Origin of the sequence: Streptomyces sp. NBC_00873, assembly GCF_045207415.1 — a bacterium.
In the GTDB taxonomy this organism is placed as follows: Bacteria; Actinomycetota; Actinomycetes; order Streptomycetales; family Streptomycetaceae; genus Streptomyces.
The window spans coordinates 8131546-8187318 of the sequence record NZ_CP108803.1 but is presented as its reverse complement, the minus strand read 5'-3'; the positions used below and the strand labels follow the sequence as shown (position 1 = coordinate 8187318).

Here is a 55773-nt window from a genome sequence, read left to right as displayed (position 1 = left end):
GCGCGGGCCGCGGTCCCGGCGGGGTAGTCGACGAACGTCTCCCGCGCCAGCCGCTCCAGGTCCACCTCGGACTCATCGGCCAGCGGGTGGCCGGGCGCCACCACGGCGGCGAGTTCCCCGCGACCCAGTTCGCGGTCGCGCACCCCCTTCGGCCGGTAGCTCGGCAGTACACCGAGAAACGCCACGTCGAGCGTCCCGTCCTGCACTTCCTGGACGAGGTCCTTGCTCGCCCCTTCCCTCAGGTCGATACGGACCTTCGGGTGGCGGAGATGGAACTCCCGCAGTGCCGCCGGAATGTCGACCGCGGAGAGCGTCGGGATCGCCCCGATCCCGAGACGCCCGCTGATTTCCCCCGCCGCTGCCGTCACCTCGGCGCGGGCCCGCTCGGCCGCGTCCAGCGCCTGCCGGGCCGCTGGCAGGAACGCCTCACCGGCGGCGGTGAGCCGCACCTGACGGCTCGTGCGATCGAACAGCCGGGCGCCGAGCTCCTTCTCCAGACGGGCGATCTGATGACTCAGGGCCGACTGGACGACCAGGCATTTCTTCGCGGCGCGCGTGAAGTTTTCCAGCTCCGCCACTGCCACCACGTACCGCATCTGCTGAAGCTCCATCCATCTATCGTGAACCACGATCGATCGAATGAAAAACATGTGTTGGACTCATGGATGGCCGGTCCCCGAGGCTGAGGAGCATGGCTCACTCCACACAGGCGCTACGGCGCAGCACGGCTCTGCCGATCCCGCCCGAGGCGTCGCCCGTCCTCGGCCGCGGGCTCGTCCTCCTGATGGCCGTCGCGGCCGGACTCTCGGCCGCGGGCAACTACTTCGCGCAGCCGCTCCTCGACGTGATCGAGGCGAATCTGCACATCGGTGTCACGGCGGCGGGGCTGATCGTGACCGCCGCCCAGGGCGGCTACGCGCTCGGCCTGATCCTGCTGGTTCCGCTCGGGGACGTCATGGAGCGCCGAAAGCTGGCGGTGGGCCTGTTCGCGCTGACGGCGCTCTTCCTGCTGCTGACCGCCGGTGCCCCCACCGGCCCCCTGCTGATCGCCGGGACGGCGCTCACGGCGCTCACCTCCGTCGGCGCCCAGGTTGTGGTGCCGTTCGCGGCGACTCTCGCGGCTCCGGCTGAACGCGGCAGGATCGTCGGCCTCGTCATGTCGGGCGTCCTGCTGGGCGGCCTGGTCGGGCGTCTGGCCTCCGGCGCGCTGTCGGAGCTCGGCGGCTGGCGGACTGCGTACTGGGTGAACGCCCTGCTCATGGCGGCCATGGCCGTGCTCCTGCATCGCCATCTGCCCCGGCTGCCCCGGTCGGACGACACCGCCCCGATGGGTTACGCCGGGCTGCTGCGCTCCACCCTCTCCCTGCTGCGCACGGAGCCCCTGCTGCGCTGGCGGTCCGCCGTCGCCGCCTTCTCCATGGCCTCGTACAGCGTGCAGCTGACCGCGCTGACTTTTCTGCTGACCCGGGCGCCCTACAACTGGAACGCGGCCGCGATCGGACTCTTCGGACTCGTGGGCGTCATCGGTGTGGCGGGCATGAACGTTGCGGCCCGGCTGAGCGACCGCGGCCGTGTGCAGACGGTCTCCGGGGCCTCGGCCGCGCTGCTCGCCCTCTCCTGGCTGCTGCTTCTCGCCGGCGAGTCCTCGCTGCTGTGGCTCGCGCTCGGCGTGATTTCGCTGAACGTGGCCCAGCAGGCGGCACTCAACAGCAGTCAGAACGTGATCTACGCGCTCCGCCCGGAGGCCCGCAACCGGATCAACTCCGGGTTCATGACCCTCTTCTTCCTGGGCGGGGCCGCGGGAGCGGCACTCGCCTCGGTGGTCTGGTCACGCGCGGGCTGGACCGGCATCTGCGTCCTGGGCGGTTCGCTGGCCGCGGGCAGCTTCGTGCTCTGGGTGCTGGAGCGGGTACGCGTCCGGGCGCGGTGAGGATGCTCCTACAGACGTCAAGCCACAGGAGAAAGGCCGGTTTGAGTGATTCGTTCCGTTGATGTGGCGGTGAGGGAGCGGTAGACCTCGCGGGCGACGGATCGCTTGAGGCAGCGCACGATGTCCTTCTTGGAGAGTCCTTCCTTGGTGCGGCGTTCGACGTAGGCGCGAGTGCGTTCGTCGTATCGCATGCTGTCAGTCGTTGACCGCGGTCAGCAGCACCACCGCGTCCTGCAGCGCCAGCAGTCCGTGCCGCTCGTGCGGGATGGGCTGCAGCCCTCCGGCGGTCACTTCCACGTCGCCGGAGGCTGCGGTGAGGCGGACGGCCCCGCGCAGAACCTGGAGCGAGGCGGCGGGTGGCGCGTTGTGCTCGTCGAGGGCCGAGCCCGCGGTGAGCGCGATGACCGTCTGTCGCAGGGGCTCCTGCCGCAGCAGCAGGTGGGCGCTGCGGCCGTGCGGGGACGTACGGGCGGCGGCCAGATGCTCGTCGGCGAGGGCGTTGAGATCATCCATACGACCACTGTGCCGCAGCCCCGGAACCGCCGCGATCCGCGCGCGCCGCCGTCAGCCCCGCAGCCAGGCCGCGGGCTGATCCACGGCTCGCCCTTGCGGGCGGTGACCTGACCCCGCCCCCGCTGCCTTCGGCGAGCGCGGCGGACAGCCGGCCCAGGCCGTCCGTCATCCGCTGCCTCAGGCTCGTGATGTACAGCCCGGAGCGCCGCCCTCTCCACCGAACGGCGCCCCTCGCCCGTCAGCGGAGGCGCCTGCAGCGACAGCATCCGGGGGACTCCGTCCCACGCCCGGCGCCGGAGCGCGCCACGCCGATCGGCAGATGGCGTCGCACATGACGCGATGGACGTGCGGGAGAGCGAAAGGACTGTGCGCCGCACAGCAGCAAGCCGCGGATGCGGACCCCGCCGGTCGGACGGCTTCAGCGGGTCGGGATCAGAGCCCCGCGGTGTAGAGGAGCCGGTTCGGCGAACCCGTGCCCAGGGACGACAGAACGTTCTTGGTCGACTGGTCGACAAGCCAGCGAGTGAGGTCGTTCGGCGTGGCGGCGGGCTTCCACTGCTTGTAGAGAGCGGCGACGCCGGCAACATGGGGGCTGGCCATGGAGGTTCCGCTCATGGCCACGGAGCCACCGCCGAGCTTCGCCGATACGATCGCCGAACCGGGGGCGTACATCGACACGCAGTGGCCGTAGTTGCTGAAGCTGGTCTGCCGGTCCTGAACGTCGCTGGCCGCGACCGTGACCACGTGCGCCGCGCGGGCCGGGGAGATGGTGCAGGCGTCCAACGAACTGTTCCCCGCCGCGACGACGGGCAGGGTCCCCCGGGCCGCAATGGCGTCGACGGCGTCGTCGACCGCCGCGGACCCCGGGCCGCCGAGGGACGCGTTCAGGACCGCGGGCTGCTTGGCATGCCCGGCCACCCAGTCGAATCCGGCCAGCATCCCGGCCGCGGTCCCATTCCCCTTGCAGTTGAGAACGCGCACGGAGACGAGGGACACCGATCGGGCGACTCCATAGGTGGCACCGCCGATCGTGCCCGCCACATGCGTGCCGTGGCCATGGCAGTCCTGACCGGCGTGACCGTCGGAGACGGCATCGAATCCGACGACGGCGCGTCCCCCGAACTCACCGTTCCGGGTGTCGATTCCGGTGTCGACGACGTACGCCGTGACGCCCCTGCCGGTGGCCGTCACCTTGTAGGCATGGTCGAGCGGAAGCTTCCGCTGGTCGATCCGGTCCAGTCCCCAGCTCGCCGCCGTGAGCGCGGAGCGCAACGGCACGGCGGCGGACGCGGCGGGCGCGGCGGGCGCGGCGGGCGGCTCACTCACGGTGACCACGGAGTTCTCCTCGACCGCCGCCACACCGGGTGACGAACGGACCGTGGCCAGCTGACCGGGGCTGAGCACGGCGGCGAAACCGCGCACCACAGTGTTGTACGTGAACAGAGGCTTCACGCCGAGCTGCTCCATGGCGGAGGACGCCGAGTACTCGGACTGAAGGGTGACGATGTACTGCCCCGGAACGGCCCGCGCGGAACGTTCCACCACGACGCCGCCGTCACCCGGAACGGCGGCGACGGCGTAGGCGCTGCTGATCAGCGGTACGAGCAGCAGCAGGGCGGCCGACGCCCATCGTGTACGCAAACGCATGCATGACTCCTGGAATGCCTGGATCGAGCGCGAACAAGAGCGGACACCTGTCCTTCGTCCGGGACCTGCTGCCGCCTTGAGCGTGATCATCCGGACAGCGCAACAGGTCGCGTCCGCACCTGTACGAACCGGTGCATGCGGGACGTGGCCGCCGGGCCGGTCGGTCAGCCCTGCGCGACCCACCGGTACATGACGTCGTTCCTCCCGGGCGCGGTGAGCTGCTCACGTCGTGGACGAATCCATGCCGGGTCCTGTCAGGGTCTCCATAGAATTGACACTGCTCCCCGCGCCGATGACAGTCCCTCACGGCGTTCGCCAGGTGATTGGAGATGATCCGACCGGTGCATCAGCCCATCGAGTTCGACCCGGCGGACGGCGCCGGGGGCGTGTTGCCCTCCTGGCCCACCGGGATACCCGCCCTGTGGATCGTGGACGCGGTGCGGCACGGTGATGCGGCCGAGCGGCTCGCGCCCGGAGTTCTCGACGCCGGGGAACAGCGGCGTGCTGGGAGATTCGTCGCTCCGGCCGACCGGCGCTGCTATGTCACGGCCCATGTGGCGCTGCGGATGCTGCTCGGCGCCCGGCTGGGTGTCGAACCGCGCGAGGTGCGGCTGGTCCGTGAGCCGTGCCCGTCCTGCGGCGGTCCGCACGGCCGTCCGGCGACCGACGGCGGGTTGCATTTCTCCCTGTCGCACAGCCGGGACCTGTCGCTGCTGGCGTTCGCCGCCGCGCCGGTCGGGGTGGACGTGGAGGCGGTACCGAACGGCACGGCCGCTGCGGACGTCGGGGCGATGCTGCATCCGGCGGAGGTACGGGAGCTGGCAGAACTCCGAGCGGAGGACAGGCCCGTCGCCTTCGCCCGGGCGTGGACCCGCAAAGAGGCATATCTGAAGGGCGAGGGGATCGGGCTCGCACGCGACCTCTCGCTGGACCATCTGGGCACCGGGCCCGTGCCGGAGCCCGGCCCCTCGGGCTGGACGGTCACCGATGTGCTGGTCCCCGCCGGGTACGCCGCCGCCGTGGCGGTGCGTACTGCGGGGCAGCCACCGGTCCACGCCGGCCATCGGGGAAACTGATCCGCGGGCAGATCGCAACGACCGACCGATACGGAGGAGTAGGCAGATGCCGCACGAACGAGCCGGACAGCAGGCCGGTCAGGAGGACCTGACCGATGTGGCCAGGCTGGTGACGGCGTATTACACGCTGCATCCCGATCCGGCCGAGCCGGACCAGCGGGTGGCGTTCGGCACCTCGGGTCACCGCGGGACGTCGACGGCCACGGCGTTCAACGAGGACCACATCGCTGCGACCAGTCAGGCCATCAGCGAGTACCGGGCGCAGCAGGGCACGGACGGTCCGCTGTTCCTCGGATCCGACACCCATGCGCTGTCCGAGCCCGCACGGGTCACCGCGATCGAGGTGTTCGCCGCCAATGACGTGACGGTGCTGATCGACTCCGCCGACGGCTACACCCCCACCCCGGCGGTGTCGCACGCCATCCTCACCCACAACCGGGGCCGTACCTCGGGGCTCGCCGACGGCGTAGTGGTCACTCCGTCGCACAACCCGCCGGGCGACGGCGGATTCAAGTACAACCCGCCGAACGGCGGCCCGGCCGGGTCCGAGGCGACCGGCTGGATCCAGGAGCGGGCCAACGAGATCATCGCGGCCGGGATGAAGGACGTACGGAGGCTGCCGTACGTCCGCGCGCTGGCGGCGCCGACCACTTCCACGTACGACTTCCTCGGCACCTATGTCGCGGACCTGCCGTCCGTGCTCGACCTCGACGCGATCCGCGGGGCCGGGGTCCGGATCGGGGCGGACCCGCTGGGCGGCGCGTCGGTCGCGTACTGGGGCCGTATCGCCGAGCAGCACCGGCTCGATCTGACCGTCGTCAATCCGCTGACCGACCCCACCTGGCGGTTCATGACGCTGGACTGGGACGGCAAGATCCGGATGGACTGCTCCTCGCCGTACGCGATGGCGTCGCTGATCGGTCAACGGGACCAGTATCAAATCGCGACGGGCAACGACGCCGATGCCGACCGGCACGGCATCGTGACCCCGGACGGCGGGCTGATGAACCCGAACCACTATCTCGCCGTCGCCATCAACTACCTGTACGCGCACCGTGATCAGTGGCCGGACGCGGCGGGCGTCGGCAAGACGCTGGTGTCGTCGGGGATGATCGACCGGGTCGCCGACGATCTCGGACGGCAACTGATCGAGGTGCCGGTCGGCTTCAAGTGGTTCGTGGACGGTCTGGTCGACGGGTCGCTCGGATTCGGCGGCGAGGAGTCGGCCGGCGCGTCGTTCCTGCGCCGTGACGGGTCGGTGTGGACGACCGACAAGGACGGCATCATTCTGTCGCTGCTCGCCTCGGAGATCCTCGCCGTGACGGGGAAGTCGCCGTCCGAGCACTACGCCGGGCTCACCGCCCGCTTCGGCGAGCCCGCGTACGCCCGCATCGATGCCGCCGCGAACCGTGAGCAGAAGGCGGTACTCGCCAAGCTCTCGTCGGAGCAGGTCACGGCCGACACGCTGGCCGGCGAACCGGTCACGGCGGTGCTCACCTCGGCTCCCGGCAACGGCGCACCGATCGGCGGCATCAAGGTGACCACGGAGAACGCCTGGTTCGCCGCCCGCCCCTCGGGCACCGAGGACGTCTACAAGATCTACGCGGAGTCGTTCCTCGGGTCCGATCACCTCGACCAGGTGCAGGACGAGGCCAAGGCCGTGGTCTCGGCGGCACTGGGCGCCTGAGCCGTCGGGAGACCGCCTTCCGTGCGACGCCCGGTCATCGCGCGGGATGCGGCTCCCTGGTCAGCGGACGACGTGCCCATGCGGGCAGATCGAGGCCGGTGAGGCTCGTACGGTGCTGTTGCGGCGTTCCTGCGACGCCGAGGTGGCCGATGTGCGGGACGCAGTGACGTCACCCGGGTCGACGTGTGCCGTCACGGTACGCAGGGTGTCGCCGGAGCCGGCCGGTGCGGGACAGCCGTCGCAGCCCTCAAATCCCGCTCCTCACGGAGCGCACCGTGCATGGTCACCAGCAGCAGCCAGGCCGCTACCAGCGCGAGGGACAAGCCGAATACCGCAGGCCGGAGGGACGCCGGGCGGCATGTCGGCGACCGTGGAGCGCCGGGTCCGCGGGGCGATGGCTCGTCATGTACGTGTGCCATCAGGCCAGTCTGTGCCGACGTGATCCGCCGGGGAACGATGCATCGGGGATCTGCTCCGGTGAGGACGAGGCGGGTGCCATGAGGCGGGTCCGCTTCAGTGATCATCACCCGGTTCGGCGACGGGTCTCCTTCCTTGTCAGGTCGACGGCTTGTCCCTGCCGGCTCTCGAAGCGAGAGCGTGCGCCCGCAGCGTGGCCACTGGGCATCGCGCCACGACAGCGGGGAGATCGGGTCCGGTGAGAGGCTGTCGGGCTACCTCTGAGGCCTGGGGAAATGCGCCGGCCCCCGTGAGCCCGTCATGTTCCGACAGAGCGACCCGGGGCGCACCCATGAGCAGATATCCCCACCAATAGATAGAATTCGACCATGCCAGAGAGGCCTGTCGCGTCGACTGCGCCCGAGCTCATTCTCGAAACCGACGCAGGAGCCACGGTGATGAGTCCGAGCCGGGACTATCACGTCGGCCGCGACCCGCTGAGCGACATCGTCATCGACGATGTCCGGGTCTCGTGGCACCATGCGGTGCTCCGGCCCGTGGCCGACCACTGGTCCCTGGAGGACGAGAACAGCACGAACGGTACGTACACCGGGGGCAGGCGCATCCATGAATCGGGCGTAGGACCCGGCAGCGTCATCCGGTTCGGTCATCCTGCGGACGGGCCGTGCGCCGTTCTGGTCGGTCAGGAACCCCCGGCCCCCGCGCTGCATCCGGCGGACCGCCCGTCCACCGTCTCCATGCCGGCCGCCACCAGTACGTTCCGGCAGCCGACCGTCGTGCGACCGCGGCCCGTCCACACCGTACGCATCGGCCGCAGCGCCGACAACGACCTCGTCGTCGACGACCTGACCGTCTCGCACCGGCACGCCGAACTGCGGACGCATCCGGACGGCACATACGAGATCGTCGACCTCGGCTCGCACAACGGGACGTATCTCAACGGCCAGCTGGTCGGCCGCGCCCCGGTCGCCGCCGGTGACATCGTCGGTATCGGTCACTCCGAGTTCTCTCTGGTCGGCGACGTGCTGCAGGAGTTCGTCGACACCGGTGAGGTCTCGCTCGATGTGCAGGACCTGGCGGTCACCGTGGACCGGGGCCGCAAGACGTTGCTCGACCAGGTCTCCTTCCCGGTGGGCGAGAAGTGCCTGCTCGGCGTGGTGGGCCCGAGCGGCTCAGGTAAGTCCACCCTGCTCAACGCACTGACCGGCCTCCGCCCGGCCGACGAGGGCAGCGTCCTTTACGACGGCCGCGACCTCTACCACGACTACGCCGAGCTGCGCCATCGCATCGGGCTCGTCCCACAGGACGACATCCTGCACTCCCAGCTGACCGTGCGCCGCGCCCTCGGGTACGCCGCCGAGCTCCGCTTCCCGCACGACACGGCTCCGTCCGAACGCCGGGCCAGGGTCACGGAAGTGATCCGTGAGCTGGGTCTGGAAAAGCGGACGGAACAGACGATCCACAGCCTCTCCGGTGGCCAGCGCAAGCGCGTCAGCGTCGCGCTGGAGCTGCTGACGAGGCCGTCGCTGCTCTTCCTCGACGAGCCGACCTCGGGGCTCGACCCCGGCATGGACCGCTCGGTCATGCATATGCTCCGGGGGCTCGCCGACGACGGGCGTACGGTCATCGTCGTCACGCACAGTGTGCTCAGCCTCGATGTCTGCGACCGGCTGCTTGTCCTGGCCCCCGGCGGGAAGACCGCCTACTACGGGCCGCCGGACGACGCGCTCGCCTTCTTCGGGTTCGAGCATTGGCCCGAGGCGTTCGAGGCATTCGAGAACGACCGGGACCGGAAATGGTCGGCGGAGTACCGCGCCTCCCCGTTCCACCGGCAGTACATCGCGAACTCCACCGCGCAGCCCCGGCTGCCGCACGCCGCGGTCGCCCCGGTCGCGCCGCCGCCGAAGACCCGGAGCGGGGGCGCTCAGCTGTGGACGCTGGTCCGCCGGTACGCCGCCGCACTGAGCGCCGACCGGACCTTCCTGGCCATCATGATCGCTCTGCCGTTCGTGATGGGCGCGATGACCCGGGCCCTGGCCGGCAGCCGGCTGACCCAGGACACGGTGATCAACGCGCTGCTGATCCTCTGTGTGGGCGGCGTGCTGACCGGCGCCGCCAATGCCGTACGGGAACTGGTCAAGGAGCGGGCGATCTACCAGCGGGAGCGGGCCGTCGGGCTTTCCAGATCGGCGTATCTGATGTCCAAAGTGGTTGTCCTGGGCATCGTCACGGTACTGCAGGCGGTAGTTCTGGCCCTGGTCGGTCTGGTGGGCGTCGATCTGAACGCCCCGGGCGGCAAAGGCGTTCTCCTGTCACCACTGGTCGAAATCACGCTGGCCGTGGCCCTGTTGTCGTTCACGTCGATGATGCTCGGTCTGCTCATCTCCGCGCTGGTGCGCAAGGAGGAGGTCACCATGCCGCTGCTGGTGCTCCTCGCCATCATCCAGGTCGTGTTCTGCGGTGCGCTGCTGAAACTGCACGGGGTGCCCGGGTTGGAGCAGCTGGCGTGGCTGGTGCCGTCCCGGTGGGCGCTCGCGGCGATGGGCGGGACCATCGGGCTCGCCAGGATCGTGCCGGGAAAGGTGAGCTCGGATCCGCTGTTCGAGCACTCCGCGGCGGCGTGGCTGCTGAACATGGGGATGCTGATGGTGCTGTCGGTCGTCTTCGGACTGGTGGTGGCGCGGCTGCTCCGCCGGCACGAGCCCGTCATCATGCGGAAGTAGCGGAGGCTGGAGCCCATGGCGACACCGGAGTTCCACCCCACACATGTGGTCCCCCCGGACGGGATGTCCGCCTGGGAAGGGCCCGACGTGACCCGGCCCACCGAGCCGCTTGACCCGCTGCTTCCCATCCAGCTGCTCGGCCGGCGGGGCGACTGGGGACAGATCCTCTGCGCCAACGGCTGGTCGGCATGGGTCGACGGCCGGCTGCTCGTCTCCGTTCCCCACGGCCCGCCGGAGTCCGGACAGCCGCTCGCGCGCACCGCGGACCCCCGGCCGCTGATGGCGCGGGTTCAGGAGTCGCTGACCCAGTACCGGCGCGCCGCGGAGGAGCTCGCCGAGGACCGGATCGACGGTGAGACCTTCCACCGCCGGACCCAGGGGCTGCGGGTGGGCATGGTCGTCGACAGCGAGGCGATGTGGCTGTACGACGCCGAGCACGAGCGCTGGGTGTACTGCGACGGCACCCAGCTGAGTACGTACGCGGCCTCGGGCGGTCCCGGTCGGCCGAGCAGTGCCCCCACGGACGGCGGAGCGGGCGAGGCGCACGCACCGGAGCCCGAGCCGACGCAGATCGTCGACCCCGCGCGGCTGGCCCCGTACCGCCCGGCGGATCCCGCCGATGCCGAGCCGACGCAGCTCCTGCGGCCCGTCGACCGGTCCGGGGCGGACACCGCGCATCCACCCACCCGGACGGGTGACGCATGATGTGCCCCGCCCCCGCGCCGGGCCCCCCGCACTCCCCCGACCCCCGGCAGGACACGGCACTGCCCGTGGGCCGCCCGTCCGATCTGCTCGGCAGACAGATCGCCGGCTACCGGGTGGAGGGCGAGATCGGCCGCGGCGGCATGGCCGTCGTGTACCGGGCCAGGGATCTGCGACTTGACCGCACGGTCGCCCTCAAGCTGCTCGCCCCGGAACTCGCCCGCAACGACACCTTCCGCAAGCGGTTCACCCATGAGTCGCGGGTGGCCGCCGCGATCGATCATCCGCATATCGTGCCGGTCTTCGAGGCCGGGGAGACCGAGGGCATCCTCTACATCGCGATGCGTTACGTCGCCGGGCAGGACCTGCGCGCCCTCATCGACCGTCAGGGGCCGCTGCCGATCGGGGCGGCGGTCCGGATCGCCACGCAGGTGGCGTCCGCGCTCGATGCCGCCCACGACCACGATCTGGTGCACCGGGACGTCAAACCCGGCAACATACTGGTCGCGGCGGGCACGGACAGCGATCACCCGGAGCATGTGTACCTCACGGACTTCGGGCTGACGAAGAAGTCGCTGTCGCTGACCGGGTTCACCTCGGTGGGCCAGTTCGTCGGCACGCTCGACTATGTGGCGCCTGAACAGATCTCCGGCCGCCCGGTGGACGGCCGATGCGATGTCTACAGCCTGGCCTGTGTCGTGTACGAGACGATGGCCGGTATGCCGCCCTTCCAGCGCGACGACGACATGGCGCTGCTGTGGGCCCATCAGTTCGACCCGCCGCCACCGCTGACCGGCCGGCGGCCCGATCTCCCGGCCACCGTCGACGAGGTACTGGCGAAGGCCCTGGCCAAGAGTCCGGACGACCGGTACGACTCGTGTCTGCAGTTCGTGGCGGCGCTGCGCGGTGCGGCGCGGGCCGTGGTGCGGGAGAACCATCCGCCGACGCAGGTGGACATGCGGATCGGTGCGTGGGCCACGGGGGCGGGGGCCGAACCGCCGCCCGCGCCGCCGCGGTGGGCACTGCCCGTGTTCCCCGGGCTGGTACGGGACGCGAAGTCGGTGACCGCCTCAACCGTCCGCCGGGACTTCTCCCCGCCGGTGGACCCTTGAGGCGAGCAGACTGCCGACGAAGCCGGTGACCAGCCCCCAGGCGACGGCGACAATGAGGGCGGATCCCAGTCGTGGGCGCAGTGTCACCTCCCCGCCGAGACCACCGCCGAGGTCCCCGATGCCCAGCAGCGACAGACCGTAGTGCGCCGAGATCCTGGCGACGAGACAGATGGTCAGCACGGTGAGGACGAGCGCCACCGCCATGTGTACGGCGTGCTGCCACGGCCGCATCCGGCCGGGCGAGCGGACCGCCATGAGAAAGGCGGCGGCCAGGGTCAGCACGGCGGCGACGACGACCAGCCACCAGGCCCGGCCGTCGTGGTCGGCGAGCGTGGAGACGCTGAGGGTGGAGAGGTCCGGCGTACGCAGAACCGAGTCCAGCACCTGTGGCATGGGCAGCCCGAACGGTCCGTCCACCTTTCCTTCCCAGGACGCCCCGAGCCCCAGCGTGTACGCGAGCCAGACGAGGTTGGGCAGCCCCAGGAGGATCACGGCGACCGTCTCGGCCGGGTGGCCCCGGGTCACCATGACGACGAGTCCGACGATCACGCCCAGGACGACGTACGCGAGCAGCAGCGCCACCATCGCGTACGCGGCCGGGCGCACCGACTCCTGGAAGCGCAGCAGCCGGGTCGGGAGCGGGGCACTGCGCGACACGACGAGAGCCAGGACAAGGACGCCGACCAGCCAGAGCAGACCGAGGAGCAGGGTGAGCGGGACGTCGGTCCTGAATCCGACCTTTGGCGAGGCGCCCAGCAGGCCACCGATGACTTCCCCGGTCGGATTTTGGACAGGAACGTCGAAACTCTGACGGGCCAGGAGCGACAGGCCGATCAGGACCAGCGCCCACAGCACCGCCACCCGGGTGGCCCAGCCGGCCAGTTCGCGTGCGCCCGCGACCGCCCGGTGGCGCAGGGGCCGCAGAAAGCCGGCGGCGATGACCAGGGCCCCGGCCAGAGTCACGGACAGCGGAAGCACCGAGAATTCCGCATGGGTCCTGACCAGTTCCCCGGCGTTTCCCGAGAGGGAGACGGAGCCGCCTGCCGCCATCACCACGACGGCCGCGACGACACGCAGGAACGCACCCGGGGGGAGACCGGTCGCACCTGCCGCCCAGAGGCCGAGGGCCGCGGTGGCTGCCATGACCACGAGTCCGGCGAGCACTGCCAGGAGAGCTTCACCCCAGCCGTGCGCGGCGCGCGGCGCTCCGCTGCGGTCGATGGATCCTTGGTGGCTCACGCTGCCACGCTAGGCAGGAGCGCGGCCATCCGCCCCTTGGGAGGACCCGACCGCGTCAGCTTGCGGGCCGCGTGAGTACCCGGCACACAATGGGCGGGTAACGGAAGAAACTGGGACTGATCCCTCCGTTGGGAAGAAGAGCCCGTGAGTGCCCAACCGCCGTCGTCAGGCCGCCCGACAGGCCCCCCTTCCGGCCCGCTCTCGGGTCCCTCGCAGCCGGGTTCCGTGCCGCCACCGCCCGATGTCCCCTCGGGCGGTGGCGGTGGCGGCTCCACGGGTGGGCCGCCCGTACCGGGCGGAGCCGGTGGTCCGGGCCGCCCCTGGTGGCGTTCCGTACCGATGGTGGCGTCGATCGGCGCCGCCCTCGTGGCCGCGGTGATCCTGACCATCGTGCTCACCCGCCCCGACGGTGGTGCGGTGGCGGCCGGTGAGGTGTTCCTGCAGCCGGCCGGTTCGGCCGGGCAGGATCCGTTCACCGAATCGACGGCGCGCACCAGCGCCCCGGCGACGCCGACCCCGGTACCCAATCCGTCGGAGACCCGGGCCAACGTCACGCAGGGCGTGGACGGGGCGACCCCCGGTCTGTACGGCGGCACCCGCAAGGTCGCCAGCTGCGACGTGGAGAGGCAGATCACCGCGCTGACAGCCGATCCGGACAAGAAAAAGGCCTTCGCCTCCGTCCTGGGCATCGATCCGTTCGGCGTCCCCGACTACCTGCGGGCGCTGACCCCCGTCCGGTTGCGGATGGACACCCGGGTCACCAATCACGGCTACCGGAACGGCGCCCCCACCAGCTACCAGGCGGTGCTTCAGGCGGGCACGGCCGTTCTCGTCGACGACCACGGTGTGCCGCGGGTGCGCTGCGCGTGCGGGAATCCGCTGCTCCCACCGGTCGCGGTCAAGGGCATCACACGACTGAAGGGCGAACCCTGGCCCGGATTCAGCTCCTCGCACGTCGTGGTGGTGAGACCCGCTGCCCAGGTGGTGGACGTGTTCATCATGTTCGACCCGAAGTCCGGGGACTGGCTCGCCCGCAAGGCGGGTGACACCGGTGGCAGCGACAAGAAGACCGAGCCGCCCGCCGAGCACACACCGTCACCCTGCCCGTCCACCGGCCCGTGCCCGTCGACTTCGGCGTCCTCGAAGTCCACGTCATCGAACTCGCCGGCGACCGAGTCCCCGTCCTCGCGCGCGCCCGCATCCGAGCCGCCGAATTCGCCGTCCCCGCCTTCCCCGAAGCCGACGGCCTCCGCGCCACCGCCCGTCACCGAGTCGCCCGCGTCCCGGCCGGCCCCGGAGCCGGCGAACACGGAGTCCCTGACACCGCAGGCCTCCGCGGCGTCCTCCGTCCCCGGAAGCGCGTCCGAGGTCGGCTCCGCCTTCTCCTAGGACCTTTTTGCGCGGCGTCTGCGGGCGGTTCGGGGATTCGGATGAGCCACGGTAGGCACCTTCGGAGGGCCGGGGGCGGATGTCGTCACGTCAGTTGCCGCCGGAAGCCGAAAGGTTGCCGACCCTCCGCCGGGGGCGGGGTGCGCGACCGCTGCCCCTGACTCAGGCGGCGCACCGCGGCCGGGGGCCGGGGTGCGCCGCGGGCGGATGGGGCGGGGCCCCGCTCCCGGGTCAGGGTGCGGGGGTCAGAGGGTCAGGACAGGTGGGTGCAGGGGGTCAACGACGACCGTCGTGGTCGCGGTCCTTGTGGTCCCGACCGTCGTGGTCGCGGTCCTTGTGGCCCCGACCGTCGTGATCGCGGTCCTTGTGGTCCCGACCGTCGTGGTCGCGGTCCTTGTGGCCCCAACTGTCGTGATCGCGGTCCTTGTGGTCCCGACCGTCGTGATCGCGGTCCTTGTGGCCCCAACCGTCGTGATCGCGGTCCTTGTGGCCCCAACCGTCGTGATCGCGGTCCTTGTGGCCCCGACCGTCGTGATCGCGGTTCTCGTGACGGCGGTTGTCGTGACGGCGGTTGTCGTCGTCACGTCCGTGGCCCCACCACCCGTCGTAGTGACGGCCCCAGGACTTCGAGTCGACCCTGTAGCCGTCCTCGTTGCGCAGGGTCGCCGTGTCGCGGTTGTCCCAGACGTAGCGGCGGAGGTCCTGGTAGACGTCGTCACGGTCGTCGCGGCCGTAGCCGGTGTGGACCCGCACCGAGGAACGGCCGGCCAGACGCATGTCGAACCGGTAGGTATTGCGGCTGTCGTCGCTGAGGGTCCAGCCACTGAGGTCGACCGTGCGGTAGCTGGTGTTGGTGACGGTGACCCACTCGTCGTTGAGGCTGCGGTTGGTGCCGTTGTCGCGTCCGGGGCTGTCGTGCTGGATCTCGCCCAGGACGACGCCGGAATACGAGTTCGGCCGGCCATAACCGCGGTCGTTGTCGTCGGCGGCGGCCGGGAGAGCGGCGGCGCCCACCAGCGCGCCGGCAGCAATGACGGTGGCAGTGAACCGCCGTGCGGAACGGGACATGAAAACCCCTCAGGTGCAGGCCCGGACCGTGTGGCCCGAGCGTTGATCGATCCCGGCGTGATACCGAGAGCGCACACTTTGGCCCGATCGCCCGATTTACGGCAGACGCCTCGATACGTGTTACGAAATGCAGACATTTCCGTCACACGCGCATGCATTTGGCACGCATTCAACTACCCGGGTACCTGTCAATCACTGACCGGTGCACCCACCCGTTCGGGACCGGCACATCCGTCACGGTGCGCGCCACGTCAACCCGCGCGCACCACGGTTCACCCCTGCGTGACCGGCACGGAATTCTGTAACAGCCGTCGCCCACCCGGCCTCGAACAGGATTTCCGCTACGCGGGGAAAAGGGAAAGGGGGTTCTACCTCCCTGCCGCCACCGACGGCCGCCGATCATTGCGCGGCGGACACAACGGTGGTTCAGTGGGAGCTGAAGTTATGAATCGAGGTTCAGAACATCATGGCCTACCGCCCCACCGCCCGTACCGAGGCGACCCGGCTCGCGCATCGCCAGCGGCTGCTGGACGCCGCGCGGCAACTGCTGGCCGAGGGCGGATACGCCGCGGCCAGCATCTCCGCGCTCGCCGAGCTGGCCGGAGTCGCCACCGGCAGCGTCTACAACCACTTCGCCTCCAAGCAGGAGCTGCTCGCCGCGGTCTTCCGTCATGTCGCAGGTCATGAGCTCACCGCGGTGCAGCAGGCCGTGGGCGCCACAAGAGGGGCGGCGCAGCAGTTGCGCACCCTGGTCGAGGTCTTCGCGTTCCGGGCGCTGCGGACACCCCGCACGGCCTGGGCTCTGCTTGCCGAGCCGGTCGATCCACTGGTCGAGGCGGAGCGGCTGACCTATCGCCGCGGCTACCACGCCCTCGCCGAGACGGTCATCGCCGCGGGGATCGAGGCCGGCGAGCTCCCCGCGCAGAACGTCCGGCTCTCGGCCGCCGCCGTAATCGGGGCGATCAGCGAGGCGCTGCTCGGTCCGCTCTCCCCGGTGGGCGAACGCACCGACCCGGAGCCGGTCGTGGCGGACATCGCCACGCTGTGCCTGAGAGCGGTGGGAGCGAGCGGCACCTGACCGCTCCCACCGCACCGCCGTACCAGCAGAGCAACCTCCCGGCCGAAACTCCTACCGCCGACGTCAGACAGGACCGCCGACATGACCGTCACCGCACACCCCACCGGCCTCCGGTCAGGGGCTCCCGCACCGCACTCCACCCACGAGGTCACCAATCAGGTGCCGCCCCGGACCGGCCTGGACGAGTACGGCACCAATCCGCCGCTCGCCGAGGCGGTACGGGCATTCGGCGCGGCCTGGCACGAACCGGAGCTCCATGAGATCGGCAGCCTGGTCGGCTCGGAACCGTTCCAGAACCATGCGGAGCTCGCGCACACGTCACCACCCGCGCTCCGCACCCACGACCGGTACGGCAACCGCGTCGACGAAGTCGAGTTCCACCCCGCGTACCACGAGGTCATCGGCGCGGCCGTGGGCTACGGCACGCACACCGCGGCCTGGGCCGATCCGAAGCCGGGTGCCGCGGTCGCGCGGGCGGCGTCGTTCATGCTGTTCGCCCAGATCGAGCCGGGCCACGCCTGCCCGATGTCGATGTCGCACGCCGTGGTCCCCGTACTGCAGCGCGACGGCGAGGCGGGCCGTGACTGGCTCCCGGGCCTGCTGAGCCGCTCGTACGACCCGCGGCTGATCGCCCCGGGCAGCAAGTCGGGGCTCACGTTCGGCATGGGCATGACGGAGAAGCAGGGGGGTTCCGACGTTCGCGCCAACACCACCCGCGCGGTTCCGGTGGCCTCCGACCCCGACGGCCGGGCCCACCTGCTGACCGGCCACAAGTGGTTCTTCTCGGCCCCGCAGTCGGACGCCTTCCTCGTTCTGGCCCAGGCCCCGGCCGGGCTGACCTGCTTCCTCGTACCGCGTGTGCTGGCCGACGGCACCCGTAACACCGTCCGCATCCAGCGGCTGAAGAACAAGCTCGGCAACAAGTCGAACGCGTCCTCCGAGGTGGAGTTCGACGGAACCTGGGCGGTGCGGGTCGGCGAGCCCGGTCGCGGCGTTCCCACCATCATCGACATGGTCAACCACACCCGTCTGGACTGTGTTCTCGGCACCACCGCGGGCATGCGCCAGTCGGTGTCCGAAGCGATCTGGCACGCGCAGCACCGCAGCGCCTTCGGTGCCAGGCTGGTCGACCAGCCGGCCATGACAGCGGTCCTCGCCGACCTGGCCCTGGAGACGGAGGCCGCGACCTGGACCTCGCTTCGCCTCGCCCGGGCGTACGAGACCGGCAGCGGCGAGTCCGAGACGATGTTCCGCCGACTGGCCACCGCGGTGTCCAAGTACTGGATCTGCAAGCGCGGTCCGCACCACGCGTACGAGGCCCTGGAGTGTCTGGGCGGCAATGGCTACACCGAGGACTGGCCACTCGCCCGGCGCTACCGCGAGCAGCCGGTGATGGCCGTGTGGGAAGGCTCCGGCAATGTGATCGCGCTCGATGTGCTGCGTGGTATCGCCAGGACCCCGCAGTCCCTGGATGCCTTCTGGGCCGAGCTGGAGACGACGACCGGGGCCAGTGCTGTACTGGACGCGCATGTGCGCCGGGTGCGTCAGGAGCTGGTCGCGGATCTGCGCGATCCGCTCGCCGCGGAGCTCCGTGCGCGGGCGACGGTCGAGGGCATGGCGCTCGCCCTGCAGTCCTCGCTGATGCTGCGGCACGCTCCGGCGCCCCTGGCCGAGGCGTTCGTCGCCGCACGCCTGGGCGCGGACCGCGGTCACCAGTACGGCGTCCTGCCGCGCGGCACCGACACCACGGCGATCGTGGAGCGGCACTTCGGCGCGCGTCAGCTTGGGAAGTGAACCCCGCCGCGCCGGCCGCGCACGGCGGTCCGCTTCCCGAGTCGTGCGTCCGTGCGCTGGGCGCCGCCCTCGCGGAGTCGCTCGCCGCCGCCCATGCGCAGGGGTCACCCTGCGGGCCTGGCGCCGGCCTTCCCCGGCAACCGGGGTCGGCCGGCCCGCCGGCGGCAGATCCCGCGCAGGAGAGCTACGGCCAGCGCGGCAAGGGCGGCCGCGCCGAGGACCGCCGCCGCGCGGTCGGCCACCGGCGCACCCGCTGTGCGCAGCCGATCGATCGGTTCCGCCTGGTACGCGCCTGTGCCGCCGCTCCCGAGCGGTGCCGTGGGTTCGGGCTCCGCGGCGCCGGTCCGCGAGACGGGTTCGCGCGCAGCCGGTTCCGCGGCGCCGTTCTGCGCTGCGGGTCCACGCGCAGCCACTGCCGCCTCCGACAGCTGCGCGGAGAGGCAGCCGGCGAACTGTTCGATGAGCTTGTCGCTGACGTCGCTCATCACCCCGCGGCCCAACTGGGCCGGCCGTCCGGTGATCGTCAGGTCGGTGTCGACGGTGACGGTCGTGCAGTCGTCGCGCTCGGCGAGCGTCCCGGTGACCGCGGCCGCGGCCATGCCCTGGCCCCGCACTTCCTTGCCCTTGGCGGCCAGCACGATCAGGTGTTCCGGTTCGTCCTTCTCCAGGAAGGTCGCCGTGCCGCGGTATGTCACGGTGATCGGACCCACCTTCACCTTGGCGGAGCCCTTGATGGTCTCGCCGTCGAAGTCCTCCACGGTGGCGCCGGGCATGCAGCGCGAGGCGCGCTCGATGTCGAGCAGCGCCCGCCACGCCTCGTCGACCGGTACCGGAACGGTGAATGAGTGGTGCAGCTGCATGGTCTCCTCCTCACACGGACTTCGATCGCGACCGGTGGATCGCCCCGGCCGTGTCCGCCAGGGGGGCGCCGGTACCGCCCCAGCGCAGTGCGACGATCTCCGCGGCGATCGAAACGGCCACCTCCTCGGGGGTGCGGGCGCCGAGGTCGAGGCCGATGGGCGAGCGCAGTCTCGCGAGCTCCGCCTCGCCGAGTCCGGTCTCGCGCAGCCGGGCCAGGCGTTCCTCATGGGTACGGCGGCTCCCCATCACGCCGATGTACGCGGCCGGGGAGCGCAGGGCCACCTCCAGCAGCGGGACGTCGAATTTCGGATCGTGGGTGAGTACACACATCACGGTCCGCTCGTCGGTGCCGGTGCCGCGCAGGTAGCGGTGCGGCCAGTCGACGACCACCTCCGCCCCGGCCGGGAAGCGGCGGGGATCGGCGAAGGCCGGGCGGGCGTCGCACACCGTGACCCGATAGCCGAGGAACGCGCCGATGCGCGCCACGGCGGCGGCGAAGTCGATCGCGCCGAAGACCAGCATGCGCGGCGGCGGCGCGAACGACTGCAGGAACACCGTGACGTCGTCCTCGCGGCGTTCGCCGCGCGGTCCGTAGTGGCGCAGGCCCGTTGCCCCTTGGGCCAGTTCGCCCCGGGCGTCGGCGGTGACGGCGACGTCGAGGCCGCTGGTGCCCAGGGACCCGGACACCGTGTCCGGCCATACGGCGAGCGCGGCGCCGCGCGGAGCGGGGCCGTCGGTCACGGTGGCGACCACCACCGGACGGTGTGCGGCGACGGACGCGGCGACCTCGCCGAACGCGGGATCGGTGACGGCCGACACGGGGCGTACGAGGAGGGTGATCTCGCCTCCGCAGGTGAGCCCGACAGCGAAGGCGTCCTCGTCGCTGTAGCCGAAGGTGTGGAGCTGCGCCCGTCCGGTCTCCGCGACCTCCTTGGCCAGGTCGAAGACGGCGCCTTCGACGCAGCCGCCGGAGACGCTGCCCACGACTTCGTCGCCGGGGCCCACCGCCATGGCCGCCCCGGGGCCCCGGGGCGCGCTGCGGGTGACCGCGACGACCGTCGCAAGTCCGAACGGTTCACCGGAGGCGTACCAGCGGCTCAGCGCCGGGAGGATCTCACGCATGGCGCTCGCCGCCTGCCGGTGCGGCTCCGCCGACGACGGCCGCCAACTGCTCCAGGGCCTGCAGGCTGTTTCCCTCGACGAACGCGTTCACGCGGGGCAGCGCTGCAGCCATGCCTGCGGCCCGTGGCTCGTAACCCGGTCCGGCCCGGCGCGGGTTGGACCGCGCCACCCGGTGTGCCGGCCGGTGCAGCCGCCGCATCCGATCCACGAGGAGCGCGGGGTAACCGCGCTCCCGGCCGTCGGAGAGCACGCCGACCACGGTTCCACGTGCGGTGGCGCGCCGGCCCCCTGTATCGAGGAAGGCACCCGGCGTCCCGCCGAGCCGGGTGCCGCCGCTCCGGTCGAAGACGGCCGCCGCAACGGCGGCCGGTGCCGTGTCCGGATCGCGGTGCGTCATCTCGCGGGTCAGCCGGGTGCCGATCGTGAACACTTCAATGAGGTACGGGTCATACGTCCTCCCACGGACAGGAACGGCCCGGAGGCATGACGGAACGCCTTCCCGTTGTCTCCCCCCTCCGCCCTGCAGCCGCGCGCACCACGGAGACACCGGCCACTCGGCGGCAGGCCACACCCTGATCCGGTCCGATCCGAAAGAAAGGCCCTAGCTCGACACGTCGGTCCAGGCGTACGGCTTGCCGAGGGGGCCCTTCGGGGGTCCGGCACCCACTGACTCCATTTCGCGGTCCGCCTCTCTCATCAGCTGGCCGGCGACGTCCTTCATCGCGCGGCTCGCCGCGAGTTCGTCACCGATGCTGGGGATATCCACGTCCGTCGGGTTGCAGCGCGCCACCCCGTGGCCGATGAGCTTCTCCGAACCGGTGTCCAGCACGGCTTCGGCCTTGGTCGTGCCCTCCTTCTCGGACAGATCGAGGCGGAGCTTCCATTCCAGCGTGCGTGTCATTGCGCACCTCCTCGCCCGCGTCCGGCCACGGTGAGCCGCCACGACACGGTCCTGTCTTCAGCATCTCTCCACCCGAGTCCGTTCGCGCGCTCCCGGCCCGGCCGCTTCGGGTCGGCACGACGCGATCCCCCGACGGCGGCTCGTACTGCAGGGTGTTCAACGTCGAAATATGATGCAGGGGCCAGCCGGAAGAGGGGCCTCACGGTTCGGTCCCGCCGCGTCAGGCCCTGTGTGTTGCGGCTCGCGAACGAATGCACTGCGGAGCGGCCCATGAACCGGCGTCGTCCTCCCACTTCGGTGAGTGCGGAGGAGCTGCTCACCACGTTGCAGAGGCTCACCGCCCGGGCGCGGCAGGAGGTGCAACTGCACCAGGCACGCGTGGAACTGGCCGAGGCACTGCAGCGCGAGATGCTTCCGGCCGCTCTGCCCGCCCGCCCCGGTCTGCAGACGGCGGCCCGTTACGCGCCGGCCCGCAGTGGCCTGGACATCGGTGGCGACTGGTACGACGGCTTCCCGCTGCCGGACGGCACGCTCGCCTTCGCCATCGGGGACGTACAGGGCCATGACGTCGAGGCCGCCGCGTTCATGGGGCAGATCCGGATCGGGATGCGGGCGATCGCCGCCACGAGCTCGGCACCGGGCGAGATACTGAGCCGCACCAATGATCTGTTGCTGTCCGTCGACAGCGCGCTCTTCGCGACCTGCACATTCGTCCGTCTCGACCCGCGCACGTGGGTACTCGACACCGCGCGCGCAGGACATGTCGCCGCGGTGTGGGCGACGGTCGACGGACGCTCGGGCATCACCGAGGACGCGGGAGGTCTGCCGCTGGGTATTCAGGCCGGTTCGCAGTATCCGGTCACGCGGTACCGGCTGACCACCCCGGGGGTGTTCGTGCTGCTCACCGACGGGTTGGTCGAGGGGCCGTCGTTCCCGATCGAGGAGGGCCTGGACACAGTGGTGCGGCTGGTGGCCCCACGTGCCGCGGCCGGGGCCGACGAGCTGGCCGACGCGGTGCTGCAGGCTGCGGAACGCACCGGGCACGAGGACGATGCCGCCGTACTCGTCCTGCGCCACCACGTGTCCCACGCCGCACAGCGTGACGACCGGTGACGCCGGGCAGCGGGCCGAGCGTGTCACACAGCTGCCGCCCCCGGCCCGCGGTGTCTGATGAGAGCTGTGATCCGCAGTGAGGGAACCAGAGGTACGGCGGTGACCGCCCTGAGCATCCTGGCGGTCGCCGCCGCCTACTACGGGGTGGGACAGCTCGGTCTGCTGAGGCAGGTGGCCATCCACGGCGCCAGAATCACCCCCCTCTGGCCGGCGACGGGCATCGCGCTGAGTTCTCTGCTCTATCTCGGCCTGCGCATCTGGCCCGGTATCGCTCTCGGATCCTTCCTCGTCGTCGCCACCGCCACCGGTCCGGTCGACCTCGCCACCCCCGGCATCGTCGCAGGCAACACCCTCGCGCCGGTCTGCGCGTACCTCATGCTCCGCAGGGCCGGGTTCCGGAAGGAACTGGACCGGCTGCGCGACGGGGTGGTCCTGGTCTTCCTCGGTGCGATGGCCGGAATGCTGATCAGCGCCTCCATCGGCACGAGCATGCTGGCCGTCACCGGCAGGCTGCCGTTCGGCCATTTCTGGCCGGTCTGGGCGGCCTGGTGGGCGGGGGACGCCACGGGCGTGCTCATCGTCACCCCTCTGCTCCTCGTGATGCGCAGGGCCAGGCTGCCCCGGAGGACCGACCGGTGGGCGGAGGCGACTGCGTTGGCAGTCGTCTGCTTCGTGCTCGGCGTGGTGGCCACGAGAAACTCGCTGTCGATGCTGTACGCGATGTTCCCGGTGCTCATCTGGGCCGCGCTGCGCTTCCAGTTGGCGGGGAGCGCACCGTGTGCCCTTGTCCTGTCCGTGCTGGCGATCATCGCAGGCAGTGAGAAAGTGGGAGCGTTCCGCGGTCACACCATCCTTGAGATCATGCTCAATCTGACGATCCTCAACGGCTCAATGGCCCTCACCGCCCTGCTGCTGGCGTCGATCGTCACCGAGGACATGAATATCCGGCGCAGGATCGAGCAGGCCTGCGAGGAGCTCGCCGAGGTGGTGGACCATCTCGCACCGGGAATATCGGCGACCGCGTGGCCGTCCCGGTACCGGGACGAGCGCCACGGCCGCTGACCTTCACGCTCTGCGTCACCGCGGGAAGTGGCGGTCCAGGAAGTCGTTGCGGAAGGTGCCGGCCGGGTCGTACCGGGCCATCAGCTTCTCGAAGTCGGCGTACTGCCCGTACAACGCGCGCAGCGTCTCGGGCGCGGTCGTGAACACCTTGCCCCAGTGCGGCCGGGCGCCGAACGGTGCGAGCGCCTCCTCGATCGCACCGAGCACCGGTGTGACGGCGGCCGTGTCCGGGACCCATGTGAAGTGGAAGGCCACCGCGTCGATGCCGCTCGCGGGGCTGAGCCACAGGTCGTCGCGGGCCACGGTGCGGATCTCGCCGATCTGGAGCAGGGGGGCGATCCGGTCCCGGATCCGGTCCAGTGCCGCAAACGCCGCCGCGGCCTCGCGCCGTGCCACGAAGTACTCCGACTGCAGCTCGTCCCCGTTGCTGGGGGTGAACTCCAGCCGGAAGTGAGGCAGTCGCTGGTGCCAGGCGCCGGGGACGCCCTGCTGCCGGGTGCAGTTCTGAGCGGGCATGCCGTGGATCGGATGGCGCGGGCCGTCCGCGAGCCGGGCACCGAGCCATTCGGCGGGTGCCTGCCGCGCTCCTTCGGCGTCCACCCGCTGCTTGAGCCAGACCTGGTTCACCGGGCCACCGCGCCAGTCGGTGAAGAGGCTGACGCTGTACGCGGCGGACATCACCTCGTCGAATCCGTCCGGGTCGCCGAGCCGGGACTGCGGCAGATCCTCGTAGACCCACTGCTGTACGTCGAAGGCGGGCACCAGGTCCAGGGTCAGCCGGGTCACCACCCCCAGGGCGCCCAGGGCGACCACAGCCCCGGGGAAGTCCGCGTCGCCGCGCTTCAGCTCCGCGGTCCGGCCGTCCGCCGTGACCATCTCCAGCGCCCGGACCGCCCCGGCGATCGAACGGTTGCCGATGCCCGAGCCGTGCGTGCCGGTCGCGCAGGCGCCCGCCACGGAGATGTGCGGCAGTGAGCCCAGGTTGTGCAGGGCGTAGCCGCTCTCATGGAGGACATCGGCGAACTCCCCGAAGCGGAGCCCCGCGCCGACGGTGACCGATCCGGCCGCCCGGTCGATCTCGACGACGCGGTCCAGTCCGGCCAGCGACACAAGGTCTCCGGCCGTGTCCGCGACGGTGCTGAAGGAGTGCCTGGTGCCCAGTGCCCGTACCGTGGTGCCGGAGGCCACGATCTCCTGGATCTCGGCCACCGAGCGGGGAGCATGGAGGCGCCGCGCCCCGAAGGTAAAGTTTCCGGCCCAGTTCTTCTCCGCGAGAGTCACCGCACGCCTTCTTTCTCTCGTCGCCGGCGCTCGCCGCCTCGGGTGCATTCTCCCAGACATGGGTGCGGCATCACGAGGACGTGACATATCCGCACATAGTCCCAGGGCGGAACCCGCCAAATGCCAACAGCCGACCGCAGACCTCCTGTATCCAGCGCGGAACGGGACGAGATCCGACCGTCGTTCATGCCTGAACTTCACGAGAACTCCAGCAAAATGGCACGTGTGTGGATATCGTGCAGCGGGCGAGGGCGCGTCCGTCAGTCCACGGGATCGGCGGATGCGTCCCGTTTATGGAGATGCAACTGTGACTGGGGGGTTCATGGGGCATGTCGAGCTACCCGAATCCGACATACCGGGATCCGTGGGACTGGCGGGGTCGCCACGACCACGGACCACTTCAAATCGGCCTCGCAGCAGGGAACTTGAAAAGCTGTGGAGTGCCCCGACCGTACAGCGCGAGCGTTCTGACCAGACGCCCGCACCGAAGAGAAGACCGGGCCGGTACCTGCCGCTCGTCGTCGGGGCCGATCTTCTCGGGCTGGGGATACCGGCCTGGCTCATCCTTCGCGCGGGCGGGCTCCCGCGGGCCCAACTGGCGGCGATCGTCGCCGCGTTGGTGTGGTGCGGAGCCCGGCTGGCGCGTGGCCGGTACACAACCAAGCGACCGGGGGGCCTCCGCAGTGCACTGACCGTGCCCGGGGACTGGCTGCTGCTCATCGGCGCACTGGCCGTCCTCAGCACGGTGTTCGGCGAGCCGGTACGGCCGGTGACCGCGGTCGAGGCGCTCCTGCCCGGCCTGCTGGTGACCGTGGCCGTTTCGCTCGTGCGCCAACTCCCTTGGCCGGGAAGGCGGCAGCGCGCCGAGCACCGCGTGCTGGTGGTCGGTGAGGCTTCGGGGGTGGACCGGGCGGTGCGGCTGCTCGGTTCCCGAACGGACCACGCGTACAACGTGGTTGCGGCCATACCCGTCGGAGAGACATCGTTGGGCTGCGAGGCTCCGGTCCCGGGGCACCTCGCACCGGCTCCCGCCGACGACGACGTGTCGACGGTGCTGGGCGGAGCCTTCGCCCACGAGGCGGACCTGGCGCTGGTGATACCCGGACCACAGCTTTCCGGGGAGCGGCTGCGGCAACTGTCCTGGGGCCTGCACGACGGGGGCCTGCAGCTGTCCGTGCTGTCGGACCTCTCGGAGATCGCGGCAGGCCGGGTCCGGCCCGTCTCGGCGGCCGGGCTGACACTGCTGCACATCGTGCCGCCGCTTCGCCAGGGGCCGCAGATGGCCCTGAAGGGTGCGGTGGACCGCACGGGTGCGGCGCTCGGACTGGTGCTGCTGGCACCGTTGTTGCTCCTGATCGGGGCAGCCGTACGGCTCACATCCGAGGGCCCGGTGTTCCACCGCCAGATCCGCCAGGGCCGGCACAACCGGCCGTTCACCATGTGGAAGTTCCGCACCATGGTCGAGGACGCCGAAACGCACAAGGCGGAGCTCCTCGCAGCGAACGAGAACGACGGTGCGATGTTCAAGATCCGCCGCGATCCCCGGGTGACGCGGATCGGCCGGCTGCTGCGCCGGAGCTCGCTGGACGAGCTGCCGCAGCTGCTCAATGTCGTCCGTGGCGAGATGTCCCTGGTGGGTCCTCGTCCGCCTCTTCCGGAGGAGGTGTCCTGCTACGACGAGTGTGAGCTCCGGCGCCTCGCGGTCCGGCCCGGGCTGACCGGGCTGTGGCAGGTCAGCGGGCGTTCCGACCTCTCCTGGCAGGAGACGGTTTCGCTCGATCTGTGGTACGTCGACAACTGGTCGGTGGCCACGGATCTGGGGCTCATGGCCCGTACGCTGCGCGCCGTCACCGACGGCCGCGGGGCGTACTGAGAGCGGCGGGGACCGGATGCGGAAGATGAACCTCGACCGGCCGTACGGGGTCGGCCGGGCGGGCCGGAGGCGCTCTGCGGCGGCCCGCCCGGCCCGGCCGGGGGCGCGGTCAGTCCTGGGCGCCCTGGTGGTCCAGCCACCAGGCGTAGGTCCGGGCGATGCCGTCACGCAGCGGAATCTGCGGCTTGAAGCCGAGGGAGGAGAGGCGGGAGACGTCGAGAAGCTTGCGCGGGGTGCCGTCGGGCTTCGTCGTGTCCCACAAGATACGGCCTCGGTAGTTCGTCACATCCTGGACGGTGGAGGCGAGTTCGCGGATCGTCAGATCCTCGCCGCAGCCGATGTTGACGGGTTCGTCACCGTCGTAACGCTCCAGGAGCAGGAGGCATGCGGCGGCCAGGTCGTCGACGTGCAGGAACTCGCGCCGGGGGCTGCCGGAGCCCCAGAGGGTGACCTCCGGTGCGCCGTCCCGTCCCGCCTCGTGGAAGCGGCGGAGCAGGGCGGGCAGGACGTGCGAGGACTCCAGGTCGAAGTTGTCGCCGGGCCCGTAGAGATTGGTGGGCATGGCGCTGATGTACGAGGCGCCGTACTGCCGCCGGTACGACTGGGTCTGCACGATCCCGGCGATCTTGGCAAGCGCGTAAGCCTCGTTGGTCGGCTCCAGCGGTCCGGTGAGCAGGGCGTCCTCGGGGATCGGCTGGGGAGCGCGCTTGGGGTAGATGCAGGACGAGCCGAGGAAGAGCAACCGCTCGACCCCGGCGGCGTGCGCACCGGCGATCACGCTCAGCTGGATGCGCAGGTTGTCCTCGAGAAACTGCACCGGATACGTGCTGTTGGCCATGATCCCGCCGACCTTGGCGGCTGCCAGCACCACGGCGTCCGGGCGGATGTCACGCAGAAAGGCTTCGGTCGGTGCGGCGTCGCGCAGATCGAGCCGGTCACGGCCGCGGGTGATCACCTCGTGGCCTTCGGCGGTGAGGCGGCGCACCACCGCCGAGCCGACGAGACCTCGGTGTCCCGCGACGAATATGCGGGAGCCGGGACGTAGCAGGGGGCGGACGGATTCCTGGGGAGGGCCGGGGAGATCAGTCGTCATGGTTCGGATTGTGCCAGTAACTGTATGTCGCGGTGACGTTTTGCCGCGGATCGCTCAGATCACGATATTTCGGTGCACCAACAGCAACGCAGACGACCACAGAAGGGGGGAGTCGTGGCGAAGACCGCGCTCATCACCGGCGTGACCGGGCAGGACGGCTCGTACCTGTCCGAGCTGCTGCTCGACAAGGGGTACACGGTCCACGGCCTCATACGCCGCTCGTCGAGCTTCAACACCGAGCGGATCGACCACATCTACCAGGGCCCGGAGGAGGAGAACCGGTCCTTCGTCCTGCATCACGCCGATCTCGCCGACGGAGTCGCGCTGGTGAACCTGCTGCGCGACATCCAGCCCGACGAGGTCTACAACCTGGGGGCGCAGTCGCACGTCCGGGTCTCGTTCGACGCGCCGCTGTACACCGGCGACGTCACGGGGCTCGGAACCATCCGGCTGCTGGAGGCGGTCCGCGCCAGCGGCATCGACACCCGGATCTACCAGGCGTCGTCGTCCGAGATGTTCGGCGCCACTCCACCGCCGCAGAACGAGACGACCCCGTTCCATCCGCGCAGCCCGTACAGCGTCGCCAAGGTCTACTCGTACTGGGCGACGGTCAACTACCGTGAGGCGTACGGAATGTTCGCGGTCAACGGGATCCTCTTCAACCACGAGTCCCCGCGCCGCGGCGAGACCTTCGTGACCCGCAAGATCACCCGCGGCGTGGCACGGATCAAGGCGGGGCTCCAGCAACACCTCCACCTCGGAAATCTCGATGCCGTACGGGACTGGGGTTACGCCCCCGAGTACGTCGATGCGATGTGGCGGATGCTGCAGTGCGACTCGCCGGACGACTATGTGGTGGCCACCGGTGAGGGGGTCAGCGTCCGGCAGTTCCTGGAGTTCGCCTTCGAGCACGCCGGGCTGGACTGGCGGGACCATGTCCGGTACGACGCGAAGTACGAGCGTCCCAGCGAGGTCGACGCCCTGATCGGCGACGCCACCAAGGCCGAGGAGCTGCTCGGCTGGAAGCCGGTGGTGAAGGCGCAGGAGCTGGCCAGGATCATGGTCGAGGCGGACATCCGGCAGCTCTCCGACCAGCTCACCGGGGCAGCCGTGCGGGTGGACCGGTGAGAGCGGGCTTGTCGTGATCAGCATCGGACATCGGACGATCACCTTCCCCCCCCGGTACAGCCTCTGTTCCTCCGAGGGAACAGCCCCAAAAGTGAGCTTATCCGTTCACGTGATGCGCAAGTGGTCTTCACAGTAAGGTCATTGCACCATCAGCACGGATACCGATATCCCGCAGGACCGGATGCCATGTCCGGACACCTGCGACCGGAACACGGACATCATGTTCACCGTGGGGGGAGAGAACGGATGGTGCACAGGGTCGGCTACGCGCCGGGGGTCTACGACCTGTTCCACGTAGGGCACCTGAACATCCTGCGGCATGCCCGCAGTCAGTGCGACTACCTCGTGGCGGGGGTCGTCTCGGACGAGATGGCCGCGCTCGCCAAGGGCCACAGGCCGGTGATCCCGCTGCCGGAGCGGCTGGAGATCGTCCGCAGTGTGCGCTATGTGGACGCAGCGTTCGTCGAGACCGTTCCCGACAAGGTCGAGACGTGGCAGCAGGTCAGGTTCGACGTCATTTTCAAGGGGGACGACTGGCGGGGCACGGAAAAGGGGGAACGACTCGAGCGCGACTTCGCCGAGGTCGGTGTGGAGGTGGTCTACTTCCCGTACACCGTGCACACGTCCAGCACCCAGCTGCGCCGGGCGCTGGACACCCTCGTCAATTCTCAGCCCGGAGCACTTTCAGCTCCCTGAACCACTTGACGAGAAACGCCACGAGGAACAGCGCGTGCACGACGGCGAGTGCGGCATAACCGATACGGAACGCGGTCTCGTTGCCGTACAGCAGGAACACCAGGCAGAACACCCCGTAGTCGGCGGGGAGCAGTGCCACGGCCCGCACCCGGGACACCGGGGCCGGGGCCGTGGCACGGCCGGCCGCCGCGGGGCGGGCGGCCGCCTTGCCGAGCTGCTCGCGCAGCAGCCCGGCGCAGAAGGTGAGCACCGCGACGAACAGGAAACCCAGCGGCAGGAGCAGCCAGCCCTCGCCGGGCAGCTGCGCAAACCGGTGGAACGAGATCAGTACGGCGGTGTGTACGAGGATCAGCTTGGCGCAGTCCACGACATGGTCCAGCCACTCTCCGTCCGGCCCGCCGCGTCCGGTCAGCCGAGCGAGCTGCCCGTCGGCCGAGTCGAAGGCGAAGCCGACGGCCAGCCCCGCGTACACGGCGAAGGCGAGCCCCCAGGAGGGCCGGACCAGCGCCACCGAGGCAACGGCGGTGAAAGTGAAGGCCGCACTGACCAAGGTGACTTGATTGGGCGTGAGCCCGATCCGGTAGGCGCCCGCGGCAAGCACACGCCCGGCCGGGCGGTTGACATACCGCGAGTAGAGCGACACACCTTTTGCGGTCTTCTGCGCGCCGCGCAATTCGCGCAGCACCGTGCCCGTGGATCCCATCCGCCCCCCAGCGTCCAGCCGTTCCCGCAGCGCCGGCGGATCACCGAAAGCGCTGCGGTCGGAGCCGCATCATGGCACGGAGAACCTCTGTCGGGTGAGCACTCCCCCGGTCCCGGCCCGGCAGGCTGTCGGCTCAGGCGGGCGCGGACCTGCATTCCGGGTGTCCCCATCCGGTCGGATTCTTTGCGATCATGTCCTTCGCCGCGTACGGCTTTCCGCAGTGGCAACGCCCGGCGAACTTGGCCCGGATGGTGCCCCCGGTGCGCGCGGGGTGTGCCGCGCCCACCGTCTTCCTCTTCGCCGCCGCGCCGCCGCTTCGGCTCTCGGACGCCCTGGCCGGTGCGGGCGTCGGCGGCGGGGAGCCGTGCACCGTACCCGCCGCCAGCTGCGTCACGGCGGCCTCGCTGGCCGCCTGGTCGGCAAGGGCGTTGAGCGGATCCCCGTCCACCTGATGGGCCGGCACATAGACGAACCGGACGGTCCGGCCGCTCAGCAGATCGTCGATGCGGACCACCAGCTCCTGGTTGGCCACGGGCTTGCCGGCCGAGGTCTTCCAGCCATTTCGCTTCCACCCCGGCAGCCACTTCGTCACCGCGTTCATCGCGTACTGCGAGTCCATCCTGACCTCGGTCTCCACGGCCGGATCCGTGGCCTCCAGCAGCGACTGGAGTGCGGTGAGCTCGGCGACGTTGTTGGTCGCGGTGCCCAGCGGCCCCGCCTCCCAACGCTGCGGAGTCCCCTGCGCATCGGCCACGACCCATGCCCAGGCCGCAGGCCCCGGATTCCCCTTCGATGCCCCGTCACACGCGGCGATGATGCGCTCGTTCATACCCCTGATCATGCCAGCGCCGATCCGGTCCACGGCCCCACGGGCGGCCGGTAACACAGCGTAACGGTTCGGAATGCGGTGACAGCCGGACGCTGGTTCTCTGAATGAGCCCGCTCTTCCCTACCGTCCTAGGAGTGACGATGAGCGTTGCAGGCGAAACCAGTGGCCGCGCCCAGGAAATGCGCGACAAGGCCCGGCATCTGACCGAGGCCGCGGAGCGCGCGACCGACCCGGAGCAGCGTCAGCGGCTCCAGGAGAAGGCGCGGAAGCTGCAGGAGCAGAGCGAGCAGCTCGGCAACCTGGGCTCCGGCGACACGCGCCGGCCCAAGTAAGCAGCCGCACCACGTGAACGGTCGGTGGTCTGCCGCTCTTCCATGAGTGAGTGGCAGGCCATCGGCCTCGCTTCCGTTCGGACACGATGCAGACCCCGACACGTGCCGTGGCTGCGCGTTGCTTCACGTACTCCGGGTAGCGCCGGGCGTACGCAACCGGACGACTCGCGCATAGAACTCCCCGGGATCGGCAATCGCCTGATTGGCCGTCAGCACTGCTGGACCGCCGTCGCCCCGGGAACCGGCGAGGTCGACCTGCTGCCCGGCGAATACGACGCGATCCGCTGGTACGACACCGAGGACAGCATCCGGAGCCTCGGTGCTGTGGCGGACCGGCGACCTGTCGGTCGGCGAACCGGTCGTCGCCCCGCCACGGGGAACGGATCCGGCGGGGACGGCTACTCGATGACGCACGCCACCGACCGTACGGACGCGAGCAGTTGGCTGCTCGACATCCCCGCCGACAACCCGGGATCGGGTCCGGTCGCCCGGGTCCGCACGCCCGTACGCGTGCCGCTGGGCCTGCACGGCAACTGGCTCCCCAACGAGGAGCGGACGCTCAGTCCATGACCGGCAGCGTGTAGCGGATCTTCTCCTTGGCCCGGCCGCCGAGACGGTCGTAGAACCGGATCGCTCCTTCGTTCCACGCGGGTGTCTGCCACTGCACCTCGGTGAGCCCCAGCTGCCGTGCCTCGGCCGCTACGGCATCCATGAGCAGCGCCCCGAGGCCCAATCCCCGGTTGCCGTCGCGGAGGAAGAGGCAGTCCATGTGGAGGTACTCGCACCCCTCCCAGGTGGACAGCTCTGGCATGCAGGTCGCGTACCCGACGACCTCTCCGTCGGCCCGCTCCGCCACGAGGCAGCGCAACCGCGGGTCCGGAACGTCGAAGAGGAGCACCGCGAGCCGCTCCGCCAGGCCCGGGGACGGCGGGGCATCCTTCTCGTACGCGGCGTGCTCGGCCGCGAGTTCGGCGATGCGGGGCAGATCGGCGGGGCACGCGTGCCGTACGTGGGGAGCGCCGTTCATCGGATGCCTCCGGTCAGGGTGGTCAGGGCGGCCGTCTGGTGGTGCGCCCATCATCCAGGTGCCTTCCCCGGCCGTCTCGCGCGGGTCGGGTACGGGCGCGACGGGTCCGAACAGCCCTCGGACGATCCGCGGACGGACGGCGGGCGGTGGCACCATGCTGTCCCTGACCTCGCACCCGTTGCTGGAGAATACCGAGTTGTCCGCCGAGGTGCTGTACGCGAGGCGCAACCGCTCCAGTCCCTACAGCGCCATCGCACGCTTCCGGGCGCTGCCGGTCACCCGGGTGCTCCACGCGTTCGAGCAGGTCCTGAGCGCTCATCTCGCCGTGGAGGACGCCGGTCAGGTGGCGGTCGACTTCTACGACGGTGCGCTGCTGTACGACTTCGCCCGGGACACGGTGCGCCTGATCGACCTCGACGAGTACCGGCCCGACCCCTTGTGCCGGCCGACGACCGGCTGCCGGGGTCGCGGCGGTTCATGGCGCCCGAGGAGTCCGTGCGGGGGGGCACGTGTCGACACGCGGACGACGGTGTTCACCCTGGGCCGTGCGGCTCGGCCACATCTGGACTCAGGGGACGAGGAGCGGGCGTGGCAGGGCAGTCCAGCACAGCCGGCGGTGCTCGCACGGGCCCCCCGTAGGGATCCGGCGAAGAGGCGGCGGACCACTACATGTCGATCTTCAAGAGCTCGAAGCTCGACATTGCCGCACTTCAGAAGAGTCACGCCGGGGTTCGAGGTCCACCGGGCGGTCGAGGCGGCGCGGTCTCCTCAGGGCTCGGTGTGCTCATTGACCGCGCGGACCTGCGGTGATCCGAACACCTGGTGTCCGCCGCTGGCCAGCATCCGTACCTCACCGAGCTCGCTGATCTCCGCACGGACGATTCCCGTCTCGTCCTCGTAGATGGGGTAGCCGCCGGCCCCCTCTTTCGCGGTGCGCCGAACGATCACGGTGTCGTCCTCGACGGCGGACGCCTGAAATACCAGCTCATAACTTTCCGGGTAATCCATGGGTGGCTCCGGACCAGAATCGGCGGCTGCGAGTGTCCTGTCTGCGCCTTCCATTGTCGCCCACAGCAGGGCGACGTGCCTCAGGGCGGTTCCGTCGTGGTGGAGGAGGCGGCCTGCCGCGGAGCCCTGGGGTGCCTCACCGCCGGGGCCGGCCATCGCGCGTCCGGTGCAGATCGGCCGGCCGGGTCGGTGACGGCGCCGCAAGGGACACCTGTCCTGTTCTACCGACGCTCGAGCGAGCCCCGGACGAATGCGGCCTGGCCGACATGCTGCAGGTCGTCCGCGATGACGCTGATCAGCCGGACGCCGAGGGTGACCGGCGGCGACCAGGCCTCATCCACGACGCGGTCCAGGGACCTGGCGTCGAGCCCACGGATGAATTCGACGCTCCGCTCGTGGACCGCGTCGTGGTAGCCGAGCAGCAGTTCGGGCGAACCCACCTGCACGGACGCGACCTGTTCACTGCTGTGCCCGTACCCGGTGGCTCCCTTCTCGAAAGGCAGGTCGAATCGGGAGGCCCAGTCCTGGGAGAACCAGACCTGCTCCACACCGAACGCGTCCGAGACATGGTCGTCCTGAATCCGGGTGAGGTGCCACACCAGCCATGCGATCGAGTTGGCGCCCTCGTCGAGCCGCACGTGCAGGTCGTCGACGGGAAGACCCTCGACCGCCGAGTGCACCGATTCCTGGACTCGTGTGAACGCATCCGTCAAAAGGTCCGCGCTTTTCATGCGACCACCATCGCCGCTCCCGCACCCGGGCCCTGCCATCGACACGCGTCGATGAGCACCGCCGGTCCGGCGTCGGTCGTCCCGTCAGTGCCGTCCGCACCGGCGCCGCCGGCGCCGGGTCGTGCACCCGCCTCCCCAGCGTGAGGCCGCGCCCAGGAAGCCGATCCCCATCCCCAGCATCCAGGAGTCCTTGGCCAGCGGGATGCCGTTCTGCGTAGGTCGCAGACTGCCGGGCTCCCGCATTCCAGGGATCCGGAGGTACAGGCCGACCAGCCCGCCGGAGAACCCGGTCAGGGCAAGCCCGGCCAGTGGGGTCGGAACGAAGGGAGCAAGCAGTGTTCCGCCGACCGCGATCTCCGACCAGGCGAGCAGCCGGGTAAAGCGCTGTGCGTCCAACTTCTTCAGGAATGGATACGCCACGCAGGCCATGCCGTGCACGCCCGCGGCCGTCTCCTCGTCCGCTTTCAGCTTGCTCAACCCTGAGTTCAGGAAGAACGCGCCAGTGGCAAGGCGCGGGGCCACGTCGCGTGTTTCAACTTTCATGATCATGGGAGCCTCCGTCGATCAGCTACTCGGCCCCTCGTCGACCTTAGCCAGAAGGCGGCAAAGGCGCCTCATGGAGAGGTCCTGCCTCTCGGCGCTGGATCACGCATGCCCCCGCTGCCCGGGTGCCCGTCGGTGTCATACCGGCCGCGTGCCGCGCGTTCCGCCGTTCGCAGGAAAGCGGAGCCCCCGGGGGAACGACGTGTCCGCCGAGGCGAGTCGTTCGAGTTCGTGAGCTCCGCCGACCAGTGGGTACGTCATTCAGACCGTCGCGTGAGCCGGAGGCGCCTGCGCACCTGCGCACCGGTGCGCAGGTGCGATCGACACGTGCGGTCAGCCCGCGTTCTTGACGAACTCGGTGGTGTAGGTCTTGTCGAGGTCGACCTTGGCGTTCTTCAGGTTCGGGTTGAAGGCCTTCAGCACGCGCTCGACAGTGGCGGGGCCGTCCGCGGGCATGACGCCGTCCGTGGTGAACATGGGCAGGGTGCTCTTGATGGCCTGCGCGTAGAGAGCCGTGCCGCCGCCCTGCGCGTAGTCGGCGGGCATCTTGGCCGCGATTTCGTCGGCGCTGTGCGTAGACATCCACTTCAGCGTCTTGACGAAGGCGTTGGCCAGCTTCTGGACGGTTTCCTTGTGGCTGTTGACCCACTCGGTCTGCATGTAGAGGCTGGAGGAGGGGTAGAGCCCGCCGAGCGCCTGCTTGGAGCCCTCCGGGGTGCGCATGTCGATGAGAATCTTGCCGAGCTTCTTGTCCAGGATGGTGGCGACGGTCGGGTCGGTGGTCATACCTCCCTGGATGGAGCCTTGCTGGAGGGCGGAGATGAAGGTCTGCCCCGCTCCCACCGCGACGGGTGAGAACTGATCGGTCTGGACACCGCTGTTGACGGCGAGGTACTTCGTCAGGAAGTCGGTCGAGGAGCCGATGCCCGTCACTCCGAGCTTCTTGCCCTTGAAGTCCTTCGCCGACTTGATGTCGCCCGCTGCCTGGTTGGAGACGATCTCGACTTCGCCGGGAGCCTGTGAGAACTGGACGACCGACTCGACCTGCTTGCCCTTCACCTGAAGGTCGAGGGTGTGGTCGTAGAAGCCGACGGTGCCCTGCACATCACCGGAGACCAGGGCCGTCTCGGCCTGGACGCCGGCGGGCTCGGTCAACAGCTGGACCGATACCCCTTCGTCCTTGAAGTAGCCCAGGCGCTCGGTGAGCATCGCGGGCAGGTAGATGACCTTGTCGAGGCCTCCCACCATGATCTTGACCTTGACGTTCTTGTCGATGGAGGCGGAGGTGGAGTTGCCGCCACATGCGGTCAGCGTGGTCAGGGCGAGTGCGCCGGCGACGGCGACGGCCGAGATCCGGGTGAATGTACGCAACTGGTTCACGTCCTTGTGAAGAAGCAATGGGATGTTCGGATGGCGTGCGGCGTCAGCTGGCGGAGTCGGCGTCAGCAGGCTTCCAGCGGAAGAGCCGCTTCTCGAGGAAGGTCAACAGCCCCTCGGCCAGCAGCGCGACGATCGCCAGGATGACCATGGCGGCATAGACGCCTGCGGCGTTGAAGGTGCCCTGGGAAGCGGCGACCAGCAGCCCGAGACCCTTGGTGGCGCCGATGTACTCGCCGACGATGGCGCCGATGAGCGCGAAGCCGAAGCTCACGTGCAGGCTGGTGAAGATCCATGACGTGGCCGAGGGGATGACCACCTGGAAGGTGACCTGGCGGTTACTGGCCCCCAGGATGCGGGAATTTGCCACAAGGTTGCGGTCCACCTCCCTGGCGCCCTGGAAGGCGTTGAAGAAGACGGGGAAGAACACGAGGACGACCGCGGAGGCCACCTTCGAGGCGGGGCCGAGGCCGAACCAGATCAGAAAGATCGGGGCGAGCACGATGCGCGGCAGGGCGTTGAGCACCTTGATGTACGGGCCCAGGACATCGGCGGCGAAGCGGATCCGGCCCAGCGCGATGCCGAGCAGCACACCGGCGATCACACCGATGATCCAGCCGAGCAGCGCTTCGTAGAGCGTGTACCAGATCTGCTCCCACAGGGAGCCCTGAGCGGTGCCGTCGACGACCCACGTACGGATCTGGTCCCAGATCTTCGACGGCATGGAGAAGTTGAACGGGTCGATGACCGCGGTCCGGGCCAGCCACTCCCACAGCCCGATGACCGCGAAGAGCAGTGCGATCCGGCTGCCGAGCACCAGGAACCTGCGGTTGCGGCTCGCCCGCGCTCTGGCCTGGGTCCGCTCGGTCTTGGTCACGGCGGCGCTCGCGGTGATGGATTCAGGCGACATGGAGAGCACCCCTCTCGCGGGTGATGCGAACTTCTTCGCCGAGCGAGGACCAGATCTCCCGGTAGATCTCGAGGAACCGGGGCTCCAGACGCACCTGTTCGACCTTGCGCGGGCGGGGCAGGTCGATCTCGAACACCTCCTTGACGGTGGCCGGTCCCGCAGTCATGACCACGACTTTGTCGGCCAGCGCTATGGACTCCTCCAGGTCATGGGTGACGAAGACGACGGAGGCGCCGGTCCCGGCCCACAACTCCAGCAGTTCGTCCGACATCAGGGCCCGGGTCTGCACATCAAGTGCGGAGAAGGGCTCGTCCATGAGCAGGATCTCGGGATCGTTGACAAAGGTGGCCGCGAGCGCAACACGCTTGCGCTGGCCCCCGGACAGCTGGTGGGGATATCGGTCCTCGAAGGAGGACAGGCCGACCCGGGCGAGCCACTCCCGGGCGCGTTCCTTCGCCTCGGGCTTCGGCACGCCCCGGAAGCGGGGACCTGCCATCACGTTGGAGAGCACGGTGCGCCAGGGGAAGACCGCATCCTGCTGGAAGACGAAGCCGACCTTGTCGCCGATGCCACGCACCGGCTCACCGGCCACCAGCACCTCGCCCTCGGTGGGTTCCTCCAGGCCGCTGACCAGGGTCAGCGTGGTCGACTTGCCGCAGCCGGTAGGTCCCACCACGGCAACGAACTCACCGCGCCCGATCGTGAGGTCCAGATCTCGTACGGCGGTGTGGAGCGCCCCCGACGGAGTCCGGAACGCTTTGCTCGCCCCCCGCAGCTCGATGGCGGGGCTCGTTTCGCTGTTCATGGGGCGGGACGCTAGGCGCGTCCCCGGCACGGCGGCACCCTTGCGCTCACAACTCCGGCTTCTGCCCATAACCCGCGGTTCTGCTCGTTCTGCTCACGCTCGCAGAACGAAAGCGCTGCGAGGGCTAGTCAGAGGCGTCAGCAACATTTACGTTGCGTTCACACAAGGCAAAACGGAGCTTTGGGTTCCAGGCTGGCGGAAGGGCAGAGGGCGAACGCATGCGGATACACTGGCCCCGCCGTGTCTTCGCGCAGGTCCTGCTCACACAGGTGGCCATCACCACCGGGGTGGTCATGCTCGTCACCGGGCTCTTCCTTGCCCCGCTCAGCCACCAGCTGGACGACCAGGCGATGCGTCAGGCCCTCTCCATCGCCCAGACCACTGCCGCCGAACCCGGGCTGGTGCACCACCTGACGAGCACCGACCCCAGCCCCAGCGGTCCGGTACAGGCCGAGGCAGAGCAGATCCGGCGGGCCACCGGTGCGCTCTACATCGTCGTCATGGACACCCGCGGGGTCCGCTGGTCGCACACCGACACCCGGCAGATCGGCAAGCACGTCTCCACCGATCCCAGCACGGCCCTGGCCGGCCGGGAAATCATGCAGATCGACAACGGAACCCTGGGCCGCTCCGCGCGCGCGAAGGTCCCCCTCCGCGACAGGCGCGGGACCATCGTCGGTGCCGTCTCGGTGGGCATTGCCTACGACAGCGTCCGCGAGCGGCTGCTCGGAACCATTCCCGGACTTCTGCGCTACGCGGGGGGTGCGCTCGCCGCAGGTGTGCTGGCTGCCCTGGCCGTCTCGCGACGCTTGCAGCGCAGCACGCACGGACTGGCCTTCGCCGACATCTCGGCGCTGCTGGACGAGCGCGAGGCCATGCTGCACAGCATCCGCGAAGCAGTTCTCGCCCTCGATGCCCGGGGGCGGATCCGTCTGCTGAACGACGAGGCGCAGCGTCTGCTGGAGCTGACCCAGGACGCCGTCGGACGTGCGCTGGGCGAGGTGCTGCCCCCAGGCCGTGCGGCAGAGGTGCTGGCCGGGCAGGTCGACGGCGCGGACCTGCTCACCGTCTGCAGAGGACGCGTGCTGATCGCCAACCGCATGCCGACCGGTGACGGCGGGGCTGTGGTCACCCTGCGCGATCGCACCGAATTGGAGCTGCTCGGCCGCGAACTGGACTCCACGCACGGCCTTCTCGACGCGCTCCGCGCCCAGGACCACGAGCATGCCAACCGGCTCCACACTCTCCTCGGGCTGCTGGAACTCGGGAGGCACGACGCGGCGATGGAGTTCGTCGCGGAGGTGGCCCATGGTCAGCGGGCATCGGCGGAGCAGGTCGCGGAACGCGTCAATGACCCCCTGCTGTCCGCTCTGCTGGTGGGCAAGTCGGCCATCGCGGCAGAGCGGGGCGCATCGTTGCGCATCTCCCCGGGCACGCTGCTCCCCGACGTGGTGGTGGACCCGCGCGATCTGGTGACCGTCCTGGGCAACCTGATCGACAACGCACTGGACGTCGCTTCGCTCATCGAGGTCGAGCTCTTCGCCGAGGGCACGACAGCGGTCCTGCGGGTCAGCGACAACGGTCCGGGCGTAGCGCCCGATCTGCGCGAACAGATTTTCGCCGAGGGCTGGTCCACCAAGAAGTCCCCCGCGCATCGGGGCCGTGGGCTGGGCCTGGCCCTGGTACGCCGTCTCGCGGAGCGCTACGGCGGCGTGGCCCGCGTCGGCGCCAGGGCCGGCGGTGGCGCGGTCTTCACCGTCGTCCTGCCCGAGACACTCGCCGTCCAGCAGCTGACCGAAGTGGGAGAGTTCCAATGATCGACGTCCTCGTGGTGGACGACGACTTCCGTGTGGCCGAGATCAACGCGGCGTACGTGGCCAAAGTGCCCGGCTTCCGCGTCGTCTCTCGCGCGCACACCGCCGCGCAGGCACTGTCCGTGCTGGAGCGCGAACATGTCGACCTCATACTGCTCGATCACTATCTTCCGGACGAGACGGGACTGACGCTCGTACGGCGGCTTCGCCAACGCGGCCACACGGCAGACGTGATCATGGTGACGGCCGCTCGGGATGTCACGACTGTACAGACCGCCATGCGCTACGGCGCCCTGCAGTACCTGGTCAAGCCCTTCAGCTTCGGCGGTCTGAAGTCCAAACTGGAGAGCTACGCCGCCCTGCGCCGCACTCTCGAAGGCGTGGGCAGCGGCCGGGGCGAGGCCGGGCAGGAACAGGTCGACCAGATCTTCGGGGCGCTTCGCACTCCGCAGGCCGTTGCCGCAGCCGGCCTGCCCAAGGGGCACTCCGCGCCCACCGCCGACGTCATCCGCCACGTCCTGTCGGCCGCCGACGAACCGCTGTCGACACACGAGGTCGCTGTCCGCGCCGGATTGAGCCGCTCCACGGCCCAGCGATACCTCAAGTATCTGGAAAGTGCGGGTCGCATCAGGCTCAGTCTCAAGTACGGCGACACCGGCCGACCGGAACACCGCTACGCGTGGGCCAGGGTGGGCTGAGAACCGTGCGGCGCTCAGAGGCTGTCGGGCTACCTTCGATCGGGACGCGGGCAGGGCCTGGTGCGTGCGATCGCAAGGCGCCGGAAGGTCCTCGGATGGGGCCTTCCCTGCTCGAACGAAGCTGAGAGCTCGGGGAAGGTGCTCAAGGCACGTCATCCCACCAGCCGTTCGCAACCCCAGCAAGTCATGCGGCCCTCGGTCCGCGTCAGAGCGCCGGCCATGTCGAGAAGCCGCTGGTCGTGACGGAGAACGGCGAGCACGATGATCGCTTGGGTGCCCAGGGTGACCTTGCGCCACCGGGTGCCCAGCCGCTTCCGCTGAGTGCCTATCAGGTCGGCTACGAGGTCGATGGTCCGTTTTCGACACCGGGAGGCGGACCTGGTAGACAGCATCCTGAGGGCCCTTGGCGGGCTGGTTGTTCTTCACAAAACACGCCAACTGACGCCGGGGGCCCTCGCGTTACGGCAGAAATCAGACCCTCCGCACCCGGATGTCGAGCCGGTGTCAGCGCGGGCCGTACCGGCCCGAGAGGGTGCGGTGCAGCCGGCCTCGGTCCGCGAGGCGCTTCAGGTTGGCCCGCATCGCCTCGGTCTGCGCGGGCAGCACACCTATCCCCAGCTTCTCGCACACGTCCCGAGTCATGACCGGCCCCTCGGACGCACCTGCCACCACCTGCAGAATCCTCTGGTAGTCGGCGGGCAGTACCTCTTCGGTCATGCCCTCGACGCGGTGAGGCACGAGCAGCATCCCGCCGGCCTCCGGCGCTGCCACCACCGGCTCCACCTCCGCTTCCACCGGCGCGGGCTCCAGTGCCGGGTCGTCTCGCCTGCCGCCGTCCGTCGCCTCGGCGTACTGGCCGAACACCACCTCGGCGGCCTCCAGCCGGGCGACCTCCACGTCGATCTCGGCGAGCTCCTTACGAAGCCGCTCGGCGCGACCGGCCAGCAGCACCCGCCGTTCCACCGTCCATGTCAGAACATCCACCATCAACTTCCCCTCCCCGAGCGGATATCTCCGCCGGACCCTACGAGGAGACCACCGCGCGTACCGCGATTTCAGCGAACGAGCCCCGTGGCAATCGATCACCTGCTACCGATCATGTTCCCGACCAGCCCGAGTACCCCGTTACCGGCTCACGCCAGCCCTGTGACCTGCAAATCACGATGGAAATGGATCACTGGGAGCCGCTCCACTGACAGGCGGGCGGCCGTCCCGTCTCTGCCGCTCAGCGGCTCCCCCTGATCGCCCACACCAGGACGATGTCCGATGAACCACCATCGCCCGTCGGGGCGAGGGCGAAGTCGAATGCCCCGAAGGCGAGCCCGTACGCGTCGAGGTACTCGCGGACCGCGGACCGAATGGAGGCCGGCACGGCCGACAGTGCCGGCCGCAGGGCCGCGGCGAGACGGACGGCCTGCGAGCGCGGTCGTCGCCCCGGAGATCAGGGTGGCGCAGACTGCGAAGAGCGCTGCGAAACCGTCCTCAACCAGCTCTTGAACCAGGGGGATCCCTCACACGCGCTTCACTGACCCTCCTCATCGACGTGCTTCACTCTCGGATCAAGATCAACCTCCCGACCGGATAGGCCGATTGTGAACATACGCACGACCGGACGAGTAGCGGCAGCTGCCCTGCTGTCCATAGCGCTCCTGCCCGCCACCGTCGCCAGCGCCGGCGCCGCGCAGGCCAAGACGGAATCGCCCACGCCGAAGCTGACGATCGGCGAGCAGACCACCGATCCGCAGAAGGTGCGGGAGTACTGGACCGCCGAGCGTGTCAGCGCCGCCCTGGCCAACGAGAAGAAGGACGAGGCCGCCTTCAACAAGAGGGCCGCAGCCGGGGCGAAGACCGAGGGCCGCGCCCCGGTCAAGCAGGTTCTGCCGGCGCAGTCCAGGACCGCGGTTTCCAACAAGACGCTCATGTCTTTGTCCACGGCCTCCGCCACGAGTGTGCCGGAGATGCCCTACGCCCAGCCGGTCCCCTTCCCGCAGACCCAGCCCGCCGTCGTGGTCGGGAAGATCCTGTACACGGCCAAGGACGGGTCCAAGCACGGCTGTAGCGGGTCGTCCATCGTCACCGCCAACAAGAACACCGTGTGGACCGCCGGGCACTGCGTCCACCCGGGCGACGGAAGTGGTGCGGAAGGCTTCTACCCGGAGATCGTGTTCATCCCCGGCTTCAAGAAGAACGAACAGGCCCCCGAGGGCTATGACGCCCCGTGGGGCAAGTGGGCCGCCAAGGCGAAGGTCGCACCCACCTCGTGGACTGCTGACGGAGACGTGCTCTGGGCCGACATGGCGGCCTTCACTGTCGCCGCGCCGCCCGAGTACACGAACCTGACCAACACGGTGGGGGCGCTGGGCTACAACTTCGGTTCCGGCCCGGACTGGTCGGACATCATCGACTCCGGCTTCCCGGGCGAGGGCTACCAGCGCACCGACATGGACGGCTTCACGCAGTTCTACTGCACGGGCAACGCCGAGGACGCCAATCCGTACCTCTTCATCGATGAGCGGCTGGAGTTCGACTGCGACATGGGCCATGGCGCCTCGGGCGGTCCGATGGCCACTCCGGAGGGTCAGATCGTGGGCACCAACTCGCACGGCGAGGGCGATGACCCGGTCAACACGACGGTGCCGATCCTGTACAGCTCGGCGCACCAGGACAACGCGATCCAGGTGATCAACAAGATCGGCACGCTCAGCTAGCAGCAGGGCGCAGACAAGCGGGCACCGGCCGAACACGGCCGGTGCCCGCTTCTTTATGGCCACCAGTTCGGGCTGTTGCCGAAATCGGGGTCGATCCCCGGGCCCGTCGGGGGCGGGCCTGCGTTGTCCAGTTTCTGGATGGTGTACTGGGCGCGGATCTGCTCCATCGACAGCTTCTCCCAGCCCTCGGGAAGCTCAAGGCCTGCCTTGGCGCGTTCCTTCTCCCACTGCGCTACCAGGGCCTGCCGTGTGCGGGGGACCTGGTCAGCCGGCGGCTGACTGGCGACCGTCACTCCCCCCGACGATGATCCGGCAAGCCCGGCAACCGTCGATGCGGTCCCGGCGCCCACCAAGAAGGCTGACGCTATGAGCAGCAACGTTTTACGTCCCATCCGATGTCCCTCCATGCCAATCCGGCTGCGCCGAAGGAGCGTACCGGTATCGGTCAGCTGGCTTTCGAGCACGTCAGCGTCGCGAGGAAGTCGGCGACCGACCCCGCGCACCCGTGCCGATGTGGCACCCGGACGGTCCTGCGATGAGCCGCACCCCTTCGCCGCGGCCCGGCATGGGAGGTCGTCGCCCTGGTGGTCGCCGCTGTCGGCCTCATAGCCGTCCTGGTCGTGGCGGCCCGTTGAAGACTCAGCTCCGCCTTCACGTCCGTCACGCCACCACACTGTTGCGCGCCCTGCTCGTCCTGACGAACCTCGAAGTCACCCGCTGACAGACGATCTTGAGCTCGGACAACTGCCCACGACCAGCACGAGGACACCATCACCGACCCACACCAGCCCCATGACCAGCAACTTCAAGATGGTGGATCTTCATTAGGAGCCGTCGGGCAGGACGCGCAGCGGGACGAAGACCAGATTCTTCTTGATCCGCCAGGCCAGGTGGGCGCCGGTGGCCCGGGCCAGGCCCACAGCTCGTAGCCGGAGAAGTTGCTCCCGGAATCCGCCTGGGGGCCTCCCTGAACCAGGACGGCAGCCCTCACAGCGACTACGGGGTCGCGGAGTTGACCGGCGTCAACGAGAGGGACGGCTGGACGGACGGGCTGCGGCTGTGTCCGCCGGGTCAAACCCTCCGGCCGACACCTTGAAAACCTGACCGCGTTCGAGAAGAAGACCGGCTAGAAGTACTCGATCATCGCCACGAACATCCGGAAAATGACCAGGATCCCTGGTTCGCATCAGGCTCAATGGCTGGACGCGCTGCACCGGCACCACGCGGTGGTCGAGGACCGGGTCCGCACGAGCAAGGCCACGGGGCTGCAGAACCTGCCGTCGAAGTCCTGGACCGTCAAACGCGGTTGGATGGCCGCCGCAAACCTCGCGGCCGACCTCGACACCTGGCTGCGGCTCCTCACCCTCCACGACCAGGACGACCTCGCGGACGCCGAGCCGGAGACCATGCGGCTGCGGATCTACCACCTGCCCGGCCGGCTCGCCCGCCACGCCAGGCTCCGGCACCTCCGCCTATGCCCACGCCACCCGTGACAGAGTCGGCGTCCCGTTCAGATGGAGTCCTTGCCGACGTATCGCGGTGGCAGCCATGAGGACGTTGGGCTCTGATAGCGGCTGTTTGATGTTCATTTCAGGTTAATGTCCTCGACTTTCGCGGCCATGGGGACGGTGGTCGAGATCAGTAGCCTCGGCACCGCCTGGAGCCGCCTGGGCCCCACCCCACCCCCGGCCTCGCTCAAAAGAAAGAGGACTCTGACCATGTCAGATCAAAGCTCGGCGCACTCAACTCCCGCCGAAGCCAACCGCCGTAAATTTTTGATGCTGTCGGGTGCCGCCGCGGTCGCCACCGTTGTCGGGGGAGCCGTTCCTGCCGTTGCCGCGACCGAGACGGTCGGCAGGTTCAGTTCGTATCCGTTCGCACTTGGCGTCGCTTCAGGTGATCCGTTGGCCGACTCGGTGATCCTGTGGACACGCCTTGCCCCGGAGCCGTTGGTGATCGGATCCGGTATGCCGCAGCAGAAGTTTGCTGTCCACTGGCAGGTGGCGGACGACGAAAAGTTCAGTCAGATCGTCCGCGAGGGTGAGACGTTCGCGCTTCCCGAACACAACCACTCCGTGCACGTCGACGTCCAGGGACTCACCCCTGACCGTTGGTACTACTACCGCTTCCGCTGCGGCTCCGAGCTGAGCCCGGTCGGCCGTACGCGCACGCTGCCCGCGCCCGGCGCGCATGTCGAGAAATTCTCGATCAGTCATGTCTCCTGCCAGAACTGGGCAACCGGCTATTTCACGCCGCTGGAGTACATGGCCGAGGACGACCTGGATCTGGCATTTCACCTGGGCGACTACATCTACGAGGGCGCGATCACGGCTGCCGCGCCGCGCAATGGCGCTCCCATCACGGACGAGATCCGCGCCCAGTGCAAGACTCTCGACCAGTACCGGCTGCGCTACTCCATCTACAAGACGGACAAGGGCCTGCAGGCCGCGCACGCCGCCTACCCATGGGCCATCGTCTGCGACGACCACGAGGTCAGCAACGACTACGCCGGTGGAACCAATCAGTGGCCGAGCCAATTGGACCGCAGGGCAGCCGGGTACAAAGCGTGGTGGGAGAACATCCCCACACGGCTTCCCGCGCCCGTCGGCCCTGAGATGCGCATCTACCGCCGCTTCGCGGTCGGTGATCTGGTCCAGTTCGACATGCTCGACAGCCGTCAGTACAGAATCGCTGACAACGACCCCGTGGTGTCGAGGATCGGGGACGTCCAGGAGAAGTGGCTGCTCGACGGTATCAAAGCGTACGACACGACTTGGAACTTCCTTGCCCAAGGCCAGCAGTTGGGTGGCGTAACGACAAACAGCCCTACGCGAAACCGCATCTACAAGACGTACTACGACCAGAATGTCAGCCCGATAATTCTGTCCGGCGACATGCACTGGACCATCGCCCAGGATTCGCTGCTTGAAATTCCGCGCGCCGACAGCCCGATCGTGGGCTCTGAGTTCATAGTGACGTCCGTAACGTCGACAGGTGATGGACCTGGAAGTCAGTCCACGAAGGACGGATGGCTGAAGAATCCCTGGGTGAAGTATGTCGACGGCTACCGTGGATACATCCGCTCCGTGATCACACCGCAGGGTGTGTCCAGCACCCAGCGTGACGTCCAGTACATCACGCGGCCCAACGCCCCGATCTGGGACGCCCAGAACTTCTACATCGAGGCCGGGAAGCCGGGCATCCAAATCGCCTAGCTTCAATCTTGCACGAGGGCCCGCCGGCAAGCTGGCGGGCCCTTTTGTAAGATCGAGGCTAACTCGCTGCCACTCCCTGGGCGCGAGTGGAGAGCCGGACCGATCTCCTCCCGCCGGCGGAAAACCCGTCCCCGACCGTCCCCGGTCGCAGTCGCTGCCAGCAGGTGGTGAATGCGGTCGCCCAGGGCCAGGTGGCGTCGATCCGCAGCCAGCGTCGGCGGGCGTGGTCGGCCCGGCGGGCGGGCAGGTGGTAGAGGCGAAAGCGGATGGTGTCTGGCTCAGGTGTCGACGTGGTGCTTCACAGCCGCCGGACGCGCAGCACGCCGGTCAGCATCGGGAGAGCGAACTCGCCGCGGGCGGTCTCAGGTCTACTTGCGAGGAATGCGCGGATCCGGCCCAGCGTGGCCTCTTTTTCCTGTTCTGGCAGGACGAGCGCCCCCGCGCGCGCGTCGCGATTGTCGCAACGAGAGAGTCGGTGCCGACGGAGATCACGCCGGACGGACCGCCGGCCACTACCGCTCAGCGGAGGCGATACCGGAACCTCGTGATCGCACCCACCGGTCACACGGGCAGGCGCGGCACGCTGTCGACCAGGCGACGTGTGTACGGGTGCGCGGGAGCACCCAGCACCTGCCCGGTTTCACCCTGTTCAACAATGTGGCCGCTCTCCAGGACGGCGGTACGTTCGCACAGCGAGGCCACTACCGACAGGTCGTGGGAGACCATGACGAGAGTCAGGCCCTGCTCCTGCTTCAACTCGTTCAGCAGGTCGACGACTTTGACGCGGGTCGTGACGTCGAGTGCGCTGACGGGTTCGTCGGCGAGCAGCACCCGCGGGTCGCACACGGTTGCGCGGGCAATCGCGATGCGCTGGCGCTGGCCGCCGGAGAACTCGTGCGGATAGCGTTCGGCGGCGTCGGCCGGGAGTCCGACCCGCTCCAGTGCTTCGGCCACCTTGGGCGCGGCCGTGCTCCGGCTGTCGATACCGAGGGAACGCAGTGGTTCGGACACGATGCCGCCGACGCGGCGACGCGGGTCCAGCGACGAGTACGGATCCTGGAAGACACACTGCACACTGCGCCGGAAACGCCGCATCTGCTCGCGGTCGCACGGTTTCAGCTCGTCGCCGTCGAACCGGACGGTGCCGGAGGTTGCCCGGGCGAGCCCGAGCAGCAGCCGCAGCAGAGTCGTCTTGCCCGCTCCCGATTCGCCGACGAGGGCAAGGCTGTGCCCGGTCTCGACGGTGAAGGAGATGTCCTCGACGACGGGTGCGGTGTGTCCCCGGTAGGCGAAGGAGGCTCCGTTCAGCTCCAGTACGGGCGTCATCACGCGTTCCTCAGGTCAAGAGCCGATTCCAGCTGCCGCGCGCTCGCCACCAGCGCCTTGGTGTACTCCTCACGCGGCTCCCGCACGATCGTGCGGACGTCGCCCTCCTCCACGGCGCGGCCGTCCTTCATCACCACGACGCGATCGGTGACCTTGGAGACGACTGCGAGGTCGTGGCTGACGAAGAGAACGGCCATGTCCCGTTCCCGTACGAGGGTGTCGAGCAGGTCGAGCATGTCGGACTGCACGGTGACGTCGAGCGCGGTCGTCGGCTCGTCCGCGATGAGCAGCTTCGGGTCGCATGCCAGTGCCATGGCGAGCGCGATGCGCTGCCGCTGCCCGCCGGAGATTTCGTGCGGGAAGGCACGGGCGATGCGGTCGGGCTCGGGCAGCCGCACCTGCTCCAACGCGTCCACGACAGCCCGCTTCAGCTCGCCGCCCCTCAGCCCTCGCCTTCTGCCCAGCGGTTCGGCGATCTGCCTGCCTACACGCATCAGCGGATCGAGTGCGGTGAGCGGCTCCTGGAAGACGATGGCGACGTCCCGGCCGCGTACGCCCGTGAGCTGTTTCTCGCTCGCGCCCACGATCTGGATGCCGGCGAGCTCGACACCGCCGGTGGCCGTCATGCTGTCGGGCAGCAGGCCGAGCACGGCGAGGGTGGTCAGCGACTTCCCGGAGCCCGACTCTCCGATGAGGCCGAGTCGTTCGCCGGGAGCGATGGTCAGCGAGAGACCGTCGACGAGCGTGCGCCCGTCTGCCGTACGGATCCCGAGGTCGCGCACGTCGAGGATGTTCATGCGCGCCTCCGTCGGGCCGCCGGGTCGAGGGAGTCGCGCAGTCCGTCGGCGATGAGGTTCACGCCGATGACGAGCAGGACGAGCAGGATGCCGGGGGCGAGCGCGCCGGCCGGGGCCGTGGTGAAGGTGGCCTGCGCCTCCTGGAGCATGCGGCCCCACGAGGCGTTGGGCGGCGGTGCCCCCAGACCCAGGTAGGACAAGCCGGCCTCGGCCAGCACCGCGAGCCCGAACTGGAGGGCCAGGTTCACCACGAGCGTCGGCCAGATGTTGGGCAGCACATGCCCGGTCACGATCCGCGGCCACGAGGTGCCGGACGTGCGCGCGGCCGTGATGTAGTCCTGCGCCAGGACCCGCTTGACCAGAATCCGCACGAGCCGCCCCACGACCGCGCTCTGCGCGAGGCCGATCGCCAGCACGGCCGACCCCAGTGTGGCCGAGTGGGCGGCGACGATGAGCATCGCCAGCAGCAGCGTCGGAAAGGCGATCAGGATGTCGAGGAACGCGGAGAGCGTGTCGTCCAGCCAGCCCTGGGCGAACGCGGCCAGCACCCCCAGTGTGACGCCGACCGCGGCCGCGATGAGGACCGAGCCCAGGCCGGCCTCGAAGGCGACCCGGGAGCCGGTCATCAGCTGGGTGAACAGATCACGGCCGAGCTTGTCGGTGCCCAGCAGATGTCCCGCGCCGGGGCCCGTGAGCCGCCCGCCGGACGTGTCGTCGGCGGCGTACGGGACCCAGACGGCCGAGACCAGCGCAAGCAGAGCGATCAGGCCGACCAGTACGCATCCGACGCTCAAGGTGGACGAGCGCTTCGTCGACTGCTTCATCGGGTACCTCCCGAGAGCCTGCCCCGCAGCCGCGGATCGATGATCCGCTGCACGAAGTCGGCCGCGAAACCGATGATCAGCACCGCGAGCGTGGAGACGAACAGCACGCCCTGGATCACCGGATAGTCGTGCTGTGCGATGCCGGTCGCGAGGAGGGAGCCGAGGCCGGGAAGCGCGTACACCGACTCCACGACCACCGCGCCCAGCAGCGTGGACGCCAGCTCGATGCCGAGGATCGAGATCACCGGTACCGAGGCGTTGCGCAGCCCGTGCCGCCACATGGCCTGCCCGAACGACGAGCCCAGGGCTCGCGCAGTGCGCAGATAGTCGCTGTCCAGTACGTCGAGCGTGGCCGACCTGACGTAGCGGATCAGTGAGGCGCTCATCACGAGCGCGATGGTGATGACGGGCAGGGCGAGTGAGCGGATCGCCTCGGCCGGCTGTGACCAGCCGTCCTGCGGGAAGCCGCCTGCGGGAAGCCAGCCGGCGTTCAAGGCGAACACGGCGATGAGGATCATCCCGAGCCAGAACACGGGCACGGCGATGCCCAGTTGGGAGACTCCACTGAGCAGCGCGCCGTACCACGTCCCGCGCCGGTGCGCGGCCACGAAGCCGACCGGGACGGCAATGAGGACTGCCAGGACGAACGCGGTGAGCGTCAGCGGGATGGTGACGTTCAGCCGCGAACCGACCTCGGGCGCGACCGGCAGCGAGCTGACGAACGACGTACCGAGGTCACCGCTCGCCAACTGCCCGATCCAGTGGACGAACTGTTCGGGCAGCGGCTTGTCGGAGCCGATGGAGTGCCGCGCCGCCGCTATCTGCTCGGGGCCGGCGCCCACCGAGGTGAGCGCGTTGGCGGGGTCGCCCGGCAGCATCCGCAGCAGCACGAACAGGACCACGCTCGCGAGCGCCAGCGACACCAGCAGGAAGGCGAGACGGCGCAGGAGATACCGCGCCATCAGCCCTTCTCGATGTCGTAGGCGAAGAACTGCGAGTTGAGGCCGTTGACCGGGTACCCCGAGAGCTTGCTGTTCGCCACGACGATCTGCGGGTACAGGTACAGCCAGTCGCTGGCCGCGTCCTCGGCGGTCCGGCGGTTGACCTTCTTCAGCAGCTCGGTCTGCTCAGCTGTGCCGGAGGCCTGCTCGGCCTGTTCGACCCACTTCGTGACCTGCTTGTTGTCGTAGCCCCAGTAGAAGTCGGGGTTGCCGTACCAGACCAGGTCGCGGTCGTTGACGTGTTCCTGGAGCGTGGCCGTGAAGTCGTGGTTCTTGTAGACCTTCGTGTACCACTCGTCCGGCGTGATCGTGTTGATCTCGACAGTGATGCCGACCTTGGCGAGCTGCGACTTGATGAAGGTCGCCGCGGTCGGGTGCGGGTCGTAGTTCGGGGTGTCGAGGGTGAAGGTGAAGCCGTTCTGGTATCCGGCCTCGGCGAGCAGCTTCTTGGCGCGCGCGGTGTCGTAGCCGTTGACCTTGGTGAGGTCCTCGTACCAGGGGTCGGTGGGCGGCACCATCGAGCCGATGAGCTTGCCGTAGCCGCCCCAGACGGACTCCAGCAGCTTCTTGTCGTCGATGGCGGCGGAGACGGCCTGGCGGACCTTGACGTCCGTGAACGGCTTGGCCTTGTCGTTGAAGGCGAGGAGCAGCTTGGTCGTCGAGTTGCCGTCGTTGACCTTGTAGTTCTGGTTGCTCTTGAACTGGTCGAGGGCGTCGGGCGACTGCTCGCTCGTGACGACGTCCACGGCGTTGGTCAGGAGCGCGTTGTTCAGAGCGGTCGCGTCCTTGTAGTAGTGGAAGACGACCTGCTTGTTCTTGGCAGCTTCGCCCCAGTAGCCGGCGAACCGGTCGAGGCTGAGAGCGGAGCCGTGGGTCCACTTGTTCAGCTTGTACGGGCCGGTGCCGTCCTCGCTCGTCTTGAGGCTCTTCGCATCGGAGTTGATGATCCACACGTAGGAGAGGTTGTAGACGAAGGAGATCGACTTCTTCGACAGCTGGACCTTCACCGTGCGCGCGTCCGGTGTCTCGAAGGACTTGATGACCTCGAGATTGCTCTTGCGGGCGGACTGCGAGTCCTTGGCGATCACCTTCTCCAGGCTGTACTTGACGTCCTGGCTGGTGAGTTTCTTCCCGCTGTGGAACTTCACGCCCTCGCGCAGGGTGAAGGTGTACGTGAGTCCGTCGCCACTGACCTTGTAGTCCTGGGCGAGCAGGTTCTCGACCTTGCCGTCGTCGGTGAGCTTGAACAGCCCTTCGTACACATTGCCGTTGAGCGCCTCGGTGACGCCCTGACCGCCACCCGCGGTGTTGTCGAGATTCTGCGGCTCGTAGAGCGAACCGATGTTGACCGTGGCGTTCTTGTCGTACGCCCCTCCGGCGGCGGCGCCGCCGTTGGAGCCCCCGCCGCAGGCGGTGAGGGTCAGGGCGAGGGCAGCAGCGGTGGCGCCGCCGTACAGGGAGGTCTTCTTGATGCTCATGAGGAGTACGCGCTTTCGTGCTGCGAGGCGGGAGTGCGAGGGGGGTGATCAGTGCTGCGCGAGGAAGCCGTCGCGGAAGACGGGGCGCTTCTCGCCGGCCTCGACGGGCAGGTGGAAACGGTTCTGCCGCGGCGGCATCGGACAGTTGTACTGGTCGGAGAATCCGCAGGGCGGCACGAAGGCGCGGTTGAAGTCGAGAAGGACACGGCCTTCGCCGACGTGGGTGACGAAGAGGAAGCGCCCGGCGCCGTAGGTGGTGTCGCCGTTGGTGGGGTCACCGAAGACGAGCAGCAGGGTGCCGTCGTCGTCGAAGGCGCTCAGCGTGTAGTCCCGGCCGTCCAGGGTGAGCACGATGTCTCCCGGCACGGCGAGGTCACGGGTGCCACCGTTGTCCCGGATGTGCTCGAACCCGACCCGCCGGGCACCGGGCACCGGGGTGTACGAGGCCTCCAGCACCCAGGCCGGGTCGTACGGGAAGACGTCGGTGCGATCGAAGTTCTGGATCGCGGGCGACTGTGCGTCCCAGAAGCGCAGACCGTGCTCGGGGGCGCCGGTGACGAAGTCGGTGCGCTCGACCGTGGTGACCGTCACCGTCTCCGGCTGTCCGGCACGTGCCGCATCGGGGTCGGGGCGCTCACCGGCGGGGGCCCAGCGGGTCTCGACGAGAGCGAGGTTCCCCGCGGGTGAAGTGACCGAGCGGCGCCGCTCGGCGCGCCATGCCTCCCAGTCCGCGGCGGGGTCGGTCGGCTGATCCGGGACGGCGGCGTGGGGCACGGCTTTACTCATTCACGTAGACGATCGCTGGCTGCCACACGTCGAATGTCACGCTGTGTGAAATTCAGCCCAAAGGACCTCCTTTATCTTCCATAAGGCGAACTAATGTCAAGTCGGACTACATAGTGAGACCGGGGCGGGAGACGCAGGTCTTGCCCGCCATCGACAGGCAGGCGTCGAATCCGAACCGCTGCCCACATCACAGCCGTCCTCCCGGCCGACCGCATCGACAGTGTGCGCGCACCGAGAGTGACCGGAGCCCCGTCGTCGTCGATGCCGCACATGCCGGCCGCCCGCAGTCGTCTCCGTGTCCGTCTCGACCGGATCCCGCCATTCCCTGCGGCGCAGCCAGGTGCGACGCCACCTCTGTCCGGCGTTCCTGCCGGCGCGGATCGCACCATAACCTGACGTACCATCAGGAAGCTTGCTGCGGAACTCTCTGGAGGCAGGAGAGGCGTTCGGCGCGTGCGGCTCCCGTGCGGGTGGGCCGGGAACGCAGGCAAAGGGGTTCGAGGGGCGTCAGGCATGCCGTCACTACCGGTTCGCAGCCGGGCGCACATCTCGTACCGCACGAATCGCCCTCGAGCGGGCCGGTGGACGCACGGCAGCGTTGCTCGGCGTGCGGCGTGCGGCCTGCCGGAGCACGCTGGTACTGAGGCTGCTTGTCTCCCCCGACCGGCAGCCGGCCAGGAAAGAGGTGGCAGCCATGTTCGCGAGGCTGAGCACCTATCAGGGTTCACCGGTTCCCGCGGAGGGAGACCTGACCGCGAACTGGGAAGCGATTCTCGAGCAGATCCGGGAAGATTCCGGCTTCCGGGGCATGTACTACCTCGTCGACCGAGCCTCCGGAAAGGCCACGTCCCTGACTCTGTGGGATGACGAGCAGGCCATGCAGGCCAGCGAGGACCGGGCCACCAGGCTCCGCGAGGAAGTCGCCCACAGGGAAGGCCAACGGGTTGTCTCGGTCGAGCGCTTCGAGGTGGGATTCGGTCACGTGGAGCCATAGCGGTCAGCGGTCCGGATGTCGGCCGCGCCGCGCATTCGCCGGGCCGACACTCACGGGCGACGGCACATGACGGGGTGCACGAGCGCCCGGATCCGTGCCCGGTCGCGGCCGATTCGGGATCCACTACTTTGCCGACGCATCCGGGGAGCGATGCTGAGCCATTCGTGTTGTGATCGATGACGGAGGGGCAACGCTGTCGAGGACGGAGGAAATCATGGCTGCCAAGCTGCGAGCGCGAGACATCATGTCCAGCGGTGTGCAGTGCGTCGGAGCGCACCAGTCGCTGCTGGATGTGGCGAAAATGATGCGCGATCTCAACGTCGGTTGCCTGCCCATCTGCGGCGACAACAACAGGCTCACCGGCTTGATCACCGACCGTGACATCGTCATCACGTGCTGCGCCGAGGGCATCGAACCAGCGACCGTGCAGGCCGGGTCCCTCAGTGCCACGGTCCACTGGATCGATGCCGAAGCGGATGCCTCCGAGGTCCTGGCGACCATGGAGGAACATCAGATAAAGCGGCTGCCGGTGATCGACGTCCAGAGCGGCCACCGCCTGGTCGGCATGATCACGGAGGCCAACCTCGCGAAGAACCTGAGCGACGAACAGATCGCCGAGTTCGCGAGCCGCGTGTACGCGACCGCTTAGACGTCCGGTCAGTCCGCACATCGCACATTGAGGCGTCTCGCCGAACCTCGGAAGGAGATACCCCCAGGTTATTTCCTCCGGGGTGCGCGTCCGCTTCGACGGATCGAGACGGCGTCGCGGCCGGGACAGGCATGGTTGACAGCTACCGAGAGTTTGTTCACGGTCCGTCGCGCCGATCCCCGCCCCTGCTCAGCGGTGGGACTGTCCGAAGGTGGCGTCGGCGAGCACGGAGCCGTCAGCGGTGAACAGGCGGACGCTGGTGACCGGCGCCGTGCCGGAGGGGTAGGGCGCGCCCCAGGCACCGTACCCCTCCTTGAGGGCGAAGGAACCGACCTGGAAAGTGGAGCCGTCGGCCCGCTGCAGCTCGCACCGGACGGTGCCGGAGTGCCCGTCGGCGTCCACCGCCATGTACAGCCAGGGCGAGGCTCCGGTGTAGAGGAAAACCTGCCCGCGCGACTCGCCCCCGTGGGCGAGTCGGGCGGTGAGCAGCTGCGGCTGCACCGGAGAGACGATCGGCGCGACCGGGGCCGGACGACCGGCGTACGCGCCGAGCACCCAACCACCGCCACCAAGGGCAAGGCCCGCCGCGGCTGCCGCCGCAGCGAGGGCGAAGCGCCGCCACCGTACGCGCTGGCGCGGCCGTCGCCCGGAGGGCAGTCCCAGGCGGTCGATCACCCTGTCCTCGAAGCCGACCGGCGGTTCGCTTCCCGGGACAAGATCCAGCAGTGCGTCCGCCGTGGCCACCAGCTCGTGGACGTATTCGCGGCAGGCGGGACAGTGCTCGAGGTGGTCCATCGCCCCGGCCCGCTCCTTGGCCGGCAGAACGCCGAGCGCCAGCTCCGCACCGATCTCCCGGAGCTGCTCACAGGTGAATCCGCGGGTCTCAGTCATCGTGGTCCGCCTGCCTGGTTGCGAGGGACACGCGGAGCTTGCCCATGGCTGCCCTGATCCGGGTCTTGGCGGTACCGAGCGGGATCTTCTCGAAATCGGCGACCTGCTGAGCCGTCATCCCGTAGATGCCCGCCATCACCAGAGCACGTGCCTGATCGCGCGGCAGCGCGGCAACCGCTCGACGCAGTTCCGCCGCGGCTTCGGCGGAGAGCGCCTGCCGCTCTGGCGTGCTGGTGACGGTCTCCATCATGTTCTCCAGGTCTGTGGGGTCGACTGGAGTGGCCTTGCGGGCGCGTACGGCGTCGATCGCAAGGTTATGCGCGATGGCCGCCAGCCACGTGGGCACCGATCCCCGGCGCGGGTCGTAGACCTGAGCGTGTCGGCAGGCGCGCTCGAAGGTCTGCTGAGCGATGTCCTCGGCGAGCTGGACGTCTCCGACCACAGCGACGGCCACGCCGAAAACCCGGCGCTGGAACCGCCGGACGAAGGCCACGGCGAACTCGGGATCGCCGGTCATGAGGCCGGCCAGCAGCGCTTCGTCGGGCACCCGCTCCAGGGGAATGCCAATCCTGCGCATACTCCTTACGTAACACGAGCCCCCAGGGATTGCCTCCGCCCGGCAGCCCTCGGCGCTGCCGAAGAGCTGGGACAGGACCCGCGTCGCGGTCCATGTACCGGAGCATCCTGGCGAGAACGCGCCACGTCGATCTACCCGAACCCGAACCCGAACCGGGCCGATCATGAACCCTTGGCCCGGCAGCACCGTAGGTAACAAAGGCACGCACTTACGAACGGCCGACCGGTTCCAGGACCGGAAGGCTT

At 69.2% G+C, this 55773-nt stretch carries 55 protein-coding genes (1 of these 55 only partly in view); 23 read left to right on the top strand and 32 right to left on the bottom strand.

Annotated elements, in window-relative coordinates; translation table 11 throughout:
• Positions 1-611: the 5' portion of a LysR family transcriptional regulator gene (locus OH809_RS37820; protein ID WP_406416705.1), read on the bottom strand. It extends 286 nt beyond the left edge of the window; 611 of the gene's 897 nt are visible here — the first part of the coding sequence; its start codon is at positions 609-611; its stop codon lies beyond the left edge, outside the window.
• 80 nt (positions 612-691) lie between these two features.
• On the opposite strand from OH809_RS37820, the gene OH809_RS37815 reads away from it, so the two are divergent.
• Positions 692-1930 carry an MFS transporter gene (locus OH809_RS37815; RefSeq protein ID WP_406416707.1) on the top strand — a complete coding sequence of 413 codons (1239 nt, stop codon included), beginning with the start codon at positions 692-694 and terminating at the stop codon, positions 1928-1930.
• A 17-nt stretch (positions 1931-1947) separates the two neighbouring features.
• Here the strand turns inward: OH809_RS37815 and OH809_RS37810 are convergent, their stop codons facing one another.
• The 3 genes from OH809_RS37810 to OH809_RS37800 all read right to left on the bottom strand — a co-directional run bounded on the left by OH809_RS37810 (position 1948) and on the right by OH809_RS37800 (position 4090).
• Positions 1948-2121: a hypothetical protein gene (locus tag OH809_RS37810; RefSeq protein WP_406416709.1), complete on the bottom strand. Its 174-nt coding sequence runs from the start codon at positions 2119-2121 to the stop codon at positions 1948-1950.
• A 4-nt stretch (positions 2122-2125) separates the two neighbouring features.
• Positions 2126-2443 carry a cupin gene (locus tag OH809_RS37805; RefSeq protein WP_266989129.1) on the bottom strand — a complete coding sequence of 106 codons (318 nt, stop codon included), beginning with the start codon at positions 2441-2443 and terminating at the stop codon, positions 2126-2128.
• Between the two features lie 432 nt (positions 2444-2875).
• Positions 2876-4090, bottom strand: coding sequence for a S8 family peptidase (locus tag OH809_RS37800; RefSeq protein ID WP_406416711.1), 1215 nt, complete (start codon positions 4088-4090; stop codon positions 2876-2878).
• A gap of 341 nt (positions 4091-4431) precedes the next feature.
• Here OH809_RS37800 and OH809_RS37795 point away from each other — a divergent pair, with 341 nt between their 5' ends.
• The 5 genes from OH809_RS37795 (at position 4432) to OH809_RS37775 (ending at position 11807) form a co-directional block, all read left to right on the top strand.
• Positions 4432-5166 (top strand): 4'-phosphopantetheinyl transferase family protein, encoded by a 735-nt coding sequence (locus OH809_RS37795; RefSeq protein WP_406416713.1) that lies wholly within the window; start codon positions 4432-4434, stop codon positions 5164-5166.
• 46 nt (positions 5167-5212) lie between these two features.
• A complete protein-coding gene (gene pgm, locus OH809_RS37790; protein WP_406516113.1) occupies positions 5213-6853 on the top strand; it encodes a phosphoglucomutase (alpha-D-glucose-1,6-bisphosphate-dependent) in 1641 nt (546 codons plus the stop codon).
• Positions 6854-7638: 785 nt separating this feature from the next.
• Complete coding sequence (locus OH809_RS37785; protein ID WP_406416716.1) at positions 7639-9993, top strand: FHA domain-containing protein; 2355 nt, start codon at positions 7639-7641, stop codon at positions 9991-9993.
• Between the two features lie 15 nt (positions 9994-10008).
• Positions 10009-10698 (top strand): hypothetical protein, encoded by a 690-nt coding sequence (locus tag OH809_RS37780; protein WP_406416718.1) that lies wholly within the window; start codon positions 10009-10011, stop codon positions 10696-10698.
• Positions 10698-11807 (top strand): serine/threonine-protein kinase, encoded by a 1110-nt coding sequence (locus OH809_RS37775; RefSeq protein WP_406424753.1) that lies wholly within the window; start codon positions 10698-10700, stop codon positions 11805-11807. Before OH809_RS37780 ends, OH809_RS37775 begins: the two co-directional genes overlap by 1 nt.
• Here the strand turns inward: OH809_RS37775 and OH809_RS37770 are convergent.
• Positions 11766-13046: a streptophobe family protein gene (locus tag OH809_RS37770; RefSeq protein WP_406516112.1), complete on the bottom strand. Its 1281-nt coding sequence runs from the start codon at positions 13044-13046 to the stop codon at positions 11766-11768. The genes OH809_RS37775 and OH809_RS37770 overlap by 42 nt on opposite strands.
• A gap of 144 nt (positions 13047-13190) precedes the next feature.
• Here OH809_RS37770 and OH809_RS37765 point away from each other — a divergent pair, with 144 nt between their 5' ends.
• Positions 13191-14435 carry a DUF6777 domain-containing protein gene (locus OH809_RS37765; protein ID WP_406416722.1) on the top strand — a complete coding sequence of 415 codons (1245 nt, stop codon included), beginning with the start codon at positions 13191-13193 and terminating at the stop codon, positions 14433-14435.
• Between the two features lie 276 nt (positions 14436-14711).
• Here the strand turns inward: OH809_RS37765 and OH809_RS37760 are convergent, their stop codons facing one another.
• Positions 14712-15503: a lamin tail domain-containing protein gene (locus tag OH809_RS37760; protein WP_406516111.1), complete on the bottom strand. Its 792-nt coding sequence runs from the start codon at positions 15501-15503 to the stop codon at positions 14712-14714.
• A gap of 466 nt (positions 15504-15969) precedes the next feature.
• Here OH809_RS37760 and OH809_RS37755 point away from each other — a divergent pair, with 466 nt between their 5' ends.
• Together OH809_RS37755 and OH809_RS37750 are read left to right on the top strand one after the other, a co-directional pair.
• Positions 15970-16581, top strand: a complete 612-nt coding sequence (locus OH809_RS37755) for a TetR/AcrR family transcriptional regulator (protein ID WP_406416725.1) — start codon at positions 15970-15972, stop codon at positions 16579-16581.
• A gap of 81 nt (positions 16582-16662) precedes the next feature.
• Positions 16663-18375: an acyl-CoA dehydrogenase family protein gene (locus OH809_RS37750; protein WP_406516110.1), complete on the top strand. Its 1713-nt coding sequence runs from the start codon at positions 16663-16665 to the stop codon at positions 18373-18375.
• A gap of 104 nt (positions 18376-18479) precedes the next feature.
• Here the strand turns inward: OH809_RS37750 and OH809_RS37745 are convergent, their stop codons facing one another.
• The 4 genes from OH809_RS37745 to OH809_RS37730 form a co-directional block, all read right to left on the bottom strand.
• Complete coding sequence (locus tag OH809_RS37745; protein WP_406416727.1) at positions 18480-19235, bottom strand: SRPBCC family protein; 756 nt, start codon at positions 19233-19235, stop codon at positions 18480-18482.
• Positions 19236-19245: 10 nt separating this feature from the next.
• A complete protein-coding gene (locus OH809_RS37740; RefSeq protein ID WP_406416729.1) occupies positions 19246-20358 on the bottom strand; it encodes an XdhC family protein in 1113 nt (370 codons plus the stop codon).
• Positions 20351-20788, bottom strand: coding sequence for a VWA domain-containing protein (locus tag OH809_RS37735; RefSeq protein ID WP_406416731.1), 438 nt, complete (start codon positions 20786-20788; stop codon positions 20351-20353). The genes OH809_RS37740 and OH809_RS37735 overlap by 8 nt, the downstream gene beginning before the upstream one ends.
• Before the next feature lie 171 nt (positions 20789-20959).
• A complete protein-coding gene (locus OH809_RS37730) occupies positions 20960-21259 on the bottom strand; it encodes a DUF1876 domain-containing protein (RefSeq protein WP_406416733.1) in 300 nt (99 codons plus the stop codon).
• A gap of 270 nt (positions 21260-21529) precedes the next feature.
• On the opposite strand from OH809_RS37730, the gene OH809_RS37725 reads away from it, so the two are divergent.
• Both OH809_RS37725 and OH809_RS37720 read left to right on the top strand, forming a co-directional pair.
• Positions 21530-22372 (top strand): PP2C family protein-serine/threonine phosphatase, encoded by an 843-nt coding sequence (locus OH809_RS37725; protein ID WP_406516109.1) that lies wholly within the window; start codon positions 21530-21532, stop codon positions 22370-22372.
• Positions 22373-22438: 66 nt separating this feature from the next.
• Positions 22439-23434 (top strand): MASE1 domain-containing protein, encoded by a 996-nt coding sequence (locus tag OH809_RS37720; RefSeq protein ID WP_406516311.1) that lies wholly within the window; start codon positions 22439-22441, stop codon positions 23432-23434.
• A gap of 15 nt (positions 23435-23449) precedes the next feature.
• Here the strand turns inward: OH809_RS37720 and OH809_RS37715 are convergent, their stop codons facing one another.
• Positions 23450-24715 (bottom strand): FAD-binding protein, encoded by a 1266-nt coding sequence (locus tag OH809_RS37715; protein WP_406516108.1) that lies wholly within the window; start codon positions 24713-24715, stop codon positions 23450-23452.
• Positions 24716-25079: 364 nt separating this feature from the next.
• Here OH809_RS37715 and OH809_RS37710 point away from each other — a divergent pair, with 364 nt between their 5' ends.
• Positions 25080-26588 carry a sugar transferase gene (locus tag OH809_RS37710; protein ID WP_406416738.1) on the top strand — a complete coding sequence of 503 codons (1509 nt, stop codon included), beginning with the start codon at positions 25080-25082 and terminating at the stop codon, positions 26586-26588.
• 109 nt (positions 26589-26697) lie between these two features.
• Here OH809_RS37710 and OH809_RS37705 read toward each other — a convergent pair whose 3' ends face one another.
• On the bottom strand, positions 26698-27681 hold the full coding sequence (locus OH809_RS37705) for a GDP-L-fucose synthase family protein (RefSeq protein ID WP_406416739.1): 984 nt from the start codon (positions 27679-27681) through the stop codon (positions 26698-26700).
• A gap of 114 nt (positions 27682-27795) precedes the next feature.
• On the opposite strand from OH809_RS37705, the gene gmd reads away from it, so the two are divergent.
• Positions 27796-28809 carry a GDP-mannose 4,6-dehydratase gene (gene gmd, locus OH809_RS37700; protein ID WP_406416741.1) on the top strand — a complete coding sequence of 338 codons (1014 nt, stop codon included), beginning with the start codon at positions 27796-27798 and terminating at the stop codon, positions 28807-28809.
• 246 nt (positions 28810-29055) lie between these two features.
• On the top strand, positions 29056-29505 hold the full coding sequence (locus OH809_RS37695) for an adenylyltransferase/cytidyltransferase family protein (RefSeq protein ID WP_406416742.1): 450 nt from the start codon (positions 29056-29058) through the stop codon (positions 29503-29505).
• Here the strand turns inward: OH809_RS37695 and OH809_RS37690 are convergent.
• Together OH809_RS37690 and OH809_RS37685 are read right to left on the bottom strand one after the other, a co-directional pair.
• On the bottom strand, positions 29471-30208 hold the full coding sequence (locus tag OH809_RS37690) for a CDP-alcohol phosphatidyltransferase family protein (RefSeq protein ID WP_406416743.1): 738 nt from the start codon (positions 30206-30208) through the stop codon (positions 29471-29473). The two genes, OH809_RS37695 and OH809_RS37690, sit on opposite strands and share 35 nt — an antisense overlap.
• A gap of 133 nt (positions 30209-30341) precedes the next feature.
• On the bottom strand, positions 30342-31037 hold the full coding sequence (locus OH809_RS37685; RefSeq protein WP_406416744.1) for a ribonuclease H: 696 nt from the start codon (positions 31035-31037) through the stop codon (positions 30342-30344).
• Between the two features lie 140 nt (positions 31038-31177).
• Between OH809_RS37685 and OH809_RS37680 the strand changes: the two genes are divergently transcribed.
• Positions 31178-31369: a DUF6381 family protein gene (locus OH809_RS37680; RefSeq protein WP_358862302.1), complete on the top strand. Its 192-nt coding sequence runs from the start codon at positions 31178-31180 to the stop codon at positions 31367-31369.
• A 102-nt stretch (positions 31370-31471) separates the two neighbouring features.
• The gene (locus tag OH809_RS37675; protein ID WP_406416746.1) at positions 31472-31939 is read left to right on the top strand and encodes a carotenoid oxygenase family protein; all 468 of its coding nucleotides are present in this window, start codon (positions 31472-31474) and stop codon (positions 31937-31939) included.
• Here OH809_RS37675 and OH809_RS37670 read toward each other — a convergent pair.
• The 7 genes from OH809_RS37670 to OH809_RS37640 form a co-directional block, all read right to left on the bottom strand.
• A complete protein-coding gene (locus tag OH809_RS37670) occupies positions 31929-32396 on the bottom strand; it encodes a GNAT family N-acetyltransferase (protein WP_406416748.1) in 468 nt (155 codons plus the stop codon). The two genes, OH809_RS37675 and OH809_RS37670, sit on opposite strands and share 11 nt — an antisense overlap.
• Before the next feature lie 768 nt (positions 32397-33164).
• Entirely contained in the window at positions 33165-33404 is a 240-nt protein-coding gene (locus OH809_RS37665) for a DUF6296 family protein (protein ID WP_406416751.1), read from the bottom strand.
• Between the two features lie 221 nt (positions 33405-33625).
• Entirely contained in the window at positions 33626-34135 is a 510-nt protein-coding gene (locus OH809_RS37660; protein ID WP_406416753.1) for a mycothiol transferase, read from the bottom strand.
• A gap of 84 nt (positions 34136-34219) precedes the next feature.
• A complete protein-coding gene (locus OH809_RS37655) occupies positions 34220-34684 on the bottom strand; it encodes a hypothetical protein (protein ID WP_406416754.1) in 465 nt (154 codons plus the stop codon).
• 327 nt (positions 34685-35011) lie between these two features.
• On the bottom strand, positions 35012-36049 hold the full coding sequence (locus tag OH809_RS37650) for an ABC transporter substrate-binding protein (RefSeq protein ID WP_406416756.1): 1038 nt from the start codon (positions 36047-36049) through the stop codon (positions 35012-35014).
• Between the two features lie 52 nt (positions 36050-36101).
• Positions 36102-36965, bottom strand: coding sequence for an ABC transporter permease (locus OH809_RS37645; RefSeq protein ID WP_406416757.1), 864 nt, complete (start codon positions 36963-36965; stop codon positions 36102-36104).
• On the bottom strand, positions 36955-37770 hold the full coding sequence (locus tag OH809_RS37640) for an ABC transporter ATP-binding protein (RefSeq protein WP_037693453.1): 816 nt from the start codon (positions 37768-37770) through the stop codon (positions 36955-36957). The genes OH809_RS37645 and OH809_RS37640 overlap by 11 nt, the downstream gene beginning before the upstream one ends.
• 218 nt (positions 37771-37988) lie before the next feature.
• Here OH809_RS37640 and OH809_RS37635 point away from each other — a divergent pair, with 218 nt between their 5' ends.
• On the top strand, positions 37989-39587 hold the full coding sequence (locus tag OH809_RS37635; RefSeq protein ID WP_406416759.1) for an ATP-binding protein: 1599 nt from the start codon (positions 37989-37991) through the stop codon (positions 39585-39587).
• Positions 39584-40282, top strand: a complete 699-nt coding sequence (locus OH809_RS37630; RefSeq protein ID WP_406416761.1) for a response regulator — start codon at positions 39584-39586, stop codon at positions 40280-40282. Before OH809_RS37635 ends, OH809_RS37630 begins: the two co-directional genes overlap by 4 nt.
• Positions 40283-40786: 504 nt before the next feature.
• Here OH809_RS37630 and OH809_RS37625 read toward each other — a convergent pair.
• Together OH809_RS37625 and OH809_RS37620 are read right to left on the bottom strand one after the other, a co-directional pair.
• The gene (locus OH809_RS37625; protein ID WP_406416763.1) at positions 40787-41269 is read right to left on the bottom strand and encodes a hypothetical protein; all 483 of its coding nucleotides are present in this window, start codon (positions 41267-41269) and stop codon (positions 40787-40789) included.
• Between the two features lie 238 nt (positions 41270-41507).
• Complete coding sequence (locus OH809_RS37620) at positions 41508-41654, bottom strand: hypothetical protein (RefSeq protein ID WP_406416764.1); 147 nt, start codon at positions 41652-41654, stop codon at positions 41508-41510.
• A gap of 220 nt (positions 41655-41874) precedes the next feature.
• Here OH809_RS37620 and OH809_RS37615 point away from each other — a divergent pair, with 220 nt between their 5' ends.
• The gene (locus OH809_RS37615) at positions 41875-42990 is read left to right on the top strand and encodes a trypsin-like serine peptidase (RefSeq protein ID WP_406416766.1); all 1116 of its coding nucleotides are present in this window, start codon (positions 41875-41877) and stop codon (positions 42988-42990) included.
• Between the two features lie 53 nt (positions 42991-43043).
• On the opposite strand, the gene OH809_RS37610 is transcribed toward OH809_RS37615, so the two are convergent.
• The gene (locus tag OH809_RS37610) at positions 43044-43283 is read right to left on the bottom strand and encodes a hypothetical protein (RefSeq protein ID WP_406416768.1); all 240 of its coding nucleotides are present in this window, start codon (positions 43281-43283) and stop codon (positions 43044-43046) included.
• A gap of 870 nt (positions 43284-44153) precedes the next feature.
• Between OH809_RS37610 and OH809_RS37605 the strand changes: the two genes are divergently transcribed.
• Together OH809_RS37605 and OH809_RS37600 are read left to right on the top strand one after the other, a co-directional pair.
• The gene (locus OH809_RS37605) at positions 44154-44483 is read left to right on the top strand and encodes a transposase (protein ID WP_406416770.1); all 330 of its coding nucleotides are present in this window, start codon (positions 44154-44156) and stop codon (positions 44481-44483) included.
• 126 nt (positions 44484-44609) lie between these two features.
• The gene (locus OH809_RS37600) at positions 44610-46205 is read left to right on the top strand and encodes an alkaline phosphatase D family protein (RefSeq protein WP_406416772.1); all 1596 of its coding nucleotides are present in this window, start codon (positions 44610-44612) and stop codon (positions 46203-46205) included.
• Between the two features lie 561 nt (positions 46206-46766).
• Here OH809_RS37600 and OH809_RS37595 read toward each other — a convergent pair.
• Genes OH809_RS37595 through OH809_RS37570 form a run of 6 tightly spaced genes read right to left on the bottom strand, consistent with a single transcriptional unit; the run spans position 46767 to position 52417 of the window.
• A complete protein-coding gene (locus OH809_RS37595; protein ID WP_406416774.1) occupies positions 46767-47531 on the bottom strand; it encodes an ABC transporter ATP-binding protein in 765 nt (254 codons plus the stop codon).
• A complete protein-coding gene (locus tag OH809_RS37590; RefSeq protein WP_406416776.1) occupies positions 47531-48328 on the bottom strand; it encodes an ATP-binding cassette domain-containing protein in 798 nt (265 codons plus the stop codon). Before OH809_RS37590 ends, OH809_RS37595 begins: the two co-directional genes overlap by 1 nt.
• Positions 48325-49152: an ABC transporter permease gene (locus OH809_RS37585; RefSeq protein WP_406416777.1), complete on the bottom strand. Its 828-nt coding sequence runs from the start codon at positions 49150-49152 to the stop codon at positions 48325-48327. The genes OH809_RS37590 and OH809_RS37585 overlap by 4 nt, the downstream gene beginning before the upstream one ends.
• Positions 49149-50114: an ABC transporter permease gene (locus OH809_RS37580; protein WP_406416779.1), complete on the bottom strand. Its 966-nt coding sequence runs from the start codon at positions 50112-50114 to the stop codon at positions 49149-49151. Before OH809_RS37580 ends, OH809_RS37585 begins: the two co-directional genes overlap by 4 nt.
• Positions 50114-51631, bottom strand: coding sequence for an ABC transporter substrate-binding protein (locus tag OH809_RS37575; RefSeq protein ID WP_406416781.1), 1518 nt, complete (start codon positions 51629-51631; stop codon positions 50114-50116). The genes OH809_RS37580 and OH809_RS37575 overlap by 1 nt, the downstream gene beginning before the upstream one ends.
• A gap of 48 nt (positions 51632-51679) precedes the next feature.
• Positions 51680-52417: a DUF1684 domain-containing protein gene (locus OH809_RS37570; protein ID WP_406416782.1), complete on the bottom strand. Its 738-nt coding sequence runs from the start codon at positions 52415-52417 to the stop codon at positions 51680-51682.
• Between the two features lie 694 nt (positions 52418-53111).
• Between OH809_RS37570 and OH809_RS37565 the strand changes: the two genes are divergently transcribed.
• Entirely contained in the window at positions 53112-53411 is a 300-nt protein-coding gene (locus OH809_RS37565) for a hypothetical protein (protein ID WP_406416783.1), read from the top strand.
• Positions 53412-53625: 214 nt separating this feature from the next.
• Complete coding sequence (locus OH809_RS37560; RefSeq protein ID WP_406416784.1) at positions 53626-54060, top strand: CBS domain-containing protein; 435 nt, start codon at positions 53626-53628, stop codon at positions 54058-54060.
• Between the two features lie 189 nt (positions 54061-54249).
• On the opposite strand, the gene OH809_RS37555 is transcribed toward OH809_RS37560, so the two are convergent.
• Together OH809_RS37555 and OH809_RS37550 are read right to left on the bottom strand one after the other, a co-directional pair.
• The gene (locus OH809_RS37555) at positions 54250-54951 is read right to left on the bottom strand and encodes a hypothetical protein (RefSeq protein ID WP_406416786.1); all 702 of its coding nucleotides are present in this window, start codon (positions 54949-54951) and stop codon (positions 54250-54252) included.
• The gene (locus tag OH809_RS37550) at positions 54944-55528 is read right to left on the bottom strand and encodes an RNA polymerase sigma factor (RefSeq protein WP_406416787.1); all 585 of its coding nucleotides are present in this window, start codon (positions 55526-55528) and stop codon (positions 54944-54946) included. The genes OH809_RS37555 and OH809_RS37550 overlap by 8 nt, the downstream gene beginning before the upstream one ends.
• Between the last annotated feature and the right edge of the window lie 245 nt (positions 55529-55773).

What these genes read in the sequence shown, in the direction of transcription:
- OH809_RS37755 (WP_406416725.1), top strand. Translation starts at nt 15,970, where the DNA reads ATGGCCTACCGCCCCACCGCCCGTACCGAGGCGACCCGGCTCGCGCAT.
- pgm (WP_406516113.1), top strand. Translation starts at nt 5,213, where the DNA reads ATGCCGCACGAACGAGCCGGACAGCAGGCCGGTCAGGAGGACCTGACC.
- OH809_RS37685 (WP_406416744.1), bottom strand. Translation starts at nt 31,037, where the DNA reads ATGAACGAGCGCATCATCGCCGCGTGTGACGGGGCATCGAAGGGGAAT.
- OH809_RS37625 (WP_406416763.1), bottom strand. Translation starts at nt 41,269, where the DNA reads ATGGTGGATGTTCTGACATGGACGGTGGAACGGCGGGTGCTGCTGGCC.
- OH809_RS37800 (WP_406416711.1), bottom strand. Translation starts at nt 4,090, where the DNA reads ATGCGTTTGCGTACACGATGGGCGTCGGCCGCCCTGCTGCTGCTCGTA.
- OH809_RS37590 (WP_406416776.1), bottom strand. Translation starts at nt 48,328, where the DNA reads ATGAACATCCTCGACGTGCGCGACCTCGGGATCCGTACGGCAGACGGG.
- OH809_RS37780 (WP_406416718.1), top strand. Translation starts at nt 10,009, where the DNA reads ATGGCGACACCGGAGTTCCACCCCACACATGTGGTCCCCCCGGACGGG.
- OH809_RS37565 (WP_406416783.1), top strand. Translation starts at nt 53,112, where the DNA reads ATGTTCGCGAGGCTGAGCACCTATCAGGGTTCACCGGTTCCCGCGGAG.
- OH809_RS37750 (WP_406516110.1), top strand. Translation starts at nt 16,663, where the DNA reads ATGACCGTCACCGCACACCCCACCGGCCTCCGGTCAGGGGCTCCCGCA.
- OH809_RS37640 (WP_037693453.1), bottom strand. Translation starts at nt 37,770, where the DNA reads ATGAACAGCGAAACGAGCCCCGCCATCGAGCTGCGGGGGGCGAGCAAA.
- OH809_RS37670 (WP_406416748.1), bottom strand. Translation starts at nt 32,396, where the DNA reads ATGAACGGCGCTCCCCACGTACGGCACGCGTGCCCCGCCGATCTGCCC.
- OH809_RS37725 (WP_406516109.1), top strand. Translation starts at nt 21,530, where the DNA reads ATGAACCGGCGTCGTCCTCCCACTTCGGTGAGTGCGGAGGAGCTGCTC.
- OH809_RS37810 (WP_406416709.1), bottom strand. Translation starts at nt 2,121, where the DNA reads ATGCGATACGACGAACGCACTCGCGCCTACGTCGAACGCCGCACCAAG.
- OH809_RS37645 (WP_406416757.1), bottom strand. Translation starts at nt 36,965, where the DNA reads ATGTCGCCTGAATCCATCACCGCGAGCGCCGCCGTGACCAAGACCGAG.
- OH809_RS37555 (WP_406416786.1), bottom strand. Translation starts at nt 54,951, where the DNA reads ATGACTGAGACCCGCGGATTCACCTGTGAGCAGCTCCGGGAGATCGGT.
- OH809_RS37730 (WP_406416733.1), bottom strand. Translation starts at nt 21,259, where the DNA reads ATGACACGCACGCTGGAATGGAAGCTCCGCCTCGATCTGTCCGAGAAG.
- OH809_RS37580 (WP_406416779.1), bottom strand. Translation starts at nt 50,114, where the DNA reads ATGGCGCGGTATCTCCTGCGCCGTCTCGCCTTCCTGCTGGTGTCGCTG.
- OH809_RS37705 (WP_406416739.1), bottom strand. Translation starts at nt 27,681, where the DNA reads ATGACGACTGATCTCCCCGGCCCTCCCCAGGAATCCGTCCGCCCCCTG.
- OH809_RS37690 (WP_406416743.1), bottom strand. Translation starts at nt 30,208, where the DNA reads ATGGGATCCACGGGCACGGTGCTGCGCGAATTGCGCGGCGCGCAGAAG.
- OH809_RS37660 (WP_406416753.1), bottom strand. Translation starts at nt 34,135, where the DNA reads ATGAAAAGCGCGGACCTTTTGACGGATGCGTTCACACGAGTCCAGGAA.
- OH809_RS37760 (WP_406516111.1), bottom strand. Translation starts at nt 15,503, where the DNA reads ATGTCCCGTTCCGCACGGCGGTTCACTGCCACCGTCATTGCTGCCGGC.
- OH809_RS37695 (WP_406416742.1), top strand. Translation starts at nt 29,056, where the DNA reads ATGGTGCACAGGGTCGGCTACGCGCCGGGGGTCTACGACCTGTTCCAC.
- OH809_RS37575 (WP_406416781.1), bottom strand. Translation starts at nt 51,631, where the DNA reads ATGAGCATCAAGAAGACCTCCCTGTACGGCGGCGCCACCGCTGCTGCC.
- OH809_RS37635 (WP_406416759.1), top strand. Translation starts at nt 37,989, where the DNA reads ATGCGGATACACTGGCCCCGCCGTGTCTTCGCGCAGGTCCTGCTCACA.
- OH809_RS37585 (WP_406416777.1), bottom strand. Translation starts at nt 49,152, where the DNA reads ATGAAGCAGTCGACGAAGCGCTCGTCCACCTTGAGCGTCGGATGCGTA.
- OH809_RS37550 (WP_406416787.1), bottom strand. Translation starts at nt 55,528, where the DNA reads ATGCGCAGGATTGGCATTCCCCTGGAGCGGGTGCCCGACGAAGCGCTG.
- OH809_RS37605 (WP_406416770.1), top strand. Translation starts at nt 44,154, where the DNA reads ATGACCAGGATCCCTGGTTCGCATCAGGCTCAATGGCTGGACGCGCTG.
- OH809_RS37805 (WP_266989129.1), bottom strand. Translation starts at nt 2,443, where the DNA reads ATGGATGATCTCAACGCCCTCGCCGACGAGCATCTGGCCGCCGCCCGT.
- OH809_RS37785 (WP_406416716.1), top strand. Translation starts at nt 7,639, where the DNA reads ATGCCAGAGAGGCCTGTCGCGTCGACTGCGCCCGAGCTCATTCTCGAA.
- OH809_RS37665 (WP_406416751.1), bottom strand. Translation starts at nt 33,404, where the DNA reads ATGGATTACCCGGAAAGTTATGAGCTGGTATTTCAGGCGTCCGCCGTC.
- OH809_RS37775 (WP_406424753.1), top strand. Translation starts at nt 10,698, where the DNA reads ATGTGCCCCGCCCCCGCGCCGGGCCCCCCGCACTCCCCCGACCCCCGG.
- OH809_RS37815 (WP_406416707.1), top strand. Translation starts at nt 692, where the DNA reads ATGGCTCACTCCACACAGGCGCTACGGCGCAGCACGGCTCTGCCGATC.
- OH809_RS37570 (WP_406416782.1), bottom strand. Translation starts at nt 52,417, where the DNA reads ATGAGTAAAGCCGTGCCCCACGCCGCCGTCCCGGATCAGCCGACCGAC.
- OH809_RS37595 (WP_406416774.1), bottom strand. Translation starts at nt 47,531, where the DNA reads ATGACGCCCGTACTGGAGCTGAACGGAGCCTCCTTCGCCTACCGGGGA.
- OH809_RS37745 (WP_406416727.1), bottom strand. Translation starts at nt 19,235, where the DNA reads ATGCAGCTGCACCACTCATTCACCGTTCCGGTACCGGTCGACGAGGCG.
- OH809_RS37600 (WP_406416772.1), top strand. Translation starts at nt 44,610, where the DNA reads ATGGGGACGGTGGTCGAGATCAGTAGCCTCGGCACCGCCTGGAGCCGC.
- OH809_RS37680 (WP_358862302.1), top strand. Translation starts at nt 31,178, where the DNA reads ATGAGCGTTGCAGGCGAAACCAGTGGCCGCGCCCAGGAAATGCGCGAC.
- OH809_RS37630 (WP_406416761.1), top strand. Translation starts at nt 39,584, where the DNA reads ATGATCGACGTCCTCGTGGTGGACGACGACTTCCGTGTGGCCGAGATC.
- OH809_RS37560 (WP_406416784.1), top strand. Translation starts at nt 53,626, where the DNA reads ATGGCTGCCAAGCTGCGAGCGCGAGACATCATGTCCAGCGGTGTGCAG.
- OH809_RS37655 (WP_406416754.1), bottom strand. Translation starts at nt 34,684, where the DNA reads ATGATCATGAAAGTTGAAACACGCGACGTGGCCCCGCGCCTTGCCACT.
- OH809_RS37740 (WP_406416729.1), bottom strand. Translation starts at nt 20,358, where the DNA reads ATGCGTGAGATCCTCCCGGCGCTGAGCCGCTGGTACGCCTCCGGTGAA.